This window comes from Acanthopleuribacter pedis (assembly GCF_017377855.1).
In the GTDB taxonomy this organism is placed as follows: Bacteria; Acidobacteriota; Holophagae; order Acanthopleuribacterales; family Acanthopleuribacteraceae; genus Acanthopleuribacter; species Acanthopleuribacter pedis.
In genome coordinates, this window is the sequence record NZ_JAFREP010000034.1 from 1 (window position 1) to 57,671 (window position 57,671).

A 57,671-nucleotide genomic window follows, 5' to 3' on the forward strand; every position below is an offset into this window, starting at 1 on the left:
GCGTATCCTGCACTTTATGCGGTGTCGACCCGAAGAAGTATCTGTCGGAAACGATTATGCGAATCCGCAACGGCCGCGGCTTTCAGCTTCCCTATGCATTTGCCAATGAGCACGAGACCTTCAACCTGATCTAGCGTTGGCTCGTGGTTCTAGCTTAAAGGAAGCGAGGGCGCGTTTTTGCCTGCTCGTTGGTAGGCTTACAAAAAAGGCCCCAAGGATGCGCCGACGAAGACCGAATGTTTCCCGGCCGGAACCCTGGTGCTTGCTGAAAACGGCCTCGTTCCGATTGAGGAGATCGCGGTCGGCGATTGGGTTTGGAGCCGTGACGATCAAACCGGCGAAGAAGGTTGGGAACAGGTAACCCGTGTGTTCCAGCGTGAAACGGACGCCCTGCAAGAGCTGAGCTTCATTGATTCGGAAGGATCACAGTTTGGGATTCAGGCCACGGCAGAACACCCCTTCTGGGCAGAGCCTGGGCTGTGGGTTGCCGCAGGTGAGCTGGCACGAGGTCAAAAAGTGTGGGCCCGGTCAGGTTGGGCGGAAGTTCAAGAAAACAGAAGCCAACCAGTGGTAAAATTGGTTTTCAACTTCGAGGTTCGTAACTTTCACACGTATTTTGTTGGGAATAACGGGCTTTTGGTTCACAATTCTTGCAAAGATAATGGCCCAAAACCAAATAATGGTGACGCAAAACCCCATGGTTCACCGCCCCACAACAATGCAATTGATGACTACATTGATAACCTCCCAGATAGTTCAAAGAACATTCGAAAAAATCAAGCTCAGGTGGATGTGAATGGTAACAAAGTTGGAAATAACAGGCCTGATGTTCAGTTCGATGACAACAAAGTTCACTATAACGTTGAGTTTGATAATAGATCTAGTTCTAGTGCAAAACACGGCGAGGTTTTGAGAAATAATGACCCTGATAGTGTAGTTGAGCTACACAAGTTGGACCCAGGAGGGAATTAAAATATGAATATAATTCAACCCATGCAAACCTTCAAGAAGATCTCCTTTTCCTGTATAAATGGAAACTCTCTTGATTTAATTAGCGAATTCGAAGAGATCTTCTCCTTAAGTCGTTCAAAAGGCTGGGAAATCAAAACAGAGAAGACGCTTGATTTGAAATCCCTTTATCACCCGGCTCCTAAGTCAGGTGGAGCGCACTTACCTGAATTTCTCCTGTGGAGTCCAGAACAAAGAAAAGACACATCTGTGTTTTTCTCAAACTATATCGATGGGCTTTCTGGGACTATTAAAGCGTTAACGGGCTGTTTTGAAAGGCATTCCTACTCAGCTCATGTTTCGGCCCCTGAAGACGACTTTCCGTATTTCTCTTTTCAATTCTTTTCAGAAGGAGCTGTAGAGAGGGTTGTCTATGCTATGAAAGATGATCCAAAATGGGAGTTCTTCCAAAAAGGAGAACTGCTTCCTATTGAAGATGCTAGTTCATACCGAAAAAGAGAAATTAGGAATCGCTTAACTGAGGAGATTATTGCGAGCTACTTTAAAAAGCTAGGATGGGATATTTCTCTCGAATCCTTCTGGGCTTCTTCTGGCTCCCCAATGCGTTTTTCCAAGACAGAGTGGGACTAGAAGAAAAGTCAATCAAATGAAGCCGTTTTTTGACTAAAAACCTTGGAAGAAAAAAGCCAGGGAGTTGTGTCAACAAATACCCTCGGATGAGCCAATCTTCTTATCCGGGGGTTTATTCCATTCGGAGATTGAGTCTGGGTTTCCCTCGATTCTGTAGACATCCCGCAAACAAGATGTGCACAAATTCAGGGGGCTTCCATGTGGAACCGCTGGCTGATTAGGCCGCCTTGGCGTTTTGATTCTTGGCAATGGTCCTTAGGATTTTTACCGCTTCCTTGGGGGTGAGGCCGAGGGTTGCGACAAATCGGGCGAGTTCGTTGGCGATGGTTTCTTGGTCATAACGATCAGTCGCCTTTGCTTGGTTGCCGAGGTACTGCGCATGCTTGGCTAAGATGTGATCGCAAACCTTTTGGAAGTTGTGCCGGTTTTTGGTGGGGTTGAAGCCGGGCACAATATAACCACTTGTCACATCGGATTCAGACACATGGTTGAGCATTTCTTTGATGTCCCGGTAGCCTATCCCCACATCGTTGGCGATGCTTGCAAAGGTTCTGCGTGCCGCATGGGGTGAATAATCAAAACCCAAGCATTGGATAAATTGGAACACCGAAATGTGCCGCTTGATCGGTCGCCCTGGATCCTTGGTCGAGGAAAAAACGAACGGGTTGTCACCCCGGTTTGCGTGAAGTTCCCGCAAGAGTGCCCATACATAAGTTGACATGGGCACAAAATGAGACTCGCCATTTTTGGTTCCCTGGAAATCGAAGTCATGTTCATCCAAGTTCAAATGAACCTTGCCGTTCTTATCAAAGTCACCGAAAAGCGCATCACCGTCTTTTTTGGGGCGCCGGATACTTCCCGGAAGTTGGAAGTAGCCTTCCTCCAGGTCTACATAGGCCCACTTAAGGAACCGCGCTTCATTGAAACGCAGGCCCGTGAACAGGCTCAACTTTGTTAGCAAGATTGTCATGGCGACAAAAGGAAGCGGCACTCCTTCTTCTGTGTACCAAACCTTGTGGCCGGAGCCCTCGGTCATCCGATCAAGTTCGGCCAAAAAACGGCCCAGTTGATGATTCTTGACAACCATCCGTTTTGGTTTGTGTCGCTTGATGCCGTATTCTTCCCGAATTATTTGGCGCGCTTCGAGGATCGGGCACTGACCCAAGATTTTGTTCCCCTCGGTATCCTTAAAAAGTTTCTTATTGGTGTTCCAAATATTGGAATAGGCGTAGAGCATATTCCAAGAGGAGGCGCGGGAACCGCCACGGTGCCGTTCGGCGAAACGAGCGGCAATCATCGCCGGGGAGATCTCGCGAATATCCAGCTTGAGCCATGACGGGTCAAAACCTTCATTGATGTTTCTGGCCAAACTGTGAAGCGTGGTGGCCTTAAGGTACGTTTTTTTGCTGAAAAACACTTTGACAGCGTCATCCATGAGCAAGACCGGGTTTGCGCCTGAAGATTTCGACCGATTCACCAACAGCGGCGGGAGACCAAGCAGCTTGCGACCCGCTTCGTCTTCTCGAGGATCAATACCGGCTTCACACAAGCGTTTAAGTTCGGCCGCCCACTCGCGTGCTTCCTTGTAGTTCACCGCGTTGTGAGGGCCGACAACAGCGCGCATGGAGAAGGTTAGGGCAGAGCCCTTGCGGCCAGACACACGCTTGTCGAAGGTGAATGCCATTTTCGATTTTCCAATGGTGAATTTTAGCCCTTTGAAGGCGGAATCCTTAATGGTTACCGGCACCCCTGCCTTGATAAATGGACGCAGGTTGTCTACATTAAACCTGATTTTCTGAATGTTCATACACCAGCCCCTTGCTGTTCTGATTTCGTTTTGGGACTCGGTAAAAAGTAAGCGCTTGCAGTTCCCGACAAATGTCCGACAAAACGAGGATACATCAGTAAGCGCAAAGCGCAAAATCGGCGCATCTTACAAAATCAATGTCACCTAAACATAACAATATAAAGCGCTTAAAGAAGCTAGGGTGCTCAGAGAGTAACCAGGGAAAAACAACAAACGGTTGTGGAACAACCGTTTGTTCTGGGTCCCCGGGGGTTCCCGTCGTGCAGGCCGCTGAAGGCGCCGGCCAAACAACAACCAACCGAACCCAATGGATCAAAACCACCCACACCCAACGAAACCCAACGTACCAACACCACCGAAAAACCGACCCTGACGCCATGAACCGCCGCGGGGTTTGAACCCCAGGAGCCTCTGGTGTCAACGCCTTCAGCGTTTTCCTGTCCGTGAACCCCCGAGACCCAGGGTACGACCATTTTCAATGGTCGTACCCGGGGCTAACCGATTGCCCACCTTCAGAGGGCGTCCAGGATGGCGAGGCGAAGCCTCGCGTTCATTCAAAGCATGGTCCGTGGATGAGGTGGTGCGGCCCGCTCCGGTGCACGCACACGCCTCGGCGTGTGCTGAAGTGGCGCGCCGAGTCGACAACCGTCCAAAGAGGGTGTTGCGGTGTGATCACATGTTGGTGGAACAACCGTTTGCTCCGCGTCCCCGGGGGTTCCCGCCGTGCAGGCCGCTGAAGGCGCCGCCCAAACAAATACCAACCCCAAACCGAAAAACACCGCAAACCCCAAGGGCTCACTCACCACACCAACCAACAAAAAACGGCGCCGCTCCAGAAAGAAACGACGCCGTTTGCATGTTACGAATTAACGCTCAAAAAAGTGAGGGACCGGTTCAATTTCACCCAAGGTACGGTGAACAAACTTGATCTGGTAATAGGGATATTCAACCCGGGGCAAGGTGCGGTCGAAGTAGACCTGATCGCTGTAGCGAACGTAGGGACCCGCTTTGTATTTGGAAACATACACGCGGTAACCGATGATGCCGCGCCACGCACGGCTGGGATCGCTACCCACGTAGGTGCCGGCTGCCGAATCGCAATCCCTGTCTTCCAGAAACGCACTGTCCAGGCTGGTTTCGTCTTCCGTGGTCATCGCGTGGCTGGAGGGGGAATCGGGACGGGTTTCCGCACCCTCGCCGCAGTATTCGTCCTGGTCGAAACCGGCCGTGTCGCGACCGCCGGTCACCCAAAAGGTCTGCTGACCCCAGTCAACCCAGTAACCCACGTACCATTTGGCCGCCCAGACATAAGGTGATTGCCATTCGCCCCAAATCGGACGTTTCTCATCGGTTCCCAGCAAGCTGGTGGCGACCTGAGGCATGACCTCGGTGTCCATTTTCTGGGCGAAGATCACTTCCACATAATGGAACCCTTCTTTGAGGGTGACGTACTCGCCGTTCTGCTCAAGCGGACGACCGTTGATCAGGATGTCGAACACCTGGGCGCCTTTGCCGGAGGAAGGTTTGGACGCGGTAGTGCGGGTGCTCGCCTTGCGTTTGGGCAGGCCGTACTTGGCGAAGTTCCAAGCGCGTTCCGCGTTGCCGCCGGCCAGCACGATGATCTGGTGCAGTTCTCGGGCACTCAAGTGGGGGAAAAACGCTTTGAGCATGCCCGCGGTGCCGGAAGCAAAAGGCGCGGCCATCGAGGTACCGGACCAGCGGCTGCGTTCGCCGCCCGGCACCGTGCTGTCAATCGCCTTGCCAGGCAGGGTGATTTCGTAACCGGTGTTGGAGAACCAAGCCGTTGCACCGTCGCAACCGGAAGCGGACACGCCGATCACGTCGCTGTAGGCGCCGGGGTAGGCGGGGGCGTCCGTAATGCGTTGGCCCTTGTTGCCGGCTGAACCGACCAAAACCGTGTAGGGGCTGACTGCCTTAATGGTGTCGCGCAGCAGGCCGACGTCGTCGCCCAGTGAAAAGCTCATGGAAACCACGTCGGCTCGGTTGGCAACCGCGTGGCCGATGGCCGCCGCGATGTTGGACAAACAGGTTTTACCGGAGGCGTCGAACACCTTCAGCGGCATCAGCTCACCCCAGCTCAAAATGCCGGGGCGGTCGCTGCCACCCGCGTTGGCCGCGATAATGCCGCTCACGTGGGTGCCGTGGCCGAGCCGGTCGGTGACGTCGTTGGCGCTCCCTTCTTTGGTCCAGTTGCGGGCCGCCACCAAGCTGGAAGTGGCGAACTCGGGGTGGTTTGTGTCCAGGCCGGAGTCGATCACCGCAACCCTGGGCGTGTAGCCGGGGATGGTGGCGGGATGGTAATACTCGGAATGCATCGCCATCGCGTCGAATTCCCAGAAGCTCGCTTTGTTGCGTGTCATCGCCGCGGCCGGGGCGGCGCGGTCCAACTGAACAATCGGGTCGCGGTAGGCTTCGACAACCCAACCCATGGCGCCCAAATCGATCAGGAGCCGGTCGATGTCGACACCGTCAATGCGGTGCAAGGTAAAGCTGATGTAGGCGCCCAGTTCCACGATCTCGGGATCGCCGGCGTCCAGGAAGGAAGCGGGGAACACGTAATCAAGGTTGCCGGGGAGCGCGGCCGGTCGGGTGATGTCTTGCATCTCGAGTGCGCGGACAATGGCCTCGCTCAGCGCCTTGTAGGCGAACTCCAAGTCATCGGGAACAAAGGTGAATTGGATGATCGACTTGTTGTCCTCGTCGCAAGAATACTCGCCGCATTCGCCGGCGTTGAGGGTGACGGATCCAAACCATAAGCATAAAAAGGCGAGGGTTAAACCAAGTGCCCGTTGCACCCCTGGCTGGGTGAACGGCGCGACGTCGGTAGAGCAGGAAACATTTGCCGTTGAAACCGAGTGCGATTCAAAGGATGAATCGCCGTTGTTTGTTTGATTTAAACGGAAATGACGCGAAACTTGGTGAGACATAAAGATAACTCCCGAGATTAGGGTCGACGAAAGGCGAGGCAGCTAAAAACTGTCGCGCTTAACATCAAGTAAGTGAACGGAATCGTTGTGAGGTTGCGAAAAAAAATCAAAAGATAACAAAAGTGGGCAACCGCTTTGGGGGAAAGTCAGGCGCAGAGGCGTAACCGGTTGACGAAAGGGGCCGGCCGTATCGCAAAAAGGATTGAGAGGAGGCGGGCGTGTCCCTTTCGGCGCGGCGGATGAGCCGAGCGGAAGGGTGCATTTCGTGACCCCAAGCAGTGGTGCACAAGGGTTATCCCCGCGTGCGACGTACGCGTTTTAACACAAAACGAAGTGCGCGACACTGAAAGATAATCTTTTCTCGGCCGTTGGTTCGTTCCGTATTCCTCGGTCCCAATCCACTGCTACAACGTGAAGTCCTGGAAACAATTCGCTTGCCGTTTCAAAATCGGCTAAAGGGCGCAATCGTGTCTCGGTTGCCAAAAGGGCGACTCCTTGTGAGAGTAGAAAGGTGAGTGAGGTCTTGGGTGGTTGATTTTCTTTGGTTATAGAAATGATTGCCGGCAGAAGAATGGGCTACACGAATTATTTATTATGAAGTGTAGGTTCTTGGCCAACGAAGCCACAACCTAGGTGGTGCGGCGCAAAAGAACCGTGACCTGGATCAACCCGGGGGAGAAACCGGAGCACTTGGTGCGCTACCCCACAAAACAGGGCGGGTGGTTCGGCGCACGGTTCAATCGAACCGGCAGTGAATCAGAAAAACGGGTGTACGTCGCACAAAAAAACGGGTGAACGGCTGGGCGTCGCACAAGAAAAACGGGTGTACGGATGGGCGTCGCACAAGAAAAACGGGTGTACGGCTGGGCGTCACACAAGAAGAACGGGTGTACGGATGGGCGTCGCACAAAAAAAACGGGTGTACGGATGGGTGAATGTCGCATGTGATTCGCACACCGTTGTGTGTTGATCCCGCGTACCCGGGACGGGTACGCACACCGTCAGGCGGGGACCACCCTTAATTTAAACATGAGCCGAAGGCGAATCACGTCTGGTTGCTCCGAAGGAGCTTAGGCGCCGGCCCCGCCGGCGCCGGTGATTTCAGCCCAGACCAAGGGGTTGTGTAACAACCGTTTGTTCTGGGTCCCCGGGGGTTCCCGTCGTGCAGGCCGCTGAAGGCGCCGGCCTAACAACAACCAAAACCCCAACAGACCATGAACAAAAAACCAACCCCACCATCACCCAAACAAATCCAAACCCCAAGGTCGTTGCGCCCCAACGAGAAAATACAAAAAACAAAAAATCGCGAAAAAAAATGGGGTCCGAGCGCAACCTCCCCCGACCCCCGCGCACCTACCTGGTGAAGTCGCCAAGATCTCTCAACGATGCCGCTCATAGCGGCGTTTGAGTGGTTTGGTTGAGAAGGTTGCTTCGCCGAGGTCTTCGCGGGCCTCGGCTATCCTTCCTCCTCCTTCACCGTGGGAGAACCCGGGCGTGTGCGACAGGCCGTGAACCAACTTCACAAACTTCAGCCGCGGTTTGTCGAACACCATCCCGGGTGACCCGCCCCCGATCCATGCCCGTTACGCCGCCGGCATGCACATCGGTTTTATCTTTATCCCGTCCTTCACTATCAAAATGAACTATATGGTCCTCCAGCGCGGGGCCGCCCTAAGTTGATCAAGCCGGGCGCGCCCAACTTAATGGAACCAACCTGAAGTGACCCTGTTTCCACGCACGGCGTAACCCAAGATAATGCCGCACCGCTTGGGGTGTGCCGTCGGCGAAGGGCCTGTCAGGACAACCTTCTTTAGGAGAGAAGCGCAATGTTTGTACAATCCCTGTTTCTGGCGTGTTCCATTTTTGCGGCGAATCCCAATACCGCCCTCGACTTCGAGGTCGTTGAAGACTTACCGAACACCCGCACTGGTTACAAAGCGGAAACCGTCAAAACCGTAACCATCATCAATGACGACGGTCGCTACCAGTTCTCCATTTACCACCTGTCCGAGGGCAACCCCGAGGATGCCGTCCACGGCGTGTACGTTTACAGCCGCGCCACCGGCATGCTGCAAGTCGCCCATGTTGACCGCAACGGCGTCGAACCGCTCAACGGTTCCGATAAAGAAGGTTTTTGGGCCGAATTCGCCAAGGCCAACGACCTAAGCGTCGAGGTTTCCAGCTTCGCCGGCAAAATGGGCGAAAGCCGGATGTACGACCTTTATGTGAAAGGGCTTAAAGTGAACCGCGTCCGCCTGATTCCCGACCTGTGCCTGACCATGCTCTGCCCCGAGGACAACCCCGACTGCTGCAAACCTTTTGTCACCGTCGATACCTTTGACTGCAAGTACAACCCCCGCTGCAACGTGGCCGACATTATCGACCGCATCTGGGAAGTCTGTTACTGGATCGACATCGAACGCGCCTTCGCCAAGGATCTCTTCCACCAAATCGAGGTGGACGTCACCCGCGGCACCACCCTGGCCCAATTCAAGTAAACCGAACAAAATCAAAGAATTCCACGGGGAGGCGGAGGCGCCGCCGGTAGTGATCAGGTTGTTGGTTAGTTCGCGCGACATTCGCCCCCAACTCCGGCAACGGTCGCGCGATAAGCCTCACGAATCATCACGGCAACCGCGTCGCCACCGCGCGCCACCGCTTCCCTGGAATCACCGAAGAGTCGCTGAGCTTCGGTGCCTTACGACCGTTCACCCACCTGGGGAACGGTCTTTTTTTGGTTTGGCGTGGTTAGAAAATAGGAGGGTTAGTTCATAAGGTCAGGGGCGAGCCTGACACCGCATCATGGATTGTTTCTTCGGTTATCAGTCATCAAATGGTTGTTCCTTTTTCTTTGCCGGCCCTCAGTCGGTTTTTGAAATACACGGCTAGGGTTTTGTTTGATTCGGTTGCTGTGGTAAATTTCTCCAAATGCAAGTGTTTTTAGGTTGTTAAATTATAAGGTCGTGGTTTTTGGGTACCGGACTACCTCGGTTTTGGTCCCCGGCGGGCTTCGATTCGAAAAGGATGGGTTCCCAGTTGAGCGAACTCGTGAATTACACCCCCTATGCCTGTGACTACACCTTTGCCCGCGACACCAAAGGCACCGAGCACTTTGTGGTGGCGGTCAAGGGGACCTTTGACTTTGACGGCAACCCCGCCGGCGAGCAGGAACCCGTGCTCGACGGGCAACGCTGGTTCGGTGAACCCGCCGTCTCCAGCTTGCGTTATGACAGCGATTTGGTGCTGCACAAGCCGTACACCGATTTGATCCTCAACGCCTCCGCTTATGCGCCGCCCGGTCGGCCCGCCTCGCGCGTGGATGTGGGTGTGCGCATCGGCCGCTGGGAGAAACGGCTGACCGTGGTTGGCGAACGGGTTTACCAGCGCAGCCCGGTGGGGTACGCCACCGGCCCGATTGAACCTTTTGCCTCGATGCCGATTCGTTATGAGGTCGCCTACGGGGGACGCGCCGGGGAAGGCAGCGCCGCCGGCTACCGCGAGCAACACGACGAGAACCCGGTCGGGCTCGGCTGGGGCACGCGCGACACCGTTTGGGCCGGCCGCGTTTTGCCCTCCGTGTTTCCCTACGGCAAAAGCCTGCTCAACGCCGGCGGTAAAGCCAAAACCGCCGGCTTCGGCGCCGTCCCCGTTTCCTGGGCGCCGCGTGCCCGGTTCGGCGGCACCTACGACGCCGCTTGGGCGCGCAAGCGGCAACCGCTGCCGCCCAAGGATTTTGATCCCCGTTACCACCAGGCCGCGCCCGAGGATCAACAGTTTAAAAAAGGGCTGCGCGGCGGGGAGGTTGTCGAGCTGCATCACCTCACGCCTGACGGCCAGGCGTCCTTCACCTTGCCCACCGTCGCCATCGGGCTGGAAACCTATTTCGGGCGACCCTCCGAACGCTACCGCCCCGAACTCAAAACCCTGATCGTGGAACCCACCGAGCGCCGCTTCATGATGGTGTGGCAGGCCTATCTGCCTTGTCAGAACCGCGACCACCTCATCAGCCGCACCCTCATTTACCAGAAGGAACACCGCTTGCGCCGTGAGGCCAACCGATGAGCGGGCGACGCGTGGTTGTGTGCGGGCTCGGCATGCGTGGCGCGGCCGGGCTCGATGTCACCATGTGCATCAACGCCTTGCGCGCCGGCGTCACCCGGTTACAACAACATCCCTTCCTGATCGACCGGCGCGGCAACCCGATGGTCATGCACTGGGCGACCTACCTCGACGAGGACCTCCCCTACAGCGAACGACTGTTCCAACTGGCCGCGCCCGCGCTGCGTGCCTGCCTCAGGCCACTCGCCGAAAAACTGCATCGCGATCAAGCCGTGCCGCTGCTGTGGTCCGTACCCACGCCGCGGCCCGGACTGCCTGACGACCTGTTGGCGGCCTTGGCGCGGCTGGGTCGGGAACCGGACTTGCCCCTGGATGAAGCTGCCGTTGAATGGATTCGCCTCGACCATGTCGGCGGCCTGGTCGCCCTCGAAAAAGCGGCCCAAAACATTCGCGCCGGTCGCTGGGATTGCGCCGTGGTCGGCGGCGTCGATTCCTACTTTTCCGTGCACACCCTCGAATGGCTCGACCGCGAAAACCGCCTCCTCTCACCGGCCAATTCCTACGGCTTCCCACCCGGCGAAGGCGCGGCCTTCGCACTGCTCGCCGACACCCAAACCGCGCGCCGTTTCAACCTACCTGTTCTGGCCGAATACGCAGTCGCCGGCGTGGCGGAGGAACCGGTCCCGGCCGGCATCGACGGAACCTGTGTCGGCGCCGGCTTGCAAGACGCCTTTGACCAAACCCTCGCGGTCCTGCCCGAGGGCGCGCGGGTCGACCGCCTCTACGGCGACCTCAACGGCAGCCGCTACCGCGCGGACGAACTGGGCTTCACCCTGGCTAAATGTTCCAACCGTTTTGTCGATCTGCAAAACATCAACCTGCCCACCATTCACTGGGGTGATCTCGGCGCCGCCACCGGCTGTGCCCAGCTCGCCCTCGCCTGTGGCGACCTCGCCCATCACGACCAACGCACCGCCCTGATTTGGAACTCCGGCGAACACCGCGCCTTCCGCGCCACCCTGCTGCTCGCCCGTCCCTGAACTTCGCGCCGACCAACCGCCAACCCCCTACAAACCCACGACCTGGGAGGGAACCATGAGCGTTACCATCAAAATCAACGGCTTGTCCCTGGAACACAAGGGCAGCGGTGGTTCGGCCAAAGCGACCCTTCCCAACATCTGCAAAACGCCCTCGCCCGGCGGCCCGGTTCCGGTAAATTATGGGAACTACGCGCTGGCGGCCGACCTGGCCAAGGGCACGACCCAGGTTAAAGCCGACGGCGGCAACAGTTGCGCGATCCAAGGCAGTGAGTTCTCCAAAAGCACCATGGACGAACCCGGCACCCTCGGCGGGATCATTTCCGGGACCAACATGGCCGAGGCGACCTGGCTCACCTTCTCCTTCGACGTGATGTTCGAGGGCAAAGGCGCCGCCCGTCGCACCGACAAAATGATGATGAACCACATGAACTCGGCCTGTTTGAGTGGTGCCAAAAACCCGAAGGTAAAAAGCCTCGACGAACAGCTCAAAGACCTATTGTGCGAGGCCTTCTGCGAGGTGCTCAAAGAACGGGAAAAAATGATCAAAGATCGCAAAGCCGGCAAAAACGTGCCCCGTCAGGACTGGTCGGCTAAGGTGGCGGATAAGCTGAAGGACCCCAAGTATGCAGGCCGCCTTGATGGGTTAGCCAAAAAGATGGGCGGTAAAATCGTCAGTGAAAAAACCATGAAACTGATTGTCCAAAAAGCCACCAAAACCGGCACCCGCGCCCTGGTCAAATACGACGCCCTGCGCAACAAAATCCTCAAAGAACTGGGCGGTGAGGCCGCTACGAAGTTCGCCAAAAAGAAAGTCGGCAAGGTGTTTCTCAAATTTGTGCCCGGCGTGAACGTGGTGATGGGTGTTTACGACGCCTACGACGCGGTCAAAACCGGCTACGAGGTGTTCCAGCAACTCGACGAGATCATGAAGAAATACAAGGTCGTGGAGATGCGCCCCGATGTCGCCCTGATGGGGAAAGACGGCGAACTGCGCAACTCGTGGGACTTCAAGTTTCCCAAGGACCGCTCACGCGGTAACCAGAAAGCCATCATGGAAGAGGGCGCCTTGGACGGCAAGAAGCAACAGGCCATCGATGACAAAAACTGTAAGTGTCCCGATATGGAACGCGGCCCAAGAAAAGGATTGAAACACCGCTAACCCGCTTTATTTAGGTAGAATCATCGCACATGAATACAACCCACAACCACGGAGGAAACCCGTTTATGGAACCTTTAAGTCTCAGTGAAACCAAGGAAATCATTGATGAACTGGATTTTTATTCCCAGCAGGCGATGACCTTTGGCTTTGAGGTGCGTGTCTATTTCAACGGCACCCTCAAAGAAAACGCGGCCGGCGTGCAGGCCTTTTACGACAAAGCCGTCGAACTCGGGCGCAAAAAATTCAAATATGTGGCCGTCAATGACAATGAACGGTTTAAGAAGGTCAAAAAAGACACCTTCGACATGTTGCCCTTCTGGGCGAGCGACGCATGCGAGGATCCCGCCTACCTGCTGTACCTCAAAGGCGGCAAACACAAGGATTCGGTCAACGATTGGAACTTCGTTTATGACGAGGCGTCCGGCCCGACTTGGCTGCGCCTGATGGTTCCGGCCGAGGAAGGCGCCAACCATTACGACACCGCCCGCGCGCTCTTGACCCTCGCCGCCGAACACCTGGACCTCACCAGCGGGTATGCCGGCTACGGCGCCGTCATTCAGGAAGACTACGATTCCGACAGCAGCGAATCCAACTTCCACGCCTGCCGCGCACGCTTCCTGGGTATTGAGTTCCTCGATCCGCTGCCCGCGCGGGCCCTGTTTAAAGAACATCTTTCGGCGGTGAACTGGTTAACGCTGATTAACGGCGCGATGGTCGAACGCGCCGGCGGCGTCGAAGCCGTCAAAGGCCGCCTCGACCACGAGGGCGTGCAACTCTTCCCCCTTGAAAAGGGTTTGATCCTGCAAGCCGGCGAGGCGCCCACCACCGGCGACGTCAACCGCAAGGCCGATGTCTCGGCCTACCAAGCCGTCGGCAAAGCCTTGCAGCCGATAGGCATTCCCGTGACCGCCGCCCATGTCGCCAAGTACCGTCAGGGCGATCCCCGTTACGATTTCCTGTACCGCTTCGTGCAACCGGGAGAAGATTCATGACGGTTGGTGCGCCGCCTTTTCTCTGCGACGGCAGCCTGCCCGAGGGCGGCGCGACCCGCACGGTATCCCTGCGTTTGGTCGGCGACTTGGAAAAGGACACCTTCGAAAACGATGTCTGGACCGCGGCCGATCAGATCGTGACCTTGTTCGTGGAAGCTGTCGGTAACCAGGTGTTTGCGCCGGTCGACGCCGGCCGCGCGAGCCTGGTTCAGGTCTCCAAGGAATGGCGCGAAGAAGGCAAAACCTGGTTTTACCTGTTCCAAGTCGAAGGCCTGGCGGCCTCGGCGTGGCTGTGCTTGGTCGGCATGCTGGCGCAATCGCACCACGCGCTGGAGCCGATCAAAAGCCTGTCATTCGGCACCCAAGGCGAAGGCCCGGCGGTGCTCCTGCCCAACCTGCTGCAACAACCGCGTTCGTCCGCGATCCGCGTCGCGGCCGAATACCCGTTCACCGTGGATTTCAGCGAATTGGACAGCGACCAATGCGACATCCTGTTCACCTTCCAACGGGGCTTGGACCGCGAGGATTTCATCACCATTCGCGAGGCGATTTATACCTGGTGTGATATCAAGCTGCTCGGCGGTTATCTGCCAGGCCATGATGAACGACCGGGTATTCCCCAAGAAGACATGATCGCGCATATTGCACCGCGCGAGATTCAACTACAAATCATGATGTTCGACCTCTACGACTGGGCGCTACACGGCTTGGCCAATGTGGCGCTCGCCGTGCATCGCAAGGGATTCGAATTGGAAAGCCTGATTCTGGAAGCCTAACCCGCCAAACCTAAACCTCGAAGCCGTCCGCGCGGCGAACCCGTCGCGCCAAGTTGTCACTCCCAACGCAAGCCAAGCTTGCGCCCGCTCTTTGCTCGCGGTTCCCGCCCGCAAAGCGCTGAGAACCGCGCCGAGCGCACGGAGGCCTTTATGTCTGGTTTGGAACACAACGTCGCTGATTTGCTGTGGCAGGGGCCCGGCGGCCCGCTGCACATTCTTTCGTTTCAGGGGACCGAACGCCTGTCGCAGCCGTTCCAGTACAACCTCCAGGTCAAATCGCGCGATGCCGGGCTCGGTTTCCAGCAAATGCTGTATGCGCCAGCCAAGGTGCTGCTCAAGTCAGGCAAGGACCGCGGAGAAGATCGCCACTTCAGCGGGATCATCACCCATTTCGAGCAGGGCCGCACCGATTACGGTTTGCTCGATTCGGCGGCGGAACGCTGGTACATCTACCACATCGAAATTCGCCCGAAATTCTACCTGGCCACCCAAAGCTATTGCTCACGCGTGTTCCAAAAAATGACGGCCCAGGCCATTATCAGCGAGGTTTTGGGCGCCATCGGCGTGGGCCATTCCTGGAAGCTCGGGGCGACCCCGCCCAAACGCGAATACTGCCTGCAATACCAGGAATCCGATTTTCAATTCGTGTCGCGTTTGTTGGAAGACGAGGGCATTACCTATTACTTCGACAAGGATTCCGGCGACATGGTGATGGTCAGCCAACCCGGCGGTTTCCCCGCCTGTTCGCCCACCGCCTCGGTACGCTACAGCGAGGATCCCAGCCCGGTATTGTCCGTGGGCGAACTGGAAACCGTGCACGACTTTAACTACGGCGAATTCGTCGCCACCGGCCAGGCCGACGTGCAGCATTACAACCCCGAAACCTCGGCCACCAACATCAGCGCCGGGAGCGGCGCCGGTTTCCCCAACGCGGGTGGCCTGGCCTGGTACGAACACTCGCGCAATTACCCCACCGCCGGCGAGGGCCAACACTACGCCGCCGCCATTTTGGGCGAAGCCGTCGGCCGCGGCAAACGCGCGCGCGGGCGCACCTCGTGCCGCTCCTTTTCCTGTGGCTACCGCTTCAACCTGAGCGATCATTTCCGCGGCGAATGGAACAGCGGTTGGACCTTGGTTTCCTGCAGTTACCACATCGAACAGGGCCACTTCCGTTGCCATTTCACCGCGATCCAAGCCGGCGTGTTGTACCAGCCGCCGCGGGTCACGCCCAAGGCGCGCGTCAACGGCGTGCAAACCGCGGTGGTCACCGGACCGCCCGGGAGTTTGGTGTACCTCGACGACATGGGCCGCTGTAAGTTGCAGTTCCACTGGGACCGCGAGGGGCCGATGAACGACCGTTCCTCGCTGTGGATTCGCGTGCTCAACAATTACGCGGGCAAGGACTACGGTATTCAGTTCATTCCCCGTGTCGGCCACGAGGTCTTGGTGGGATTTGTCGACGGCGATCCCGATCAACCGATTGTGGTCGGTCGCGCTTACAACGACCAAATGACCGCGCCGCTCGGCCCGGCCGAAAAGTACCAAAACATTATTAAAACCATCAAAGACCACCACATCATTTTTGACGATTCAGACGGCAAAGAACTGATCGACATTCGTTCCCACAAGGACATGAAAATTTTGGTGGTTAACGATGAAAGCGAAGAGATCGGCAACAACCAAACCATTTCCGTGGGCAACAACTGCTCGGAGACCATCGGCAACAACCTGACCCTCTCGGTCGGCAACGACCGCACCGAAAGCATCGGCAACAACCACACCGGCACCATCGGCAACAATCGCAGCGTGCAGGTCGGCAACGACGACGACTTGGTGGTCGGCAACAACCAAACGATATTGGTGGGCAACGACCAAAGCGAAACCATCGGCAGCAGCCAAACCACCGTGATCGGCACCGAGAAAGCATCGATCATCGGCACCGGCGAATTGCGCGTGGTGGGGACCAACCGCATGACCAACATCGGCGCCAACGAGGTGACCTCGGTGGCGGCCTCAATGAACCTGACCGTGGGCGCGGCGCTGAGCATGAAGGTGGGCGCCGCCAAAAGCGAGAAGGTGGGCGCGGTGTCCGAGGAAAGCGTGGGTTCGATGAAAATGCTCAACGTGGGCGCGGGTTACACCGTCACCGTCGGCGGCGCACAAATCATTTCCACCGGCGCCGCCTACATGCGCAACACCGGTTTGATGGAGAGCATCAACGTCGGATTGAACCGCATCGAAATGATCGGTATGAACAAGGTGACCAAGGTGCAGAACAACAACCTGATCAACGTTTCGGGCGGAAACCATGTGGTGAAGTGCGACGCCGGCGGGGTCATGATTGACGCGCAAAGTTGCATTATCAAAGTCGGCGGCAGCCAAATCGTGATGACGACCAGTGGCATCAAGGTTGAGGCGAGCACCATTATGCTGAATTAGGGGCGATCATGAACGAACCGGCCACGCTGACCGCGGCGGAACACCGCTTTGCGTTGGACCTTTACCGCGAACACCTGGAGGAAGCTTCCTTCCTCTACCAAACCCGCAAAACCCTGCTCACCGACGCCACCGTGCCTTGGCCGAGTGCGGCCGTCTACGAGTTGCGGTTCGACAACCACCTGCGCGCCTTGTACGACGGGGGCGACCTGGCCTTAGACGTCTGCCGCCAAATGGAGGACGGTGCCGACGCGGGCGCCGCCTACACCTTGCTGCGGCTGCTGCTGCGCCACGATCAACTCAACGAGGCGGTGCGCCTGGTGCAGCTTTGGTCGTCCGGTTTTGCCGCGGACGCCGCCGCCGATGCGCTCGCCGCCGGCTGGCCCGCCAATCGTCTGGTGCGGCTGCGGCCTTTGCCCGCCTCACCCGGCGCCATGACCGCCGCGGTCTACGGGCAATTGATTGGCGTGCGCCGTTTCCCCCTCGCCAAGGAATTGCTACAGGCCTTGGCCCTGCACGAAAACGATTTTGCCGGGACCTGGTTGATGTGGGCGCTGGGTCGCTTGGGCGCGGTTGAGGCCGTTTCAGCGGGGTTGGCGCTGCTGCAGCGCTGTGGCGATCCCGTCGCCGCCGCCATGATCACCACCTCGCTGTTGCGTTTGGGTGCCGGCGAGGCGCTTGACCTGGTCCGCCGCGAAACGCCGTCCCATGCTTGGCCTTGGACGGCCTTGGCGCTGGCCGGTTCCCGCGCCGACGGCCGCTTGTTGTGCGATCTGTTGCGTTACCAACCGCCGCGCCCGGACCTGATCACCGCCCTCGCGTTACACGGCGACGTTAACCAGATCGCCTTGTTGTTGGATTTGTTGGATCACTGCGCCGACGACGCGACCGCCGCCGCCTGCGCAACCGGGTTGTACTTGCTGACCGGGGCGCCCCTGTTCGAAACCGCGGCCGTTCAGGAGCACATCGACCAAGACGAATTGTTCGACGAGGAAATCGAGGGCTTGGCGCCCGGTGACATCCCGCCGGGATTGACGGTGACCGTGAGCGAATACCAACGCTTCAGTGAGGACGGTGAACGCTGGCGGCGTTGGTGCGATCAGCATGCCGCCCAATTTAGCCAGGGGGTTCGTTACCGATTGGGCCGCCCGATGGAGCCCGCCGTGTTGGTGGAACAGGCCGGCAGTGAGCTGTTGCCCGCCGCGTTACGCCAATTGGCCTATGAGGAGTTGGTCATTCGCTATGGTTTCGATGCGCCTTTTGAAACCAACCGCACCGTCGCGGAACAACGGGCGGTGTTGGCGCAACTCGCCGAGGCAATTGAGGCGGCCCCGGCGCGGCGCGCGGGCGTGTGGACCTTCGCGGGCCGGGACCTCGCTTAAGGGGTTGGTTAAGTGGTGGGTGGGCTCACCGCGGCCAGGCGCTTTTGTTTGGCCTGGAGGCGTGCTTCCACCGAATTCAGATCGCCCTGAAGGTTTTCCAGTACTTGGTGCAAAATATCCACCCCGCGCTTGGGCTCGCTTTCCCATGCTTGCTTCTGCGCGGGGGTAAAGCTTATCATGCCGTAAATGTTGCTCTTTTCCGCGAGGCCGCCTTCTTTCATGTAGACCAACGCGCGATCAAAGTTTCCGATCTCTCTTCTCAGATCGTCCAGTTGTGCCTGGTAATGTTCGATGTCTTTCTTTAACAAGGGGATTTCGACCTCGGTATGGCTATCGGTGAAGGAACCATCACTCGAGGGGGCTGCGCCTTGGGTGTGAATGGTATCGGATACCTGCCACTGTGCGGGACCACCTGGCAGACGGCGTTGGTACATCTCCTCTTTAGGAACCGGTCCAAAGGTACCACCGAGTTCTGATTGTCGGTAGGCGGTGCCCGCCACCGGGCGTTGCGTTGCACCAAAGCGAACCTCGCTATCGGTGTAGTGGCCGTCCGTGCGGGCGATAATCGGCACGCGGGGCGCACTTTCCCTGAACTCACCGGTATTGATACCGCCGGAGATGAGATGAAAAATCTCGGTGTCGTTTAAGGCTTCCGAAACGTGCTCGGCGTAATGGCCCGAGTTAATATCGCGGCAAACCACCATGCCCAATTGCTTTCCACCGCCGGGCAGATCAACGATTTGCATACTTGGGTTGTGACCTTCCGCCTGCAAGCGCGCCGTCATTTCCGGGCCTTCGTGGGCGGGCGTCATGCCGCCGGGCAGGTGGCGGAAGCTATCGCGTTGCTTTGGATGAACTTTGTCATTCATCGCATCGGCGTAGGATGGGACGTCAACAACCGAAGGCGCGAACTTGGAAACCAGGCGCGGGCTGCGCTGTCCACTTCCATCCAACACAATGGCTTCGTTGCGGATGGCTTTAAACATTTTGCGTCCTTCCTCGTGGAGTTGGGCGACATCCATCTCCGGGCTGTTTTGAAGGAGTTTGAACGTCGTCGGCAATCCTCGGGGCGCTGATCTGCCGGTTGGCAAGCCGCCGCTGTATTCCGTGCGACTCAGTTTGAAGGGCGCGACGTAATCTTTGAAGACCCTGGCCAACTTATGTACGTTGCCCAAATTGCCGCGGTTGTCCGCAAGGAAATTTTTCAATTTTTCCAATACTCTGTCACCACCGCCTGTGGCCGGGCAGTCGAAGGAGGGGCAGATGTGCTGAACCGCTTCTCTCATTCCCTCCGGGGTGGTTTGCTCAAGAAAGTGATTCAGGTTGCGTCCCAGAGCTGCTTGATCCATATGGCCCGCAAGGATGGTCACCGGCGCCAGGTTGTCCCTAACCTCTTTGATGAGCTCCGCGGCTCTTTCAAGGATTTCTTGGGAGACAGGGGCCTCTTTTTTCTTTGCAATGGCTTCGGCCAAGGAGGCTACCGACGTTAAATCAATACGCGCGTCGCTCGGTTCCTGGGTGAAGCTTTCTGGGTTTCTGGAAACAGCCTCCTGGAATGCTTGGCTGAGCTCGTTGTTCTGGTAGCCCAAAATGCGCTCTACGGAAGGCAGGTGATTGGGATCGATAGGCGCTAGCATGGCAGGCGGTTCCGAGGTAACAACCGTACCCATCAAAAACAGCGCATTGCCCAGGCCGGATTGAGCGACCCGATCTTGCAGCATGCCGATAAGTTGGTGTTTTTCATCGGGCGTAGCATGTTCCATGTGGGTGTTCCAGAAAAATTCCGGGACGGAAACAATGTGGGTGGTGCCGGGGCGCGTATCGAGTAAGTGTTGGGATGCCATGATTTTGATTTGATCGAACACTTGATCGACTTTGTGTTGCATCATTTCTCGCCGACCGTCCGGTCCCATGCTTTCGTGGACGGTGCTGGCATTCGCTTGGATGAACTGGACCCGTTTGGGTTCTGCATGAACACGTGAAAGAGAGGGGGCTTCGGTGGTTGCGCTGGTCATGGGACCGTCGCCGTTCAAACGGGGGCTGGTACGGCCACTGTTTGCGGAAGGGCCGAAGGTACTGGACGTCGGGGTGGTGGGTGGTTGGGCGTTTGATGTTCTGCGTGGACCGTCTAAATGTAAACCTGACATGGGAAGCTCCTTCAACTGGGTAGGGTTTTGCGGATACACCAAGGTCAAGCCCAAGAGAACTGGGTCGGCCGTCGGCGTGACTTCGGGCCGTTGGTGGTGCGATCTTCAACCAAGCAGCTTGGTGTTGCTTGGGATCGCATCCCGCTGTTTGACCTGTAATTTATTTTCGAAATGTGGGTGAAGTTTGGAGAAACCGTGGGGGTGGCCGAATCGGGGCTCCGGGGGTTGTGTTTGCTTTTGAATGCGGGCTTCGGTAGGCAGGAATTCATGGGACGAAAAAGGCCGTATTTCGCGGTTTTTTGCTAGATGCCAACTGGGAATGCAGCCTGAGTGGATGTGTCGGTTTTCTTTTTAAAGGTCATGAAACATTGGGTTTGTGTTGTGGTATTTGGGGCTTGTAATCACTTCGCCTTGGGTTGGAAAGGCCGGGTGCTTGCCTGCCTTCTTGCGTCCTTCCCGAAGCCCGGTTTTGGCAACATTACCGATTTGTTATGTTTTGCAAAACCGGGTTTTCGGGGCCGAAAGTGTGGTGAATTCTCCAAAGATTACCGATTGGTTATGTTCTTGAAATGTGTCGCCGTCTCCGCTACCGCGGTACGAAAAAGGATGTTTGGTTGCGGGCGTTTCCTTAACGCATCCTGACCGTTCGTGTTGTTACGCCTCATGGGCGGTCCCCCGAGCATGGCCGAAGGACCGCGTCGCGTCATTTATTCAGCACGCTGGTTTTCCGTACTTGGCGGCGTCAGTTGGGCTAAGCGGCGTTGCGCGGCTTGCAGGAGCTGATCCGCCGATTCAAGATCGCTGCGCAGACCGGCCTGAATTTCCGCCATAATTTCAGGTCCTGCTTGGGGGTTCGCACGCCAAGCATCTTTCTGAGCCTGAGAGAAGGGCAATGATCTCGTTACCGTGGCGTATTGGGAACGGTCTCTATCCGCGACAGCAGCGTTTCCGGTTGAATCGATCCACGATAATTTACCTTCGATTTGCGCAACTTCTTCAGCGTAGAGCGCGATGCGTTCTTTTAAAGTGGGCACATCGAAATCACCGATTCCGTCAGGCCAGGAACTCGCCCGTGAGCGATCGGTATTGGGAAGGTGGTAGGTATCGCTCACCGACCACTTGCCAGGTTCACCGGGCAGCGGGCCGTCAGGATCTTTAAGTGTGGAGGGGACTGGGCGGGCGGGGCCGAACTGCCCATCCGGTTCCCTTTGTTCAAAGACTTTTTGTGCCAGCTTTTGGTGGGTGTTGCCATAGCGGGTATGGGTTTTCACCCGAATGCCGTCGTTCTGCGCGACGACTGGACCATGGGGGGCCTTTTTCTCGAAGGTCGCTTCCGAGATCCCGGCGGAAATCAACATGAACACATCGGCTTGACTGAGGCTGTCCGCAATATGATTGGTGAAGTGGTCGGAATCGATGTCACGACAGATGACCAAACCCATTTGTTGGCCGTCACGCGGCAGTGGGACCATTTGATCTTGGGGACTACGGCCCGCGTCGGTGAGGTGTCGGGTCAGTTCCGCCTCACTCATGTCCGGTGCCGTGCCGCCGGGAAACTGCTTGTAGCTGCGACTTTGCAGCGGGGCCTCGTCGCCGGTCTTGGCCCGACTATAGCTTGGTACATCGATATCCGAGGGGTTGTATTTCTGGACCAAGCGCGGAGCACTGTTCCCGTCACCATTGACCACAATGGCTTCGTTGCGAACGGTTTTGAACATTTGGCGACCTGTTTCGTGTAGCTGGGGAACGTCGGTATTGGGTCCTTCCCGCAAAATCTTGAGGGCGGGATTGCCGCGCTCCAAGGCGCCGTTGCGGCTGTTGTCCGAAAATTCCGAGCGGGCAAGAAGGAAGGGGGCGTAACTTCTTTTGTAACTTCGGGCCAAACCCATGAGTTCGGTCGTGTTCCCCTCGTAACCGCGTAAGAAGGTTTGAAATGCGGTGATTTTGTCGCGTCCGTCGGCGTTTTTGGTAAATTCCAGGCGTGGGCAAAGGTGACCCAAGGCTTCCCGCCGTTCCCTCGGGGTGTCCGCGGCAAGGAAGGCCTCGAAGTGATTCGTCATGGTGCGCGGGCTTGCATGGCCGATAAGCATGGCCAGGTGGGTTTGGTTTTCTTTAATGGTGTTTAAGGTCCGGGCTGCTTCATTCAGCACATCCTGGGAAAGGTCCTTGGGTTGACTGCCTCCGTCCTCGGTTGGCATGGCGGCAGCCAAGGAAATGACCGCGGCGAGTTCCACCCGTGCTTGGCTCGGGGGTGTGGTGAAATCCTCGGGTGCCTGCGAAAGTGATTCAGCCTGGGCTTCGCGCAATGCCCCGGCGGGAAGATCTAAGATCCCGCCAAGGTCGTCCATGTGATGTGGTTGGACGCGACGCATCAGCTCGGCGGGTTCCGAGGTAACCACCGACCCCATCACGAAAATGGCGTTGGGAAGGCCGGCCTCTCGAACTTTCGCCTGAACCATGCCCAATAATTCAGTTTTGTCGTGCTGTGAGAGAAGGGCCTCGTTGTCGTTCCAATAGAATTCTGGGACGGAAACAATTTGCGTGGTGCTGCCGCGCTGGTCAATGATGCCTTGGCGGACCATTTCGTTAACTTGGCTAAAAACGACCTCGGCTTTTTTTTCTAGTAGCTCTCTCGGGCTTTCGGCGGAAAGCGCACTGCCGCGGCCGGTTTTCACATGGGCCTGAACGAATTGGATCCGCTTGCTCCGCGTGGCACTCGGGGCCATGGCGCTGGTTTCTGTGGTGGCGCGGGTCATTTCGGCGCCGCCGCCGAGGCCCCCCTGAGGATTCGTCCGCACGCCGGTGCCTGTCGTGGGGGGGCTAAAGGCACTGGGTGGCGCGGCGTTGGCCTGCTGAGCTTGATTGACCCCTTGATTATGTTTAAAACTGACACTTGACATGGCGATCTCCTTGAAACGTGAAGGTGGTCTTTAGCGACCCGGGTTGTTTTTGGTCTTGTTTAACGAATGGTTGTTGGTGAGGGGTGGTGTCGGCAACCAGGCGGTGGGAAAGGGGCCGCATCCGGCTGCGTCGTCGGAACCTGTTTGTTAAACCAATTTGCCGATGTGGCGCATGGGGTCGACGTCCTCGAAAACCGGCTCGTTGTGCATGGGTGGTTGGTAGGTGTTCATGTAACTTGACGCCGGTGCCGCGGGCGCCTCGGCGACAATGGGGATCTCGGCCAGTTGGTTTTGCACCGTCTCCGCCGTGCGCGAGAAGTTTTGCAGGATGTTTTGGAACAAGGTCAGGTCACAACCCTCAACCGCTTGGTTGTGGCACAACACCAGCTCGCCCGCTTGCTCGTCGCAGGCGATGGTGGCGCCGCGGGTCTCCTGCATGAACAGGTTCATGGAAAGTACTTTCATGTAGAAACCACCGTTGCTGTTGGCGGGCAGGTCCATCAAAGTGGTGCTCAGCATGAATTCTTCGCCTTGGGGGCCGACGAACAATTCAAGGTTGCGGCCTTCGCCCGCGGCCAGGACGCAGGCACCGTTTTGATCAAGACCTAAGGCGGGGTGGATCTGGGTTAACCATTGGTTGATCTGGGTGTGGGCGTGCGTCATGAGAAGGCCTCCTAAATCGTCCTTGAAATCATTCGTTTCATACTAAGTGGCGCGATCTTAAACCAGGCTAATTTGGTGTTTTGCCTCGGGATCGCGTCCCGTTGTTTGATCTGTAATTTATTCTTGAAATGTGGACGAAGTTTGGCGAAATCATGGCGTCCGGTTGTCGGCCGCTTTTGCCCTCGTTTTTGTGTTGAATTCTGAGATTGTGTCTTGTTTTGGCTGGGAACCCGCGCCTGGATTTGGGAAGGAGCGGCATCGTCGGAATGGGGTGGCTACCTTCGTTGGCGTGTTGATGGTTGTTTTGCTAAGTTGAATGAAATATGGTGCTTGTAGAAGGATCCTGAGCGAATGGAGCGACCCCGGTTGCCTTGGTGGCCGCCCGCATGGCTGCGCAATGGAACCCGTTTGAAGCCCAAAGTACACCGACCCAAATCCGCCGTTTTAATGAACATTATCGATTTGTTATAGTGCGAAATAGGCCCGTTTTGGGCCTCGAAATGTGGAGGAATTCCATAAATTACCAATCGGTTATGTTGTTGCTTTTTGCGTGGGTTCGCTATAGGTGAATCGTAAAGTTACTATTAAATAACATATTTATTAGATTCGGGCGGCTTACTCCGTGCGCAGCAATTCTCGTTTCTTGTGTTCCCGCTGTGTCAGCAGGGTGTCGCCCTCGCGAAACATGAGGTGGTACTTGCGAATGTTGGCCACATAACGCACGGTCTCCTGGCCGATGTCCTTCAACGCGGCTTTTTCCACATGCCCGAACCAGCGGTTGGGGTCCAGTTTCATCGCTTTCGCCCTGCGCCTCAATTTTTGGACCCGTGCCGGGCCGGCATTGTAGGCCGCCATCGCAAAATAAAGCCGGTCCGCCGTGCTGATGGCGTCTTCCTTAAAATAGCGGCCCTGGATGAACACCAGGTAGCGCACGCCCGCGTGGACGTTGTTTTCCATCTCCCGTATGTTTTCGATGCCGACCTGAGGATCGGCCGCTGTCGAGGGTTTGATTTGCATCAGGCCGACCGCGCCCGCGCGGGAAACCCGGGTGTTGTCAAACTTGGACTCTTGATAGGCGAGGGCCGCGATCATGCGCCAGTCGGTTTCGTACATCGCGCCGTACTTTTTAAAAAGGGAGATCGCTTTTTCCAAATCAGCCCGCTTCACCTTGCGGAACGGGTTGGTGATCCAGCGTTTGCTGCCGTAGTAGCGTTTGAACAACACGTTGCCCATCCTGGTGCCTTTGCGGTTTTTGGCGATGAAGGCGTTGAGGTCGGCCAGCAGGCTTGGGTTTTCCTTGCGCACCGCCCAGCCGATTTCACCGCCCTCGTCCAAGACGAGGTGGGGGTAGCGCTTGAGGTTGGGCATGACCTGTGCCCAAAGTTCGGCCATGTAGTCGTCGACCACGGTCAGGTGTCCGCCACCCGCGTTAATCAGTTCGAGAATGTCTTCTGTTTCCAAACCTTCAAGCGTGTCGATGGTGACCGGGACCAGACCCGCCGTTTCCAGGTCGTGGTTGAGGCGGCGCAGGCTGGGCAGATAACCGCTGTTGGCCTTGACGTAAAATGCACGACCGGCCAGGGCTTCAAGGGTGGCGAAGTCGCCTGCTTGTTGGTGACCGACCACGATTTGGCGCACATCGGCGAGGATCGGGTCGGTGAAGTCGGCCAGGTGAAGACGCCCCGGGGTGATTGTGAGCATACCCGCCGCGATATCGCCTTCGCCGGCCAAGAGGCGCGGCAGCAATTCGTTGCCTTCGACTGGGATAAATATGGCGGTCAGATGGATATCGCGTCGGGTGTAGCCCTTATTGAGGCGCCGTTCGTATTGGCGGAAGAGTTCGTATTCGAAACCACGCGGTCGATCACCCGCGATCATAAAGTTGGTGTGGTTGGGGGTGATCAGGATGCGCAGTTCCCGTTTGGCGCGGATCGTTTCGAGATCGCGGGGCGGGAGGGCCGGGACCGGATCGGCCGGGGCCGCGGCGATGGCGTCACCGCTTTGGTCGCGGGTGCAGGCGGCCAAAAGCAGCAGACCTATTAATAATGTAGGAACGAGTTGCGCTTTCAACGGGGTTTCCTCAGGGGTCTCATGGTTGAAACCTGGGTGAGCCTATGTTGCCTCAATCCCCGGTCACGATTGCTTCACGGAAAAAACACCCTATTATAACAGTTCCCGAATCGCGTATTTGGGACGCTGTCCGTCGAGCACGCGGCGGATGTCCTCGGCGGCCGTGCGGGCGATGTCGTGCAGGCATTGGCTTGTCGAGCCGGCCATGTGGGGCGTGACCCACACGTTGGGCATCTGGAGCAGCGCCTCGGTGAAGGCCGGGGGTTCGGGATCCAACACGTCGAGCGCGGCCCCGCCCAAATGACCGCGACGCAAGGCGTCTTCGAGGGCGTGTTGGTCGATGATGCCGCCACGCGCCGTGTTGACGATCAAGGCCCCGGGTTTCATGGCGGCCAGGGCCTCGGCGTTGAGCAAACCGCGGGTCGCCGCGTTCAGCGGAATATGGATCGAAAGTACATCGGCCCGCGCCAACACCTGTTCGAAGGGGACCATTTGGATGCCGTCGACTTCGCCGGAAGTATGGGAGCGGCTGGAGGCCAGTACCGTGGCGCCGACCGCGCGGCACATCGCCGCCACGCGTTTTCCGGTGTAACCGTAACCCAGCACGCCGACCGTGAGCGCCGCGAGCCGTGTGCCCACGCGACGTGCGCCGTCCCAGGTGCGTTCGCGCCGTAAGGTGGTTGTTGCCTCGGGAATGTGGCGCAGTAGGTTGAGGATCAGACCCAGGGTAAATTCAGCCACATCTTGGATGTTGCCGTTGGGCACGTTGGTGACCCAGGTGTGGTTGCGGCCGGCCGCCGCCACGTCGATTTGGTCGGTACCGGTGCCGTGCGCGCTCGCGCAACGCAGGCGCGGCAGCTGTTCCAGCAGGGCCGCGGTGAGGTTCCCGGTGCGCACCAACACCGCTGAGGCGTCGCGCAAGGCCGCCACCAGGGATGGTAGCTCGGCTTCGCCAAAATGAAACGGCAAATCAAACGCGCGCAGTTCGACGTCGTCGCCCAAAACCTCGCCCACCACGTCTAAACGAATCGGCATCTCGGCGCTGCAGGTCGCCACCACCACTTTGCGGTCCATAAACCCTCACCCATCTCAGAATGAATCGGTTATACCACGCGCGCGGCCTGCTTCGGTTTCGACTTGGGGATAACCCGCCTGGTTTGGTTGTTTTCAACCTGGGTTAAGGTGGGGTGTTGGAAGGTTTGCGCCTCCTTTTCCACCGCATCTCTTGAATGAGCACAACCAGGGGGGTTAACCCAACGCCGAGGGTCCACCCAGGGGGAAGCAAGGATGACCAGGCTCACCGACCACCAATTGATGGACACCGTGGACACGATCACCCTTGCTGCCAAAAAGAAAAATAGGCCGGCGGTGCAGCCGAAGCATTCGAAAAGCCTCATCGGTCGGCCTCAGTGTGGTTTTCTGTGGATGGGGACTGGATCTGGTTAACAAGCTTCCGGTTAATGGTTTGACCGTTGTCGAAGCTTAAAAGCCGAATACGGTCGCGTGATTTTGGGAATGGTTGGATTGGGGGACATCGGGCTATGATGGGGCGATCTTCTAATTTGGATGGAGACGCATGAAACGCCGTCGGTTACGCTATGGCATAGCAGTCCTTTGCTTGAGTTGGGTGGGCATGTTGTATGCCGTCTCCGGCCGGGGATTTTTACCGCATCCCGGTTTGCCCGCGGCTTCCGTGACCGGTATGGCGCAAGACGACGAAGGTTTTCTCTGGCTGGGGACCGAGGCCGGCCTCGTGCGTTACGACGGGGTGCGCTTTAAGGTTTTTCGCCATACGGATGTACCACCTTCCGGCTTGGGCAACAGCGCCGTATCCGCCCTTGCCAATTCAAAGCACGGCGGGCTTTGGCTTACCACCGGCAGGGGTTTAAGTCTCTTTGATCCTGTGACCTTCAACGGCGTTCGTTATGGCGACGGCGAAACCGCGACCGGTCCCGCTTACGGCGACGGCAATCAGCAATTACACGGGGTCGTGTCGGACCGCAACGATTGGTTATGGAGTTCCAGCGGCACCAACTTGGTTCGTTATGAACGGCATGCCGGCACCTGGCAGGATTTTCCCGCTCCTAGCGAGCAATTGGGTGATGCGATCCTAAGCCTGTTCGGTGATGCGCACGGTCTTTGGCTGGGGATGCGCGGCGGCCTGTGGCATTTCGACCCGGTTAGCGAGACGTTTACATCCGTGGCGGGGGCCGACGGGGCCCGCGTCCACCTGCTGGTCGCGGGCAAAGCCGATCTTCTGTGGTGTGGCACTTCCGCCGGCTTGCGGGTTGTCGATCAACGGACCAAGACGTTCCAGGCGGTTGACGAGGAGGGCTGGTCGCGGGCGCCCGTTACGGCCCTGGCCGCCGACGACGACGGTCGCTTGTGGTTTGCCGACCAACACGGCCTTTTTGAAATGGATCAGGCGGCACGCAAGCCGGTTCCTTTGATCGGGCGGTCCGACGCGACCCGTTTTGGTTCGCTGATTCCTTTTGCCCGCGAAGGCGCCGGCGCAACGGACCCGTCGCCCCATTCCGTGGTCGGAGCGGTTCAGGCCCTGTTTTGCGACCGCGACGGAAGTTTATGGGTCGCGGGGTCGCGGGGTTTGTTTGTGGTCCATCGTCGTGAAACCCCATTGCGGTGGCTCGCCATCAACCGCGATGTTCAGCGCGCGCCACGCTGCCAACCGGTTTTTGATGCGGCCGGCGGCATGTGGACGGCCACCGAAACCGGTTTCGCCGTGGTTGATCCCACAACCGGTGCGGTGGTCCATACCGTCGACTTGCAAGACACAGCACCGCTTGATGTTTTGGCCCGGCGCGGCAATGAGGTCTGGGCCGCCAACCGCGAGGGTTTGTTGCGTTTGGACAGGCAGGCTCAGATCGCGGCACCCGTTCCTTTTCCGTCTGATCCGGTCCAAGCGGGTTCCACGCGGGTCCGCGATCTGCTGTGTGATGTGCGCGGCACCATGTGGCTTGCCTCGGATCATGGCCTGTTCCGTTTTCACCCAAAAACCGACCAGGCCCTGATGCCGGTCACCCTACCCGAGGCCGGTTCAAGGGGACCGGGTTGGCAAGATGTGACCACCCTCGCCGCGGGCCTTGCCGGGGAGTTGTGGCTCGGCACCCAACGGGGTTTGGTATTTTGGGATCCTGAATCCGGCACGCGGCGTTTCTTTGCTTACGAACCGGGACGGCGCGGTAGTTTGTCGGCCGGTAAAGTGACCGCGGTCCTGGAGGACGAACACGGGGTGGTCTGGGTTGGTACCGAGGGCGGCGGGCTCCACCAAATGGTGGATCGCGCGACGGATGCCTTTACCACCGTCGGCCCCGACGAGGGCTTGCCGGCCGCGGCTCTTTGGGATTTGGCCCAAGATCGCACCGGCCGGCTTTGGGTGGTGGGTCCTGCCGGTTTGTTTTACACGAAACCCGGCCAGAAACAGTTCCAGCACTTTGACGCCCTCGACCCTTGGTTGGGGAACCGGGTCTTTTTTAGCCAAACCCACACGGACCGCTTGTGCGTGGTCTCCGCGGCCGGTTTGTTTTACACGGACCAAGTGGGCGAACCCATGCCGGCCGCGCCCCCGGTGGTTTCCGATGTGGTTCGCATGCGCCCGGGCAGCGATGTGCCGGCTGCATCGGTGTGGTCCGAGGCGCGCCGGGAGGGAACCGTTTCCGAGGCAGCCGACGCGGTGACGCTGGCCTTTGAGCTGGCCGACATGGATTACGGTCGTGGCCGGCCGACGCCCTTTTGGTACCGTTTGGACGGCTTCGACGAGGGCTGGCGTTATGCCGTGCCCGCCCAAAAACGCTTGATCTACGCCTACTTACCCGCGGGTTATTATCAATTGTTTTTTCGCTACGGCGATGGGGCCGGGCGGGAAACGGCGGCGCTTTCCTTCAGCGTCGAAGGCGATTTTTGGTCATCCCTCCCCACCTGGCCGTGGGTGCTAGGAGTCGTCGTTTTGGTGGTGGCGCTTGGGGCCCTGCTTACGCGTCGGCGGGTTAAGCCGGAACCGGTTCCCCCTGGGGAGGCACCCTTGGGTGGTTACCAAAAACAAGTGCTGGCCACCGTTTCCCACGAATTGCGCACCCCGCTTAACGGCATCATTGGGCTTTCCCAGGCCTTGCTGGAGAACACGCCGCCGCCGGAGAGCCCGGCCGGCCGCGAACATCTCGCGCTGGTGGTTCAGAGTGGGCGGCGACTGGCCGGCCTCCTCGACGCTATGTTGGATTTTGACCGCGTCGGACGCGGTGACCTCGAAGCTGCTTTGGCCCCGCTCCAGCTGCGCCCGCTTGTCGCCGACGTGCTTCTGCTGGCGCGTGGAACCCTTGGTGACCGTGATCTGACCTTGGTAAACCAGGTCGATGCCGACCTGCCCCTGGTTAACGCCGACGCCCAACGCCTCAGCCAAGTGCTTCACAATCTGGTGGGGAATGCGGTTAAATTTACCGAGCAAGGTCGGGTCACCGTGTCTGCCGAGGTGAAAGAAGGTATGATGCGCGTGACGGTGCGCGATACCGGCATCGGCATTCCCGACGGCTTGCGCCACCTGATCTTTAAACCCTTTCGCCAGGGTCATGGCTCCACCACCCGTGTTCACGGTGGGGTCGGCCTGGGGTTGACCATCGCCGAACAGCTGGTGACCCTGCACGGCGGGACCTTAACCTTGCTGCCGCAAACTGGAAAAGGCGCCGCCTTCTGTTTTACCCTGCCTTTGGCGGATGAACGCTAGCACCGGTCCGAGGAAACGATGAACGTTTATCTGGTTGACGATGAAAAACATGCCCTCGGCATGATGAAACACTACCTCGCCAAAATGCCCGATGTAACCGTGGTGGGTGCGTCCGAGGATCCCATTCGTGCGATTGAAGAGATCAACACCCTTAAACCCGACCTGGTGTTCCTCGACATCCAAATGCCGATTCTGACCGGCATCGAACTGCTGCCGTACCTTCGCGAGAAACCGATGATCGTGTTTTGTACCGCCTACGATCAGCACGCGATCAAAGCCTTTGAATTAAACGCCTTGGATTATTTGTTGAAGCCGGTGAATCGCGACCGGTTGGCCGCTTCCATTGCGCGTGCGCGTTCCCAATGGGAAGTGCTGGAGGTGTTTCAGGATGAACAGATGGACGGCGGTCTGGAGAAGGTCGTGGTTTCCATTTTGGGCAAAAGCCACGTGGTGTGGTTGGAGCAAGCGATGGTGTTTACCAAGGACGGCCGTTACACCAACATCCTCACGTTGGAGGGGCGCGAGCTGCTGGCCAATTTAACCATCGGGTATCTGGCCGACCACATCAAAGACCCGCGCTTTTTCCAAATCAACCGCTCCGAAATTATTCAAAAGCGGTTTATCACCGCCTTCGAACCGGGCGAACACGGCACCTTGACCTTGATGGGCGCCAACGACAAGCCGTACCAGGTCGCGCGCCGCCGCGTCAAAGATTTTAAGGCTTGGTTTCTATAGCCCGCGGTTCTTACCAGAATTCGTCGCGAGGCGTTGAAATCGCTGTGAGTACACAGGTTACGACCGAGGGTAAACGTAGCGGGGCCGACCTTTCGGCGTAGCAGAGCTACGTTGAGGCTGTCCCACCGTTGTGAAGCAACGGTGCAACCAAGTAACCTAAGTAATCGCAGCGATTTCAACGCCGTAGCAGAACTTATGGTGAGAACCGCGGGATAGGCGGCTCCAGCTTGGGGCGGCCGGGATCGAAGCGGAAGCCAATGTGGTGGATGCCGTTTTCGTAGCGGTAATCCAGTTTGCTGTCGAACAAAAGCGCCAGGCGTTCGCTGATATTGCCCAGCGCGTGTTCCGAGGAAATCAGTTCGGCAAAGGGTTTGCGCAGCGGCGCGCCGGGATTGGTGACCGTGACCTGTTGGTAAATGCCGTCTTCTTCGAGGGACAACCCGACGACCACTTGCTCGGTGGTTTCCTTCAGACCGTAAAAAACCGCGTTTTCTACCAGCGGTTGAATCAGAAACGGCGGTAGCAATTGGCCGCCCAGCCCGGGTGGGATATTGAAATCAAAGCGCAGTTTCTCTGGGAAGCGAACGCGTTGGATATCGCCAAAGGCTTTGATTGCTTTCAGTTCTTCCTCGAGCGGCCACCATTCGCGCGGCACCGCGTTAAAGGATTGGCGCATGAGCGTGGACAGCCGTTCCAGGGTTTCCACCGCTTGGTCGGGATCGGACAAACACAGGAAGGAAATGCTGTTGAGCGTGTTTTGAATGAAGTGCGGCTGCATTTGCGCGTGGAGCAGGCGAATGCTCGATTCGCGGTTTAGGCGTTTGAGGCGTTCCATTTCCACCTCCGTTTCCAGCCAGGCCTTTTCTTTTTCCAACAAACGGTTGGTTTCTTTGAGCGTTAGGTGCATGTGAACCCTCGCGAACAGTTCATCCCGGGATACGGGTTTGATCAGATAGTCGTTACCGCCCATGGCGAAACCGCGAACCAGATCTTCCGGTTGGTTGCGGGCGGTGATAAAGAGGACGGGGAGTTGCTCCATCGTGTGGGTTTCGCGGAGGTGGGCGCAGGTTTCGTAACCGGACAAGCCGGGCATCATGATGTCGAGCAGGACAAGGTCGAAGGTTTGGTCGTTGAGGTGGTCGAGGGCGTCGCGGCCGCTTTCCGCTTCCACGACGCGGAAGCGTTCGCCCAAATGGGCGTGAATCACCTGACGGTTGACGGGGTCGTCGTCAACCACCAGGATGCGCGCCGGTTGGTCGGCGGGCGACGCGGGCGGCGGCGCCGGCGGCTCGGGTGACGCGACCTGTTGTGGCAACGGGGTCGGCATGTTGGCGTTTTTTGCGCCCGCGGCCAAGCCTCGACGGTAGCAATGGAGACAAAAAAGGAATGCCGAAACCACCCACAGGCTGACCCATCCCGGCGGGATCAGGGTGTCGGCGTGGATGTGGATGGTGCCGACCTGGGGAAACTGCCGCCAGGGACCCTTGAGGTAGCGGGTGCGTAGGCTTAAGTCGTATTGCCCCGGCCACGTTTTCTGAAAAGGGATGCGGTTTCCGGTCACGGGGCGCCAATCCGAATCCGCGTCCCAACGGTAGGCCCATTCCGCCGTTTGGTCGGTTTCATAACCTGGCAATGCCACGTTCACAAACGCCGGTGGTTTGCGCCCGCGTTGGTTTGGCGCAATAAAAACCGGCTTGGGTGGGTCGGCAAGGGCTGGTGCCGTGGCGGGGAGGTAGGCGGCCCAGGTGTCTTGGTAAAGAATTAGGCCGCCGTCCGCGTCGCGCAGTAATTCGCGGTTGGCCGCGGCGTCATCGGGAAGGGGAAGAAAACCGAGCACCACGGCGGATGCGGCATCAAATTGGTGTAACCCGTATCGGCTCAAACCCCAGAAAGCCGTTGGGGTTGCGGGCGCCAAGGCGAACAGGGGCAGGTTCGGGGTGGTGTCCGGGTTGAGGGTCACCGTCTCATGGTGGACATGCCAAAGGCTTCCGCGGTCGAGCAGGTAGCCGCACTTTAGCTCGGGGTATTCAAGTTCAACAAGGTGCTTGGTGAATTTCGGAACGGTTTCGGGCCTTTGTGACGCTTGGTGGGTAGCCAATACCTCGGCCTTTGGCCCCGTAACCGGTTGGAGCATGGCCGCCGCGGCCGAGAGGTAGCGTGGCCCTTCGCCGGTTCCCAGCCAAAGGGCGCCGTCCGCGCCCATCGCCGCATCGCGAACGACGCGCCGGTGCTTGCGGCCGATGGGTTCGGCAAGGGTGAGGGCGGTGGCTTGGCGCCGAAAGGGATCGATTCGCATCAAATAGGGGGTGTCGCCGAGCCAGAGTCGGTCTCGCGGGTCAACCAATACAAACGCGGGGACATGGGTTTTCGGTAACGCCATGACCTGTGCCCATTGCGCGGACGCCGGTTTAAAGGTCCAAAGGTGTTCCCTACCGACCAGCCAAAGGACGTCTTTGGAAGCAGCAAGCGCCGTTCCCTTGGGGGCGTGCTCCTCGGGAAAAGCGTGGACCGTCAAACCACCTGTGCCGATCTGAATGAGTTGGTTCGGCCCCATCACCCACGACCGACCGGCCCCGTCCACGGTGAGATGGATGCGTTTCGGGGTGGCCGCCAAGTAGGGTGAGAGGTCGTAGGTCTGTGCTTGAACCAGGGTGTTTCCTCGGGCGTGGAACTGCAAAACCGAGGTTTCGCGAACGACCCAAACCAAGCCGTCCGAAGCGAAGAGGTGGTCCACCTTGCCCACATCCTTTGTGGCGAGAACGGTTTCGGCCCCGGGCAAAGCCGGTCGTATTTGGAGTTCACCGGATTCGGTCGACAGCCAGAGTCGGTTTTCACCGTCGACCACAAAATGGGTCACTGCCTGTTCGCCGAGCGGGATCCGATGCGCGTCGGCGCCGTCGTAACACCAGAGGCCCTTTCGGTTGAGCACCCAGAAGAAACCACGCCCATCCAATTGCACGGCCTGAACCGTGGTATGGGAAAAGTTGCGGTCCCGGCCAAAGGAACCGGTGGGGATCAGCAGCGGTTCGTCTGACGGCGTTGCTTGCATGGGGGGTGTCCAAAAACTCAGGGCCAAAAACAAAACGGCGATCATGGTGAATCCAAAGCAGTGGGGTAGTTATCGAAGCGGGGCGATAAGGGCGCGTGGCGTCGGAGAAGGTCTGAAGAGATAAGGTTTATACGAGGTTTCGACCCTGATTGGGGCGGGCGCGTCTTCAAAGGCTGCAAACCCGGGGTTTCGCTCCCATTACCGCGACTTTTCGCGCTGAAAAGGTCTTCGTCTAAAACCTATTGTAACCGAGAGCGGTGGGTCGCCTTGGATGAATGTTCGGGGTTCAAGGCAACCCACCTCGCGGCGATCCGGCCGTTGGTTCATTAGAAGGGAAAACGGCGCTAAAAGTGAGGGTGCTTGCCGTGAACGGCCGCGAAAACACGCATGAGCGGGAATGAGGCTCGAAAAAGCCGCTCGGGCCGGGAATTGATGCCGTTGACGCCGAAGCGGTCATGGCTGGGTGCCGTTGGCGCCGCGAGGGGTGGCCGGGCGCCGAGAAAGGCCCCAGATTGGCGAAAGAACAAAAACGCCGGTGACCGACTCGGTGTAATCTCGGCCGGTTTTTTCGGCCAAATTCCCTTCAGGAGTGACCTCATGACGCAAGCAAACGAACAAGTGAAACATTGGTTGGCCCAACTCGGCGCACAAATCGGCGTGGCTTTGTCCTTGGACGATGAGGGCCTTTGCTCCTTAACCGCCGGCGAGGATCTTACCGTGGATGTGATTTGCCCACCCGGTGACACCTGTTTCTACCTCAACCTGACGCTGTTGGATTTAACCGGACAAAGCAGCCGTGAAATGGTGTTGCAACAAGCCCTAACCATGAATCTGTTTCAGCAGGAAACCGCGGGCGCCGCCATCGCCTTGGATCCTGATGCGGAAGCCTTGATGTTGTGCTTTACCCAACCGGTCGAAGGGACCCAGTTCAGTACCTTCAACAACATTTTGACCAATTTGGTGACGACCGGTCGCCAATTGAAGGGGCAACTAGAAGCGGCAAGTCGCGAGCAAGCGGCGCCCCAACCCTCGAATGCCGCGGCGTTTAATCCCGCCGGACCCGGCGCCTACGGGATCGGCGCGCAACCGGCGCAACCGGTTTACGCGGACAATCCCCACGAACACTTACTGCACATGATGAATCTCGCTTAACGCAAACGAACCGCCCATTTTTTTCCCCTTACCGATTAGGAGTACCGCACGCCATGCAAATGCAACAGTTAAAATCCAACAACGTACAGGCCAAAAATCCTTTAAACCAGACGGCACAAGCGCAGAACAACCCGCTGCAGTTAAATGTCGCCAACCAACCCGCGTCGAGCAAGATGCCCCAGGTAAACAACCATCATGCAACCAACAGCTCGGCCACTTCGATTGAGGCCATCCAACTGAACCAAAACCAGCCCAAGGCCAAACGGCTTCAGGTGGTACAGTTGGCTGTCAATTTTGAAAAATCAAAGCCCGATAACCTCGCCGGTAAACAAGCGATTGAATCGCGTGCCAAAATGGTTTTCAACGGCGTGGCACAAATGGCCAAAGACGGCAAGATAATGGACAACCGACCCGGTACCGTACAGGTGATCAGTATGCCGGAGCTTTTTCTTAATGACACCGATAACCCCATTAAAGCAAGTGATGTCAGGGGCGTGGTGACCAGTTTGCGGGCGATGGCCGCCGATAAACAGTTCGAGGGTATGGTGTTTGCACCGGGAACCTTTATTGCGATGCACCCGGCAGTCGCGGCACAAAATATCAAGCCACAGCATCTGGAAACGATTGCCAAGGCATTCGACGTTCCGCTGAAAGACTTGGAACAGGCTTACCAAGAAATGACCGACGCTACCCAAGAGAAATACGAAAAACTAAGCGAGCCTCGTCGGATCCTTGCCGCGGTGGGTGATGCCTGGAACAAAAAATTGGAGCAACCCAACAAGCCGCGTACCTTGTCCATCGAGAATGAACTTCAAAAGAATTTCGCCATGGATGATAAGAAGGAATTAGACAATAAGGCCTTCAAAATTCCTAAAAAGTTAAACACCATGGAAGAATTTGCCAAGGTGTGTAAGTCGGTCAAGGAGAAACCTCTGGTCGTGAAAGAAGAGACTGCATGTAAATTGGTCCAAAACGCAACCGTGGTGATCGAGGGGGGACCAAACGGTAAAGCCAAAATTGTCAATAAGATGGTCCCCTCCAATGCCGACAGCCGCGTGGTGCTTTATGATGTTAAAGACAAACACCTCAAAAAGCAGTACGTATCCTATCCCGCCCAGATTTCGGTGGTTGATCCTGACCAAGTGGTTGATCAAAAGATGGTGGAGGCCAAATTTAATGATGAATCAAACCGATTTAGCGCACCGAAAACAGGCTTGGATATGGCGGTTGCGATCTGCTTAGATTACGGAAGCAGTTATTTTGCGAGTGTCACGGATCATGATAACAAGGCCTCCCATGTTCAGGTTCTTTCGGCGGGCCTGAAGGAATGGCAGTACGACGCTTCCAAAGGGAGTGGTCACGCATCTATCTCGGGGAATGATTTGTATGGCCGCGTTGGCAACCAAAACATGACAGGTGGTGGTTATATCGGTGCCGAAATGTTCCAAAAAGATCATATATCGGTATCCATGAATATTAAAGATGGGAACTATAGCTTTATCCAAGGTTCAGGCAAGGTGCATGAGAACCATTCAAAATTCCCAGATACGATGGTTTGGCAAGTGTCTCCGCCGGTTCACCATCGAGCGTCGGTCGCCTCCTCCGTTGCTTCTTTTGACGGAAATACCAATGTGGGTGTAAACGAGTTCGCCAAAAATATCGATGAAGAATCGCAAGAAAACCTCACCACTTGGTTTCCGAAAAAGCCCAACAAAGAATTTACGAAAGAGCAAATCCAAAACAATCATAACGAATTGATGAACATGCAGCAGAAAGCCAATCAAGTATCGGTACAACTTGACTGTTTGGAAAATATTCGTACAAATAACAAAATTGACGAAAAAAGTTGGAACATTCTGAATCAGAATCCTGATTTTGTTAAGAAAACCGGGGTGGTTCCAAAAGACGAGAAAAACAATGATGAAGTTAAGAGTAAAAAGAAGAAGATGAAGATGAAACCGAAGAAGGTCCAAAAGCAACCGTTGGCTTTTAAGGATATTAAAAACCACGAAAGTATGATCATAAAGTGCGATAACTTCGAGTATAACCTGAGGAATGATCACAACTTTATGCTTAACCAATTGGCCCAAAAATCGGTTTGGCAATAAGCCGGCTGAAGGTTAGGGGTCTTTGATGAGCCGCTTTTGTGCCTCCCGGGTTAGGTAATGGCCTTCACCCAGGCGGCGTGAAAGCGTTTCTCGCGTGTTTCGCATCAAGGATTGACCTGCTTCTTGTTCACCTACCTGGGTGAGGATCAACCCTTTTAAACTGTGCATCGCGGCCCGGCTTTCGTGTTCCTCCGGCAGTGCCGTCGCGGCGGCAAGCGCGCCCTCCACGGTCTCCAGTGCTTGCCGCCACCGTTGACGCGCCGCGAGATGTTCGGCCTGCTCCAGGCGCACTGCCGCAACCAAGGGATGGTGTTCCCCAAGGCGTCCGGTCCGTAGGGCCAACGCCTGTTCCAGGTGGGGTTCGGCCGCCGTGGGATCGCCCTGGCCACGCAACAGTTTGGCCCGTGCCAGATGGAGCGCGGCCTGCAAAAACGGGGCTGGGTCTTCGCCCGCCTCTTTTTCCGCTTGGGTCAGCACGGCTTCAGCGCGTTCGATACGGCCGCTGAGCAGGTGCAATTCGGCAAACTTTGCACGTTCCATGGCGAGCCGCGGTCGGGTCGCCTCGGGCAGCGCGTCGAGGGTTTCAAACAGGGTTTCGTAGCGCGTCTTTGCTTGGGAAAGGTCGCCGCGGCGCTGATTCAAATCGGCCCAAAGGGCTTCCGTCTGGAACACGCGCCGGTGGTGTTTTCCCAGCTTGGTTCTAAATATGGGCAGCGCCTGCTGGATCAGGGGTTCCGCCTCGGCGTACTTACCGACGACCAACAGCAAGCGACCCAGGTTGCCGAGCCGAACCGCGGTTGAGGGGTGATCCTCGCCCAGCGCGGCGCGGGTCGTGGCCAGCGACGCGCGGAACAGGGGTTCGGCGGCCGCATAATCGCCGCGCAGGAACAGCGCCATGGCCACGTTGTTTTGGGCGCGACCGACGGCGGGATGATCTTCCTTAAGTGTTTTCAAATAAGTGTCTAAGGCCTGGCGGTAATAATTTTCGGCGGCCGCATAATCGCCTTTGTCCTGGCTGAGGCTGCCGAGGTTGTTGAGTGTGCCCGCCACGTAACGGTGTTTGTCGCCCAGGTTGTGCTTCAAATTGGTGAGGGTGCGTTGGTACAGCCGTTCGGCGCCGTCCAGCTTGCCCAGGTCCTGCATCGCGCCGGCAAGGTTGTTGAGCAGAAAACCAACACTTTGGTGGTTTTCGCCCAATGCAGCGACTTTGATGGACAAGGCCTTGTGCAGCAGGGGTTCCGCTTGGCGGTAGCGGCCGCGTTGCTGGTGGATCAGCGCCAGCGTTTGATAGCTTTCGGCCAGATCGGGGTGTTGTTCGCCCAGGCGTTCGATTTGGATGCTGATGGCTTGGCGCAACAGGTCTTCCGCGGCGTCGTATTCACTCTGGTTTTGCTTCAGATAAGCCAAGTTACCCAAGCAGGTCGCCAAAGCCGGGTGATTGGCGCCCAAAATGCGGCGGCGAATGTCGGCGGTTTGGCGGTACAGTGCCTCGGCGGCGGGGAAATCGCCTTGGTTGTGGTTCAGCACGGCGAGGTGGTGAATCACGTTGGCGGTCCAGGGATGGTCCTCCCCCAGGAGTTCCAGCGCCAAGTCGCGTGCCTGCTCAAAAAGCTCGCGCGCCTGATCGTAGTTGCCCTGGAGGCGTTCCCACTGGCCGCGCCGCTGCAGGCAGTTGACCCAATGTGGGTGTTTTTCGCCAAAAATGTCGCGGTAAAGGGTTTCGGCTTGATCCATGTACGCTTTGGCTTGGTCGCGTTGGTCTGTTTCAAGGTAGGTCAGGCTTAAGGAGGCCAGGGCCGAGGCCACTTGGGAATGGGCGCGGCCGTGGAGGCGTTGGCGCAGGGCCAATACGTCTTTACGGTATTGGATCGCGCGGTCGTAGTGACCGCGCGCGGTGGCCAATTGGGCACGGCCTTGGATGAGTTGGGCCTGTTCCTCCGGAGGGAGTAATTGGGAGGAAGCGCCGACCGCGTCAAAGGCGGCTTGCGCTTGTGGGTAGCGGCCGAACAGCAAGGCGGCGTGACCGCGACTTTGGTTAAGGCGCGCTTGCGTGCGTGGGTCGTCCGTCGCTTCCTGCTCGGCCAGGTGTAATTGTGCTTGGGCGCCTTTGTAATCGCCCGCGCTCTGCAGGGTGTGGATCAGGGCGAAACGCGTTTCCATCACCTGGTTTGGGTCGCCTGATTCGAGGGCGTTGACCAGCAGGGCCTCGGCTTGGTCATAGCGGCCGAGTGACGCGTAGACCCGGGCCAAGGTGTTGAGCAGGAGGGTTTTGACCGCCGGGTCTTCGTCCAAGTCGGTGTTGAGTCGGCGGCGGCCCGCCTCCATCACTTCCAGTGCGCTGATGTCGTGGTTGCGGGCCAAGTCGGGATCGATCTGTTCGAACATCGAAACCAGGAACCCGGTCAAGCGTTGGGAGGAGGCGAGGCGTTGTTCGGCGAGGTCGCGCTGGCGTGCCGTCTGTTGGTTCTGGACCGTCGCGTAGACGGAAAACAAGCTGAGCGAGGCCACCATGCCGAGCACCGCCGCCACCGGCCAAGGATGGCGCTTGATGAATTTGCGGAAGCGGTAACCCGTGGATGCTTGGCGGGCCGTGATCGGCATGCCGGTCAGGTAGCGACGGATATCGGCCGCGAGGTCGTCCACCGCCGCGTAACGCCGGTTGCGATCATGGGCCAGGGCTTTCAGGGTGATGGTATCGAGGTCGCCGCGCAGTTGGCGGGTGAAGGCGCCGCCGGAGTGGCCGGTTTGTCCGCGTAACTTACTCGGCCGGGTAATGTTGGCCTGATTAATGACGCGCATGATTTCGAGGGGGGCGCCGCCGCGGAAGTGGTAGGGGAGGCGATCGGTCAGCAACTCGTAAAGGATGACACCGAGGCTGTAGACGTCGGAGGCGGTGCCGAGCCGTTCGCCGTTAACCTGCTCGGGTGAGGCGTATTGCGGGGTGAGGATGCGGTCGGTGCGGTTGGTGACGGTCAACGGGGTGCCCGTTTCGGCGTCGAGCATTTTGGCGATGCCGAAATCGAGCAACTTGGGGGTACCCGAATCCTGCACCATAATGTTGCCTGGCTTCAGGTCGCGGTGGATGACCATTTGCTGGTGCGCGTAAATAACGGCTTCACAGATCTTGAGGAAGAGGTGGAGCCGGGTTTTGAGGTCGGGTTGGTGTTGACGGATCCAGCCGTCGAGGGTGGTGCCGGGTACGTACTCCATGGCGAACCAGGGTTGGCCGTCCGACAAAACGCCGGCGTCGACCAAATGGGCGATGCCGTCGTGTTTGAGGCCGGCAAGGATACGGCACTCTTTTTCGAAGCGCGCGCGTAAATCGGGATGCCAGGCCGACAGGGTTTTGAGGGCGACGCGGTGTTCGGGGAGTTCGTCGCGACCGGCCAGGTAGACTGCACCCATGCCGCCTTCACCCAACTTCTCAAGGATGCGAAAGGGTCCGCAGGTACCGCCCACGTCGAGGTCGGTCCTTTTGGCCGCGAGCCGCGAGAACGGTGCGTTGTCCTCTGGTTTGGGGTCCGAACTCAAGGCGGTGAGCTGGGCTTCGAGGGCACGCGGCTGTTCCGCGGCAAGCCGATGGAACAGCTTTTGGAGTCGCTGTTGTTGCGCGGGGTCGGGCGGGTGGGGCGGTGGTTGTTCCATGAGACCTCGGGAAAGGACGGATGGGACCGAGACATCCTGAATAATCCAAAGCCTAAGGTTGCAAGACGCCCGCGTCAAGTTTTTGGCGGGTGGCGGGTGTGGATGGGACTTATTTAAGTAATGCTGCCGTTCGCGACCGAAATACGTGCCGTCGGCGCCGTTTGGGTCGTGCGCCGCCGCCGTTTGCGACAGCCACGCCGGCGTATCCCCAAGGTGGGATCTATGTTCAGGGTGACAGCGAAAGGTCCTTTGTTTCGTGCGGTACGGATGGTTTTTTCCGGTGCGGGCTAGGGCCGTACCAGGAGGAAGCCGATGACCCATCCCACAAAACATACCGATCCATTGATTCAGGACCTTGTCCGTTGGGCACGCTGTCACGGGGCCGCCCTGCCGGGTCAAAGGGTCCAAACTTTGGCGCCCGGCTACCGGGGTGTGCAAAGCACGCAACCGATCAAGTCGGGTGCCGCCCTATGCTGGGTGCCGCGCAAACTAATGATGTGTGGCGACAAAGCGCGGGCTTCGCGGATCGGCCGCTGCATTGAGGCGGCCAATCCATCCTTGCGTTCGGAACACAGTCTGTTGGCGGCCTTCCTGCTGCAGGAAGCAGCCGATCCCGACTCGTTCTGGCGACCCTACATCAACAGCTTGCCCGAGCGTTTCGACGAGGTGCCCTTGTTTTGGGACGAGGCGGCACTCCAGCCGCTGCAAGGGACTTTTGCGCTGCTGTGGATTAAGGCGCGCCGTGATCGGATCCTTGCGGATTACCAAGCACTCGCGGAGGCAGTGCCCCATTTCGCCACGCGGTTTTCAGAGCAACAGTTTTTGTGGGCGATGACCGCGGTGAACGCACGCTGTTTTGATGTTCCGGTTGTCTCCGGCACAAGCGAACCGGCGCTGATCCCCTTGCTCGATTTGTACAACCACCACCAGGATGCCGACGGCGGCAAATGTTTTCCCGGTCAGGGTGCAGAACCCGGCGCGGCCCTGTATTTGTCGCGGGCCGGCTTGGGTTTTACCGCCACCCGTGCCCTCGCGGCGGGTGTCGAGGTCTTTATGAGCTACGGCGCCAAATCGCGCACCCGCTTTTTTGTGAATTACGGCTTCATCGACGGCACCCAGAAGGTCGCGCGGCTTCACGGGCTTACCGCGGACAAGGAAAGCGACAACCTTTTTATCGGGGTTCTGCGCGAAAACGACTTTTCCTCGGTGACGGCCTGTTTGGATCTGCTCGTGCCGGGCCGAAAAAACGGCTCGGAATCGGAACCTATCGGCCGCGCATTGGTTGCGATGCGCCGGTTGGCATTTTTGGCGCGCCAAACCCGGCGTGGCTTTGCGGGCGAAAACACGGTGTCGGGGCAGGGCAGGGTGATTGCGATGAACCCAAGTCAGGCCATACCGAATAGCTTGCGTCACGACGAAGAAACCGTTCTGGCCAAAGTAACGGCATTCGCCGACCAAGCCGCCACGCTCCTCGAACTGCCCAAGCGTGAACGCGGGCGGGCGTTGAAGCAGGCCGCCGCGGCGGAGGGCGAGGGCCAAAGCGTGCGCGACTGGCTGGGCCGCTGGGCCAAGTCGTTACAACCGGTTCGCGCGTCCGAAACCCATGCATACCATGGTTTTGTCGGTGGTGAACCGCCGCCGGCGCGGGTTCAGCCGCTAAAACCTGAGGATTGGTCGTGGTTGCACCAACTCGCGCTGAAACCGGCGCAAAAGTCCTTCGTACCTCGCCCGGTCGAACTATTTCGCAACAAAGTATTTGTGCAGGAAGCCCCGGTCCAAATGGTGGGCGTCTGGACGGAGGCGCGTCCGGTTGGTGTGTTCTGCTGGTTGCACCAAACCAATGGCTGGGTTGATTTTTTCGGGTTCCAAATCGATCACCGCGCACAAGGTCGCGGCATTGGCGGCCGGATCATGGACCGCTTTCTGAAAGGTTTGGCGTCGATGCCGGGCATCAAAGGGGTGCAGCTTAACGTCCACCCCGACAACCACGCCGTGGCCGCCTTTTACCTGCGGCGCGGCTTTGAATTCACCGCCGACGACCAACCCGATTGCTGGAACCTGAGCATGGATCGCGCGACCTTGGCCGCTCGCTGGGGCAAGGAGGAGGAAACGCATCCCTCCGCCTGCGCGGGCGGTTAACCCGCGGATTAGAAGCAAAGCACAAACGCTCGAAGCCACGCTGATCGAAGCATGATCCCATTCGTTATCGTGCTCTTGATCGGCGTGTTTTAGAAAAGTGTAAGTCAGAGGAACCGGAGTTCGGCGTTGAAGTAGAGTGGAACAAAAGGATGGGCCGAAAAGGAAGTGAATCAACGAAATCACCCAGCCCCTTGCAGAAGACTGTTCCCCTACGGCCTGCAGAAGACTCTCCCCCGGCAGCCTTTTCCATTCCTTGATTTTCTATTTTTTGGAACTCTGGGGGGCAATGTGTGATAGCGTTTCCTAGTGCCAGGGCTTTTTTTGAGAAGGTTTTTTTGCAAACACGTTGAGGGTAAAATGCCTATACCTGAACTGACTTTTCTTATTTTGCACGCGCCATTTATTTTTGTTTATTTAGTGCTTTTGAGGGTGTCGAAATCGAATGTTTTGTCGCGGAAAGTTTTTTGGGTTGTTTTCGTGAGTTATGTTGTGACTGCTGTTAGTTATTATCTAGATTTGGGTGATGATTTTGCGAATTTTCAGTACGGTGCGTTGTTCTGGTTAACGCCGCTTGTCTATTACTTCTTAAGAGTGCGTGGGACTGAGGCGACTTATTTAATGGCATGTTTGAAGGTTTTGGCCTTTTCACTAATGCATGTGTTTTTGACGGTGGTTTTTCTTTTTCTGGCTCTGCTTTATGATCCACCCGAGTTTTAATTATAGATTATGTTTTAGAAGCTGGTGTGGATAAAGAATGGGCCATATAATGTTACTTTGAAAATGGAGCTGGAACACTCGGTAAAAGTTGAAGAAGACAGGCTGGGTATCCTGAAGTAGACCTTTGGGTGGCGAAAAATGAAGCGTTTTCGACTGCTTTTTTGGTTTTGTCTATAGAAGTGTATGACTTCAGAATGAGGTATGATTGGGGTAGGTTGTAATGGTTTTATAGATAGTGGTTGATTCTTAGGAGTTATTGGGTTTTTTTAGAGTGAATTCTAAGGCGAAAACGGAAAGGGGTTTAAGAAATGCCCAGAAAAACTAGTTTCTTTAACTCTTGGAAAAGGATCCCACTTGTCTGTAAATCAAGGCAGAGGGATTTGGGTTCCCCAATGCGGTGGAATAGAAAACCCATCGAGTTTTAGATACTTATAACGCATGGGGTTCTTAGGTTTTTCACTGAACCACATTGCACTTGGATGGATAACTAGATTCTTAGGCAGGTGGCGATATTCACCGTCATTAAAGTACCACTTCCCGTTATCGGTGGGAGAGTCTTTTAATCGTTTTTTTACGCCCCGCCCTTGTATGTAGAAATATTGTTTATACTGCTCGTATGTTTCACGGTAGTCCTCGCCCATTGAGGCTAATTTTGTTTCATCCCATAGTGTTAAGCCGTAGTGTTCAGACATGTCAATAACAAACTGCCGAGCTATGAATTCAAAAATACTGCCTCCATATCCACCGCCTACGTTTGAGTGAACACCACGAAAACCAACTTGAAGTGCACCCTGTAAATCGGAAACCGCAAACTCTTTGCGTTGTTCGTCAATAGAAATTAAATGTATTGGTTGATGAATGAAAGTCATGTTCTTTGGAAGAGTGAAGCCTTCATTGTTTGCATTGCGAGCGTATGAATTTGGCTGCCAAAACTTTAAAGTAACAATCGCGCCGAGATAGTCTGCACCACTGCCAAGTGTTTGCCTTATTGCGCCCCTTTTTGAAGGGACTTGATCGAACAAGGTGACAAACCTAACCTTAATGTCCTTATATAACTCATCCTTAGCATCGATCTTTGATTGAATTTTGTTCAAAAATAAAGTTGCCGATGCTGCGCCGCGGCTAAAACCAAAAACATCTACTACTTTGTCTCCCTTTCTGAGTTCGTTCTCAAGGTTGTTCAACATGTCTTGGACGCGTTCCTCCATCGAATTACCTGTTGCTTTCTCTTCTAGGCTAATTCCATCAAAGGTGGAATAAGGTGTCCCGTCAGCGTGAAAACCCGAACCAATTCCATAAGCATAATATTTTTGGTTGTCATTATAGGCTAAATAGAGTCTCCAAACGTTTGTCTCGTCATTAGGTTTGTTGTTTGTTCCGTCGAAAAAGATTCCTGTGGCTAAACCATTCGGGTCCCAGAACATTATCGGGTTGCCGGCGGCGTAGGCGTAGGGTTCGGTGAAGGTGGTGGGGTCGTAGATGTTGGGGGCGCGGAAGTCGGGGTTTAGGAAGTGGCCGAGCTCTGGGCTGTAGTAGCGGTGGTGCATGTAGATGAGGCCGGTGTCCTCGTCACGCATGTGGCCGCCCAAGCCGAGGAAAGGCGCGTTGAACAGGGCGAAGGGCGGCCGTTCAAAACCCGTTCCTAGGTTGACCGTGTTGGTCGCTTTTGCGGTGTTGGTGGTTTCTCTCGAGGCCTCGGGGACCTCGAAGCTTTGCCACCAGTCCTCGCCGTAGGGACTGGACGGGGTGTAAAAAACCTTGTCGTCACCGAGGCGTTTGTACGCGAAGGGCGTGCCCAGATGGTCGTTGAAGATGTAATAACTGTTGTTTTGGTTTTCCAAATCCACAATGAATGCCGGTCCCATGGGGCCGTGGGCCACGGCATGGGTCCACCTGATGCCGGTTGCTTGGTTCACACCGACCGCGATCAATTTCGAGCCGTGGTACGAGAAAACCAAGGGATTGGGACTCAGTGAGGTTGCCGCGCGGATACGGCGGTGCCCACTGTCGTATGCATATTCGTAGGTACGCCCGTCTTTGCGCATGGCGCGTAGGCGGCGTTCGCCATCCCACGCGAACTCCTGGTTTGGCAAGCTCGGTGCGCTGATCTGTTCCAGGTTTCCGTTGGCGCTTGAATAGGTTAGGGTGGCGGTGCTCGCGGGGGGTTGGGTTGGGTCGATGGTTTCCGAGGGGTTCCAGGTGTTTAATTGGTTGACGCGCGGTCCGTCGCCGCCGGTGGCGGCGCGTTTGCGCAGTTGGACCTGTCTGGTTTGTCCGGGGTTATCTGGATCTTCTTGAGACAGAACCAGCGACAGTTGCTGGAGGAGTTGCTTTTCCCCTGAGCCGTAATCCTCTTGGAAAGAGAGGGTTTCGTAGGTGGGCTCGGCCTCAGGATCCGTGTTGGCGGGCGGGGCGCGTTCACCGATGTGCCGCTCCACGCTCACCCCACGCAGGGTTTGGTTGCCGGGGTTGAATTCGGGGGTAAGGATTTCGCGCAATTCGGGTCCCGCGCGCGTGACCGAGTCAATCAGCGCACCTTGGTAGTCGGCGCCGTTGCCGCAACCGTCAATTTGGCTGCCGCTTTTGTAGGTGATCTGAAGCGCGAAATCTTGGTCGCTGGTTTGGACATGGGTCAAACGTTGCTGTCCATCAAGACCGATTTGGAAGTTGGTCCCGTCGCCCCACTGCATGTTGGTCGGAAAGCCCGATTCCCAATTCGTGTAACGCGCGGACAGGCCGCCCGCCGCGACGAAATCGATGTTGCCGCCGTCGTCGTGGGAAAACACAAAAGACGGTCCGTTTTCGATGGTTAGGTTGGTCAGGCGGTTGTTTCGGTACCCATAAATCTGGGTGACCCCGTTGCCGTCTTGGTAACGTTCGATCCGGCTTAGGTCGTCGGTGTCGGTCGCGTAGGTAAGGGTTTCTCGGCTCGGAAGACCCACATCGCCGCTGGGGATGCGGTCCAATTGAACGAGGCGGCCGTCTGAATCATAAGCGGGCACCAAATCCTCGGCGGGGATCGCGGGGAGGGTGCCGCCGGTAGCGGTGGTTGCCGGCGGGGTCGCGGTGATGCGCGTGACCCGTCCGTTCTGCCACTGCAACGACCGGGCGATGTGGTTTGCCCCCTCGACCATGTCGGTGAGGCGGCCGTCGGCATCGTATTGGAACCGTTTCGGGGCGAGTCCGGGATAACCGATCTGTTCAAGCAAACCCCGCGCATTGATGTCGATGGTGACATCGTTAGGGAAATTCAATTTACTGGAATCGCCGTCACGGAAAAGCTGATGGATGGTTCCACCGGCGTTAAGTTCTTTGGGAACGCCCCAGGCGTTGAAGGAAACCAGGGTTGAAGGTTGGTGCGCGCGTTGATGGCGGACGAGATCCCCATGCGTGCTGTAGTGGAAGCTTTCGGCAGGCCGTCCCGCGGTTTCCACGGTCACACATTTTGGATTGCCGTTTTCGTGGTACTCAATGTGGACGGTTTCTTGGACCTGCCCGCCCCTGCTTTGGGTAATGGTTTTGGGTTGGGTTTGATTTGCGTCGTAATCGTAACTTATGGAGGTGCCGTCGCTGTGATCCACCTGGACCAAGTTCACATCATCATAGGTATAGCGCAGGGTTCCTTCGGCGGTGTAGGCGACTTTAATCCGTTGCGCTGCATCGCGTTCGACGGAAAGGGTCGGGGTCAGTAAACCGCCGGTATCGAGGACGCCCTGAGCGAGGAAGTACCCGTTCTGGTCATAAAAGGTTTCGACGCCGGTGCCGTCGGGGCCTTTGGCTTCCACCTGCTGGTAATGGGACTTCCAGATGAACTGGGTGGATTCGCCGGTGAAATTTCTGATTTCCCCCATGCGGTTGGTGACGGGATCGACCAAGACGGTTGCCTCGTTCCCGTCGCGGGTGAGGGTTGTTAAACCGAGCGCGGTGGTGTTGCGCTCCGTTTTAACCTCATCGCCCAGCCAGGTGCGGTGGGTTTGGATTGCGGTGCTTATGCCCTGCCCGGCTTCGGTCTCGGTAAGGACCCCACCCGCCTGGTTGGCTTGGGTGGTTTCCACTTTATCAATGACACCGCTTGCGCCCTGGTAGGCGTAGGAAAGGTTGAGCCCGCGTGCATCGGTTTGCCCGTTAACCCGGCCGCGGTCGTCGTGATCAAAGGCCCAGGACAGGTTCGCGGAAGTGATCCCCGTTGTCTGGGTTGCGGCGTTGCGGGCGAGGGTCAGGCCGCGACCGTTTGAGTGGGTCCAAGTTTGCGGAAAGCCGTCCGTTTCGTTGTGGGGATTCGAGGTGGTAATCGACTGGTTTCCGAAGGTCAAACGCGTGGGATAACCGAAACCGTCACTTTGAAAGCGCCTCGTGAGCGCGCTTTCGTTGTTTGTGATTTTTCGTTCCAGCCTCTTGCCAATGATGTTGGTTTCGACGTCGTATCGGCGTGTGTCGCTGTTGTTCCCAAATTCGGGAATGACCCGGTCAGCGTTGTTTTTTTTCCGGTTAAGCAGAAAATCCTGTTTCTTCAGCGTTTCGATGACCCGTGTGTCCACCCAACGCTGGTTTTGCGCCTTGGTAACCACCTCTCTTCGGTTGAGATGGTCAGACAAGGTGACTTGACCCGCTTGATAGCTCCAGCTAAAGAGCAGGTCGGGGGCGGCTTTGGCGGCGCCACCGGGGATATTGGGGGAATTCGCCAGTTGCATTTCCAGGGGGTTGCCGAATGCGTCCAGGCTGATGGCGACATCGCCGATGCCGTCCATCCGGTCACCGACGCGTCGGCCGACGGCGTCAATTTTTAGCCCGATGGTATCAGGGCGGCTATGGGTCGGCGTGATGGTGGCGCTGTTGACGAGGATGCCGCCCTCGTTGGTTACGTCGTAGGCAATGGTCCCGGCGGGTGAGGTTTCTTGGGTCGGCGTGCCGGTTACCCCGAAGTAGGTGACGGTGGATTTGAAGCTGTCGTCGGCGGTATCGACGGTTTCCGTCAGGCGGCCGTGATCGTCGTATTGGTAAGCGGTGCCGCCAGGCGCGGGTCCGCCGGAGACCTCGGCGCGTCGTAACAAATCGCGCTGATCGAACCGCAAGGTGGTGACGCTGCCGTTGCTCTCGTCGCGGATGGTCTCAACACGGAAACCGGCGTCGTAAGCGACGGTGTAGGTGCGCAGGATCCTGGCGCCGCCGTCTTTGGTCCTGTCTTCTTGAACCAGGCGGCCCAAGGGGTCGTAGGTCAGGGTGGTTTTCGCGTCGAGGTAGGTGGCGGAGGTGGTTTGTCCCCAGCGGTTGGTGGTGGTATGGCTGAGTTGTTGCCCGGTCTTTAGGTTGATTTTTTGGTTGGCGGCGGTAAAGGTTTTAACGTCACCACCCTTGGGGAAATAGGATTGGCTTGTTTCCGCCCCGGTCGGGATGCCGGTGATGTCGAACCGGCGAATGGGTACGCCGCTTGGTGAAAAGTCCTGGGTCACGCTGGGGCTGCCGGGGCTGGTGGTATCCGTGATGACCCATCGCGCGCCTTCTGCTTCCTTCTTAAATTGAATATTGGTTTGACCCTGGTCATGGCCGGGGTTGTAGCTTAGGCTTGCCGGTGAAAACTTGAAGTGTTCGCTTTCCTGGTAGGTCCAGGTCTTGAGGAAGCCGTCGATGGATTCGGTCGCGGTTCGTCCCAGTTGGTCGTAGGTGAATCTTTGGTCGCGGTAGGTGTCTGCCGTGAGGCGCCAGTCAAATGGTTCCTCAAGCGCCAGGCGTTCCCAGGTGAGGCTGCCGCCGGCCTCGCCTCGGCGCCAGGTTTTACTGAGGCGGCGCTGGGTGGTTGTGTCGAAGGTGACCGTCCAGGGTGGGGTGACGCCGTCACAACTCGGTACGGTGACGGATTGGGTTTCGCCGTTGACCCGTGTGAAGCGGTAGGTGGTGTCGGCGGCGCAGTAGGGATTGCTGAAGGTTTGCAGGGTGGCGTCGCGCGGGCCGCGGTAGGTCCAAGCGGCCAGGGTCAAGGGGCCGTCGTTGGTTTGGCCTTCAATCGAGATGAGGCGTTTGAGTTCGAGTTTGCCGGCTTTGATGTCCAGTGATTCCCAATGATAGGTGGTCGTACGCACCTCGGTGTCTTTGGTGGCGCGTTCGTGGACCTCGGTGAGATAACCGTCCGGGTCGTAGACGTAATCCACCTCGAAACCGTCGAAATGGACGTTGCGAACCAAACGGCCGACCTTGTAGGCGCCATAGGCGCGCTTGACCTCACGAAGGGGAGCCGGATCGGCGGTTTGCTCGGCGATGGTGACGGGCAGGGCGCGCTGCAATTTTTTGTCGCTACGGCGCTCGATACGGTTGCCCCACGGCAGGTCGACCCGTTCTTGTTCGACAACCCGGCCCCAAGCGGCGCCCGGCATGTCGGTGGTGCTTTGGAAACGCATCAGCGGGTAAACGAGTCGGTCTTGTTCTTCGATGGTGTCTTCCTCGAAGAGGTCGAAACCACTTTGTTCTTGATTCAGCCGCGCGAACAGGGTGCTGTACACGGGTAGCGGTAGGCGGGTATGCCACTGGGAACGCATGGTTTCCTGGTGTTCCAGTTGCCAGTTGCCGTCGCGTTTGAGTTTGCTTAGCGGATCGGCACGGAAGTTGGCCTGGTTGCCGTTTTCTTCGAGCGAGGCTTCCTCGCGCCATAAGCCGGGTTGGCCGACAATCACGCGTTGGTGTGCCTTGAGGGCGGTCAGTGGGTTGTAACCCTCGGGGATGTCGCCGGGCCGGAACCAGGTGGTGGTGCCAAGGTGAATCGCGTTGCTGTCGCGCATGCCGACACCGAAGGTGCCGATGGTGTAACCCAAATCCTGGTGATGGTAACGTCGGGTGGCCAGGGATAAGCGTGGATCGCGGCTGCTTATGACCGTGTCGGTCGCGCTGACGACAGGGGTCCGGCTGACCAGGTCGACACCCTCGTAATAACGGTAGGGGTCGTTGGTGGGTGGGGTAACGTAATCCAGCACAAAGGGATAGCGCATGGCGACGCGGGTTTTGGCCTCATGGGTGATTTCCACGTCGACCTCAAAGGCCAACAGACCGCGTTCCCGCAGCAGGGTTTGGATGGCGGCGTCTCCCAGCCACAGGCTGATTTCGCGGGTGTTGACGCTGACCATGCGCGAGGTTACGCCGGCTTTGGTTTCAAACGTTTTTTCCCAACGCGGCTCAAGGCAGCGGAACACCAGCTTCAATTCCTCCTTGGGATAAAGCTGAACCTGAAAGGTGCCCACCTCGGTGGTAAAGGTGCGGGTGACTTGCTCGGTTTGCACGCGGCCGGTGTCGTTTTGGTCGCGTTCCAAGTCGGTGGCCTGCAAGATGACGGTCGTTTGCCGTTGGAAGGGGTTGGGGGCCTCGGTGCCTTCATCCGGGTCCTGGCTCCAGGCGGTCATGTCGTAGGAGAGCCAGCCGACCTCGCGTCGGGCGACGGGCGCAACGGGCTGGCGGTAAAGGGTTTCTTCCGCGTTGGTCCAATACACCGAACCCTCGTGGAAGAACAAGGAGAAACCCACGGCGGAACCTTCCTCGGCGCCGAACTCGGCCATGATGAATTCGGATTCGGGGCTCACGACGAGGGTTTCGGTTTGCGTGGCCTGCAGTGCGCCGTAAACGGCGCGGATATCCATCAGCACCACGTGGTGCCCGGCCACTTCACTTTTCAAACCTTTGCTGAGGGTGAGGGCGATCAAGCCCTCTTGATGGTCGGTGGCGATGTTGACGATGCGGCTGGGGAACTGCAAGGTGACCCGGGGTAACTTGGGTTCGTCCGCCTCGCGTGCGCTTTTTTGGCGGGGAATCTCGTAAAGGTGCAGGTTACTTTTGGGCGATTCGGTGCTGCCGTAAATTTCGGTGAACAGGGCGATATCGATGTCTTTGAATAGGGAACCGTCGCGCACCCCGACCTGTTGCAAGACGGCGGTTCGCAGGCGGGTCCCACCGCGGCGGCCCGGTGCTTGATCGGCGGGCGGCGCCTGAAATGGGGCTTGCGGGGGATAGAGGGTGCGCGTGAGCAGGCGTTGGTCCCACCAAGTATCCTCGGGTGAAAGGAAGCTGTCCTCACCGGGTTTGAGGGTGCCGATGCCGGGATACCACAGCGAGGCCGCCGTGAAGGCGAGGTGCTCTTCTTCCTCGCCGATGTGGTAAAGCGGGGCCAGATCGAAGACCGCACGTGGGTAGAAGTAGCGGGCACTGAGACCGGCTTTGATAAAGGCGTATTTGAACTGATGGGATTGGAGCACGGGGGAAACCTGGGCTTCCCTGATGGTTTCCATGACCTCGAGGTACCTGCGCACATCGCGAACCTCAATGCGACCGATGGGTTCGCCGCCGTCGTTAAAGCCGGCGTGACCGAAGATCAGGAAGGGACCGTGGGCGGCGATGTCCTCAACGATGCCCGGCGAAATCAGGGTGTGGCGGCCGAGTCCGTGGAACCCCTCGCCGTCGTATTCGAACAGGTAAAAGCGGTTGATCGCGGCGACGGTATCCCACGTCAATAACGCGATCAAGCTGCCGTGGGGCAGGCTTTTGACCGGTTCGAGGCCGGGCGCTTCCAGGCTGCCGATCTCGCCGCCCTCGGGGCTGTTGCGCGCCTGCGCGGAAATGAAGGCGATGTGCGGTTTGATTTCGGTGGGGGCTTTGATTTCGTGGCTGTCCAGTACCTTCCAGGGTTCATCTGCTTTGCCGGGTTCGATGATTTCGATGGTGAACCCGGTGCGCCCACGTGCCTCGGCGCTTCGTTGTTTTACCTGGATCAACAGGTTGCGGTAGCTTGCAAAAGCGCGTTCATTCGAGGGGGTTTGCGCGATTTCGAAGGGATCGGCTTCCTGGGTGGTGAAGGTGGTTTTAAAGGTGTTGGATGGCATGCCGGCTGGGTCGGTGATCTCCAGCTTGACGTTGTCGTGGTCCTCAAGGTCACGGATTTCCAGTTCGTAGGTTTCGTCCATGCGCAACGAGGCTTCCGGTCGCACAAACAATTCGGTGACATAGTCGCCCGGCGCGACCGCCGCGCCGGCGGCGGTTTCAAAAAGCAAGGTCACCGGTCGGTCCTCGCTGTCTTTCAAGCGCACGGTTTCGCGATTAATGCGGCTGACCGGCTCGCTGAAGGAGACCTGGACCGCGTCAACGACGGCCACGTCGCGGTCTTTGTCGGCGGGCAAGCTGCCGGTCACGGTGGGTGGGCTGAGCGGATCGCTGCCGGGCGGCAGGCCCTCGTGGATCAGCCAGACTTTGCGTTGGGTGGTACGGGGTTGTCCAACCTCGGTTTCGAAGGTGGTTGTCAGGGTGACGAAGGTGCGGTTGTCGGGAAAGGCGCGGTATTCGTAAACCACATCTTTGCCGCTGTCGTTGGGGGCGACCTGGGTGGGGGCGAGGAATTCGGCCGAAAATTGGGCGGTGCGAATGTTGAGGTTTTTGCTGGTCAGGGTGACGCGGATACCGCGTTTTTGATCCACTTGGAACTTGCCGAGTTTGACCAGGCGGTTGGTCTCCGCCTCGTTGACGACGGCTTCTTCCGTGTCGTCCTTGAGCACGTAATCAACGACCTTGTATTCAAATTTGACGGAGTCGAGCACCCGGTCCCCGGGTTCGCTCGCCTCGGGCCAAACCAGCAGAGCGGCGGCGTTGTAGGCCACATGGCCTCGAATGTTGGGACCGGTGCTGAGGCCGCTCATAAAGGTGACGGCGTTGGAGACAGGGTCTTGGGCGTAAAGGCGCGGACGGTTTACCGCCGGGACGGTGGTGATGCGGGTGCGTCCGGTTTTGTCACTCATGGCCACCAAACGGAATTCCGGTTGGCCGGCAGGCTCAAAGAGTTCGTAGATGGGGGCGTACTTAATGGGGCGGAACGGTCGGTTGTCCTCGGTGAAATTTTGAGGGATAAACCAGTCGCCGGCTTCGGCCCAAGCAAGTTGGTGATCGGTTAGGTTAACCCCGGCTGGTAGCCTTTCTTCCCGCAGGGTGTAGAGGTTGGCGGTAAAGGTGTTGGCGGGATGAAGCTCCATGCCCAATAGCGCGTAACTTCCAAGGCCGCCGAGGGTCATGCCGAGAAAGACGGTACGCGCCAAGGAACGTTTGCCCGGATCGTTGGTCTCAGAGGGAATCGGCTGGATATCGAGCAGTTGCGCGATGCTGTGGCCCGCGATGGTTTGCGGGTTACGCGGGTCGGTGGGCGCCTGAATCCCATCCAGGTATTCGCGCAAGGTGAGTAGGTGATCGGGGTTGGCCGTGAGGTCGCTTTGATAGGGGGTCAGGTCCCAGGCGATGCGTCCTTCGAGGAACGGCAGCGGATCGCCGTCGAGGGCGCGCAGTTCCACGCCCGCGAGCAGCGGACCGGTCGCGCGGGTTGATGCGACAAGGTTGTTCTGGAGGCCGGACAACTCGGCGCCGTCGGCCAGACGCCACGATAATTCGCGGCCAAACCCGTTGCTGATGGTGTCGACTTGCAGGGTGATCCCGTCGGCGAGTTGAAGGTCAAAAGGTCGTGCGCCCAAAACGAAGCGGTTGGCGCCGGTTTTCACGGTGTCCAACAAACGCGTGGCGAAGGCGCCACCCGGTGTGGTTACCTCAATTTGGATGCGGTCGCCGATGTCACCCGCGAGGTCGCGAACCATGGCGCCGCCGGTCAGGGTCTCGGTGCTGCTCCAGGCGGTATCCAGGTTGAGCACGACCAGCTTGGCGCGGGCGGGAACCGTTTCGGCCGGGATGTTGAGTTGCAGCGTCGTGCCGTTGTGAGCGAGGAACCAAGGGTCCAAGCGAAGGGGCGTTTCCTCGGTGCGGGCATGGGTGGTGAAGGTGAATTCGCCGGCGACCTCGAGACGGTCACCGCTCGCGGCGGTCAGATCGGGGCTAAGGCTGACACGGTATTCGGTTTCGGCCAAAAGGGCTTGCGCTGCTTTGAGCCGCAGACCGGTGTAGCCGAGTCGGTTGGTGAACCGCAGCGGGACGGCGCCGGCGGGGCCGGTGAGTCTGACCTGTTGTGCGAGCAACGCCGTGTCCCAGGCCAGGGCTTGGCTGAACTCAAGGTCGATGAAGGCCCAGGTGGGTACCGCGATTTCGCCCGCGGCGGGCGTGTGGCGCACCAGGGCCAGGCGTGCACGGGTGAGGTTGATGTCGACCCCGTCCCGGCGTGGTGCGTCGACCGCGGGTAAATCGCGGGTGCCGTTGTAACCGGTGGCGGGGTGAAGCGCGGTGATCGTTTGGGTTTGGTCCCAGGTGGGTAGCAGAAACTGGTAGCTGCCGTCGGCGTTGCTTTCGGCGATCCAGGGGTGGGATGGGGAGCGGAGGACAACGGCGGCGAGCGGGTTGTTATCGAACAGCGTACGGCCCGCGATGGTGCCGACGGACAGATCCAAGGCCACCAGCGCGTACCAGCCGTCAGTGTCGACGACGGTGGTGTCGTCGTTACGCCAGCGGTCATTGTCGCGGGTTAGGGTGCCGACGAAGGCCCAATCCCCTTGGTCGCTTTGGCGCAAAAGGATCATGGCTTGGCGGGCGGGGTAGTCAAAGGACAAGACCGGCTGGAAGGGGTCCGCGTCACCGACGTTTAGTTGGAAACCGAACACGGTTTGGGCGCCGTGAATGAGCGGCAAGTCGGCGGGGGTATGGCGCACCAGGCTGATTGGTCGCTGGTCACCGCCGGCGCCGAAGTCGAGCGCTAACTCATCCAGTTCAAAGACATTTTGGAAGCGATAATCCTCAAGCCGCCGTGTGCCGGGATAGGCGGTGAACTTGATGAACGCGCTGTTGGTTTGTTCGGGGTTGATGTCGCGGCGGGATTGCACCGCAAAAGCGCCTTGCATCGGGACCGCTTGCGGCGCAAAGGGATTGCGGAATAACTGGATGTCGAGGAAGTGCTCGGGAACGTCGCTGGAACCGCTGCGCAATTGGTGTTGTTCCAGCACATGGACCCGCGCCCAAGAACCGGAAACCGCGGTCGGTTTGGCCGAGAGGGAGACGGTGGTGCGCGGCGTTTGCAGCAGCGATACGGCCTCGGGATCGACCTGGACTTGGGTCAATTCGGCGGCGCGCAACACGTGGTCGCGGTCGCGGCGGACGGTGCCCGCCGGCGCGGGTACACGGATACCGGGTTCGGCGGCGGCCAGTACAAAGCTGCTGTTTGCGACGCCGTTGATTTGGGCGCTTGGGTTGGGGCCGGTCAGTGTTTGCAGCAAACGCCAGCCGTCGTCGGCGTTTTGGAACAGGTGGAGCGCTGATCCGGCGGGAACGGGACCTGGCAGGTTGGTGAACCCAACCTGAATGTTTCCGGTTCCGGTGGTGTCGGCGACCTCAAAACCAGCGAGGGGGACCCAGCCGAGTGGGAGCAAGGCGGGCATGGCTTGGGCGGCGAGTGGGGTGATGCGCGCGCTGCCGCTGAAACCTTGCAAACGGATGTCGAGTTGGTCGTTCTGGAAGGGGAGACTGAGCGATTGCGGCGGACCGCGGGGGCTCAGGCGTAAATCGGTGAGCCGGCGCCCGCTTCCGCCCGTGGTTTCGACGCGGCGCCGCGCCGCGACGTAAGCCGGGTCGATGACGGCAAGGACCAGTGGCGAACCGGTGAGGGTTGCCTGATAACGCCCCTCGCCGTCGGTGACCAGGTCGCGGCTTTCAAGCGGGGTGGTCAAACGCAGGCTCACGCCGGTCAGGGGAAGGCTGTTGGTGTGGTCCAGCACGCGGCCGTGGACATAGGCGGGGTGATGCAGTTGCACGACTTGTTCACCCACGGCGCGGTTGCCATAGCGATCCTCGGCTTCCACCGAAATCAGGATCGTGGCTTGGTTGGCGGTGGCCGTCAGCGTGGTTGCGAAGGTTTGGCCGTTGTCGGCTTGGTGCAGCGTCGCATCGCCGGCGAGCACCTTTGCCGCGGTGATGTCGTCCGGTTGATCAAAGGCCACCGTCAGCGGGAAGGTTTCACCGGCGGCAACCTGGGTCGGCGCGGTGATGTGGGGCGTGGGCGGTTGGTCGTTAAAAGCAAGGGTGATGGTTTCGCTGCTGCGGTTGCCGGCGCGGTCGCTGACGGTATAGGTGAAACTATTGTCGCCCGCGCTCAAAGTAATGCCGCCGTCGCGGAACAAGCCGTTGGTAACCGGGACCAGGGTCCCGTCACGGCGCAATTCGAAGTCTTGGTCCCAGTCGTCGCGGACGGTACCGCTGATGGTGATGTCGGCGCGATTGACGGCATGATCGCTGCTGGGATCGGTAAATTGCAAGCGTGGTGCCTGGGTGTCGCGGTAGAAAACCAGCGACCGTTGTAACAAACCCCGGGTGGGGTGTTCGGCCCGCATAAAAAAGTTGTTGTAGCCGTCCTCCAGCGAGAAGACTTGGGAAAAGGAGCCGTCGGCCGCGACGGTGACCGGCGTTTGCCCAATGGTCAGGGCGGTATCCACCGGATCCACCGTGCCCGCCAACGTGATTTGCGTTGCCTGG

26 protein-coding genes (1 of these 26 running past the window's edge) are annotated in these 57,671 nt (G+C 58.0%); 16 read left to right on the plus strand and 10 right to left on the minus strand.

Annotated features, from left to right (window positions below; genetic code table 11):
• The first annotated feature begins 258 nt into the window (after positions 1-258).
• Both J3U88_RS27810 and J3U88_RS27815 read left to right on the plus strand, forming a co-directional pair.
• Complete coding sequence (locus J3U88_RS27810) at positions 259-972, plus strand: polymorphic toxin-type HINT domain-containing protein (RefSeq protein ID WP_341535204.1); 714 nt, start codon at positions 259-261, stop codon at positions 970-972.
• 3 nt (positions 973-975) lie between these two features.
• Entirely contained in the window at positions 976-1,599 is a 624-nt protein-coding gene (locus J3U88_RS27815; RefSeq protein WP_207862282.1) for a hypothetical protein, read from the plus strand.
• A 217-nt stretch (positions 1,600-1,816) separates the two neighbouring features.
• Here the strand turns inward: J3U88_RS27815 and J3U88_RS27820 are convergent, their stop codons facing one another.
• Together J3U88_RS27820 and J3U88_RS27825 are read right to left on the minus strand one after the other, a co-directional pair.
• Complete coding sequence (locus J3U88_RS27820) at positions 1,817-3,520, minus strand: site-specific integrase (RefSeq protein WP_207862283.1); 1,704 nt, start codon at positions 3,518-3,520, stop codon at positions 1,817-1,819.
• Between the two features lie 752 nt (positions 3,521-4,272).
• On the minus strand, positions 4,273-6,354 hold the full coding sequence (locus J3U88_RS27825) for a S8 family peptidase (protein WP_207862284.1): 2,082 nt from the start codon (positions 6,352-6,354) through the stop codon (positions 4,273-4,275).
• A gap of 1,826 nt (positions 6,355-8,180) precedes the next feature.
• Between J3U88_RS27825 and J3U88_RS27830 the strand changes: the two genes are divergently transcribed.
• From J3U88_RS27830 to J3U88_RS27865, 8 genes are all read left to right on the plus strand, one after another.
• The gene (locus tag J3U88_RS27830; RefSeq protein WP_207862285.1) at positions 8,181-8,852 is read left to right on the plus strand and encodes a hypothetical protein; all 672 of its coding nucleotides are present in this window, start codon (positions 8,181-8,183) and stop codon (positions 8,850-8,852) included.
• A 538-nt stretch (positions 8,853-9,390) separates the two neighbouring features.
• A complete protein-coding gene (locus J3U88_RS27835) occupies positions 9,391-10,416 on the plus strand; it encodes a DUF2169 family type VI secretion system accessory protein (protein WP_207862286.1) in 1,026 nt (341 codons plus the stop codon).
• Positions 10,413-11,453, plus strand: coding sequence for a beta-ketoacyl synthase N-terminal-like domain-containing protein (locus J3U88_RS27840; RefSeq protein WP_207862287.1), 1,041 nt, complete (start codon positions 10,413-10,415; stop codon positions 11,451-11,453). The genes J3U88_RS27835 and J3U88_RS27840 overlap by 4 nt, the downstream gene beginning before the upstream one ends.
• A 55-nt stretch (positions 11,454-11,508) precedes the next feature.
• Complete coding sequence (locus J3U88_RS27845) at positions 11,509-12,612, plus strand: DUF4150 domain-containing protein (RefSeq protein WP_207862288.1); 1,104 nt, start codon at positions 11,509-11,511, stop codon at positions 12,610-12,612.
• Positions 12,613-12,677: 65 nt separating this feature from the next.
• A complete protein-coding gene (locus J3U88_RS27850) occupies positions 12,678-13,604 on the plus strand; it encodes a type VI immunity family protein (RefSeq protein ID WP_207862289.1) in 927 nt (308 codons plus the stop codon).
• Complete coding sequence (locus J3U88_RS27855; protein WP_207862290.1) at positions 13,601-14,380, plus strand: hypothetical protein; 780 nt, start codon at positions 13,601-13,603, stop codon at positions 14,378-14,380. Before J3U88_RS27850 ends, J3U88_RS27855 begins: the two co-directional genes overlap by 4 nt.
• A 150-nt stretch (positions 14,381-14,530) precedes the next feature.
• On the plus strand, positions 14,531-16,819 hold the full coding sequence (locus J3U88_RS27860; protein ID WP_207862291.1) for a type VI secretion system Vgr family protein: 2,289 nt from the start codon (positions 14,531-14,533) through the stop codon (positions 16,817-16,819).
• Positions 16,820-16,827: 8 nt separating this feature from the next.
• Positions 16,828-18,198 (plus strand): hypothetical protein, encoded by a 1,371-nt coding sequence (locus tag J3U88_RS27865; RefSeq protein ID WP_207862292.1) that lies wholly within the window; start codon positions 16,828-16,830, stop codon positions 18,196-18,198.
• A gap of 8 nt (positions 18,199-18,206) precedes the next feature.
• Here J3U88_RS27865 and J3U88_RS27870 read toward each other — a convergent pair whose 3' ends face one another.
• From J3U88_RS27870 to J3U88_RS27890, 5 genes are all read right to left on the minus strand, one after another.
• Positions 18,207-20,345: a hypothetical protein gene (locus J3U88_RS27870; RefSeq protein ID WP_207862293.1), complete on the minus strand. Its 2,139-nt coding sequence runs from the start codon at positions 20,343-20,345 to the stop codon at positions 18,207-18,209.
• Positions 20,346-21,052: 707 nt separating this feature from the next.
• Entirely contained in the window at positions 21,053-23,245 is a 2,193-nt protein-coding gene (locus J3U88_RS27875) for a hypothetical protein (RefSeq protein ID WP_207862294.1), read from the minus strand.
• Positions 23,246-23,392: 147 nt separating this feature from the next.
• Positions 23,393-23,908: a CesT family type III secretion system chaperone gene (locus J3U88_RS27880; protein WP_207862295.1), complete on the minus strand. Its 516-nt coding sequence runs from the start codon at positions 23,906-23,908 to the stop codon at positions 23,393-23,395.
• Positions 23,909-24,523: 615 nt separating this feature from the next.
• The gene (locus J3U88_RS27885) at positions 24,524-25,978 is read right to left on the minus strand and encodes an MltF family protein (RefSeq protein WP_207862296.1); all 1,455 of its coding nucleotides are present in this window, start codon (positions 25,976-25,978) and stop codon (positions 24,524-24,526) included.
• 93 nt (positions 25,979-26,071) lie between these two features.
• Positions 26,072-27,052, minus strand: coding sequence for a 2-hydroxyacid dehydrogenase (locus tag J3U88_RS27890; RefSeq protein WP_207862297.1), 981 nt, complete (start codon positions 27,050-27,052; stop codon positions 26,072-26,074).
• A 559-nt stretch (positions 27,053-27,611) separates the two neighbouring features.
• Between J3U88_RS27890 and J3U88_RS27895 the strand changes: the two genes are divergently transcribed.
• Together J3U88_RS27895 and J3U88_RS27900 are read left to right on the plus strand one after the other, a co-directional pair.
• Complete coding sequence (locus J3U88_RS27895; protein WP_207862298.1) at positions 27,612-30,713, plus strand: sensor histidine kinase; 3,102 nt, start codon at positions 27,612-27,614, stop codon at positions 30,711-30,713.
• Between the two features lie 18 nt (positions 30,714-30,731).
• Positions 30,732-31,448 (plus strand): LytR/AlgR family response regulator transcription factor, encoded by a 717-nt coding sequence (locus J3U88_RS27900; protein ID WP_207862299.1) that lies wholly within the window; start codon positions 30,732-30,734, stop codon positions 31,446-31,448.
• 193 nt (positions 31,449-31,641) lie between these two features.
• On the opposite strand, the gene J3U88_RS27905 is transcribed toward J3U88_RS27900, so the two are convergent.
• Positions 31,642-34,542: a response regulator gene (locus J3U88_RS27905; protein WP_207862300.1), complete on the minus strand. Its 2,901-nt coding sequence runs from the start codon at positions 34,540-34,542 to the stop codon at positions 31,642-31,644.
• A 552-nt stretch (positions 34,543-35,094) separates the two neighbouring features.
• On the opposite strand from J3U88_RS27905, the gene J3U88_RS27910 reads away from it, so the two are divergent.
• On the plus strand, positions 35,095-35,649 hold the full coding sequence (locus tag J3U88_RS27910; RefSeq protein WP_207862301.1) for a CesT family type III secretion system chaperone: 555 nt from the start codon (positions 35,095-35,097) through the stop codon (positions 35,647-35,649).
• A gap of 53 nt (positions 35,650-35,702) precedes the next feature.
• Entirely contained in the window at positions 35,703-37,757 is a 2,055-nt protein-coding gene (locus tag J3U88_RS27915) for a hypothetical protein (protein WP_207862302.1), read from the plus strand.
• Positions 37,758-37,769: 12 nt separating this feature from the next.
• Here the strand turns inward: J3U88_RS27915 and J3U88_RS27920 are convergent, their stop codons facing one another.
• The gene (locus J3U88_RS27920) at positions 37,770-41,402 is read right to left on the minus strand and encodes a serine/threonine-protein kinase (RefSeq protein WP_207862303.1); all 3,633 of its coding nucleotides are present in this window, start codon (positions 41,400-41,402) and stop codon (positions 37,770-37,772) included.
• Positions 41,403-41,714: 312 nt separating this feature from the next.
• Here J3U88_RS27920 and J3U88_RS27925 point away from each other — a divergent pair, with 312 nt between their 5' ends.
• Positions 41,715-43,541: a GNAT family N-acetyltransferase gene (locus J3U88_RS27925; protein ID WP_207862304.1), complete on the plus strand. Its 1,827-nt coding sequence runs from the start codon at positions 41,715-41,717 to the stop codon at positions 43,539-43,541.
• Between the two features lie 357 nt (positions 43,542-43,898).
• A complete protein-coding gene (locus J3U88_RS27930; protein WP_207862305.1) occupies positions 43,899-44,258 on the plus strand; it encodes a hypothetical protein in 360 nt (119 codons plus the stop codon).
• Between the two features lie 365 nt (positions 44,259-44,623).
• Here the strand turns inward: J3U88_RS27930 and J3U88_RS27935 are convergent, their stop codons facing one another.
• Positions 44,624-57,671, minus strand: partial view of a phospholipase effector Tle1 domain-containing protein gene (locus tag J3U88_RS27935; protein WP_207862306.1) — the 3' portion only. It continues 98 nt past the right edge of the window; 13,048 of the gene's 13,146 nt are visible here — the last part of the coding sequence; its start codon lies off the right edge, out of view — the gene reads right to left on this strand; it ends in the stop codon at positions 44,624-44,626.

What these genes read in the sequence shown, in the direction of transcription:
- J3U88_RS27920 (WP_207862303.1), bottom strand. Translation starts at nt 41,402, where the DNA reads ATGGAACAACCACCGCCCCACCCGCCCGACCCCGCGCAACAACAGCGA.
- J3U88_RS27875 (WP_207862294.1), bottom strand. Translation starts at nt 23,245, where the DNA reads ATGTCAAGTGTCAGTTTTAAACATAATCAAGGGGTCAATCAAGCTCAG.
- J3U88_RS27855 (WP_207862290.1), top strand. Translation starts at nt 13,601, where the DNA reads ATGACGGTTGGTGCGCCGCCTTTTCTCTGCGACGGCAGCCTGCCCGAG.
- J3U88_RS27825 (WP_207862284.1), bottom strand. Translation starts at nt 6,354, where the DNA reads ATGTCTCACCAAGTTTCGCGTCATTTCCGTTTAAATCAAACAAACAAC.
- J3U88_RS27840 (WP_207862287.1), top strand. Translation starts at nt 10,413, where the DNA reads ATGAGCGGGCGACGCGTGGTTGTGTGCGGGCTCGGCATGCGTGGCGCG.
- J3U88_RS27905 (WP_207862300.1), bottom strand. Translation starts at nt 34,542, where the DNA reads ATGATCGCCGTTTTGTTTTTGGCCCTGAGTTTTTGGACACCCCCCATG.
- J3U88_RS27830 (WP_207862285.1), top strand. Translation starts at nt 8,181, where the DNA reads ATGTTTGTACAATCCCTGTTTCTGGCGTGTTCCATTTTTGCGGCGAAT.
- J3U88_RS27930 (WP_207862305.1), top strand. Translation starts at nt 43,899, where the DNA reads ATGCCTATACCTGAACTGACTTTTCTTATTTTGCACGCGCCATTTATT.
- J3U88_RS27895 (WP_207862298.1), top strand. Translation starts at nt 27,612, where the DNA reads ATGTTGTATGCCGTCTCCGGCCGGGGATTTTTACCGCATCCCGGTTTG.
- J3U88_RS27860 (WP_207862291.1), top strand. Translation starts at nt 14,531, where the DNA reads ATGTCTGGTTTGGAACACAACGTCGCTGATTTGCTGTGGCAGGGGCCC.
- J3U88_RS27880 (WP_207862295.1), bottom strand. Translation starts at nt 23,908, where the DNA reads ATGACGCACGCCCACACCCAGATCAACCAATGGTTAACCCAGATCCAC.
- J3U88_RS27925 (WP_207862304.1), top strand. Translation starts at nt 41,715, where the DNA reads ATGACCCATCCCACAAAACATACCGATCCATTGATTCAGGACCTTGTC.
- J3U88_RS27915 (WP_207862302.1), top strand. Translation starts at nt 35,703, where the DNA reads ATGCAAATGCAACAGTTAAAATCCAACAACGTACAGGCCAAAAATCCT.
- J3U88_RS27815 (WP_207862282.1), top strand. Translation starts at nt 976, where the DNA reads ATGAATATAATTCAACCCATGCAAACCTTCAAGAAGATCTCCTTTTCC.
- J3U88_RS27870 (WP_207862293.1), bottom strand. Translation starts at nt 20,345, where the DNA reads ATGTCAGGTTTACATTTAGACGGTCCACGCAGAACATCAAACGCCCAA.
- J3U88_RS27845 (WP_207862288.1), top strand. Translation starts at nt 11,509, where the DNA reads ATGAGCGTTACCATCAAAATCAACGGCTTGTCCCTGGAACACAAGGGC.
- J3U88_RS27910 (WP_207862301.1), top strand. Translation starts at nt 35,095, where the DNA reads ATGACGCAAGCAAACGAACAAGTGAAACATTGGTTGGCCCAACTCGGC.
- J3U88_RS27850 (WP_207862289.1), top strand. Translation starts at nt 12,678, where the DNA reads ATGGAACCTTTAAGTCTCAGTGAAACCAAGGAAATCATTGATGAACTG.
- J3U88_RS27890 (WP_207862297.1), bottom strand. Translation starts at nt 27,052, where the DNA reads ATGGACCGCAAAGTGGTGGTGGCGACCTGCAGCGCCGAGATGCCGATT.
- J3U88_RS27900 (WP_207862299.1), top strand. Translation starts at nt 30,732, where the DNA reads ATGAACGTTTATCTGGTTGACGATGAAAAACATGCCCTCGGCATGATG.
- J3U88_RS27865 (WP_207862292.1), top strand. Translation starts at nt 16,828, where the DNA reads ATGAACGAACCGGCCACGCTGACCGCGGCGGAACACCGCTTTGCGTTG.